The 54,499-nt window shown below is 72.3% G+C and carries 56 protein-coding genes and 1 pseudogene (2 of these 57 cut by a window edge); 28 read left to right on the top strand and 29 right to left on the bottom strand.

What is annotated here, in order from left to right; translation table 11 throughout:
- Window positions 1-975, top strand: partial view of a maltose alpha-D-glucosyltransferase gene (gene treS / locus ACVWW9_RS11595; RefSeq protein WP_456515635.1) — the 3' portion only. It extends 1,356 nt beyond the left edge of the window; 975 of the gene's 2,331 nt are visible here — the last part of the coding sequence; the start codon falls outside the window, past its left edge; the stop codon is at window positions 973-975.
- 20 nt (window positions 976-995) lie between these two features.
- A complete protein-coding gene (locus ACVWW9_RS11590; RefSeq protein WP_456515634.1) occupies window positions 996-1,697 on the top strand; it encodes an RraA family protein in 702 nt (233 codons plus the stop codon).
- Between the two features lie 14 nt (window positions 1,698-1,711).
- On the opposite strand, the gene ACVWW9_RS11585 is transcribed toward ACVWW9_RS11590, so the two are convergent.
- Both ACVWW9_RS11585 and ACVWW9_RS11580 read right to left on the bottom strand, forming a co-directional pair.
- Window positions 1,712-1,912 carry a hypothetical protein gene (locus ACVWW9_RS11585; RefSeq protein WP_354261017.1) on the bottom strand — a complete coding sequence of 67 codons (201 nt, stop codon included), beginning with the start codon at window positions 1,910-1,912 and terminating at the stop codon, window positions 1,712-1,714.
- A 70-nt stretch (window positions 1,913-1,982) separates the two neighbouring features.
- The gene (locus tag ACVWW9_RS11580; RefSeq protein WP_354261019.1) at window positions 1,983-2,258 is read right to left on the bottom strand and encodes a hypothetical protein; all 276 of its coding nucleotides are present in this window, start codon (window positions 2,256-2,258) and stop codon (window positions 1,983-1,985) included.
- 91 nt (window positions 2,259-2,349) lie between these two features.
- Here ACVWW9_RS11580 and ACVWW9_RS11575 point away from each other — a divergent pair, with 91 nt between their 5' ends.
- Window positions 2,350-3,765: a dihydrolipoyl dehydrogenase family protein gene (locus ACVWW9_RS11575; protein WP_456515633.1), complete on the top strand. Its 1,416-nt coding sequence runs from the start codon at window positions 2,350-2,352 to the stop codon at window positions 3,763-3,765.
- 3 nt (window positions 3,766-3,768) lie between these two features.
- On the opposite strand, the gene ACVWW9_RS11570 is transcribed toward ACVWW9_RS11575, so the two are convergent.
- Complete coding sequence (locus ACVWW9_RS11570) at window positions 3,769-4,752, bottom strand: aldo/keto reductase (protein WP_456515632.1); 984 nt, start codon at window positions 4,750-4,752, stop codon at window positions 3,769-3,771.
- 162 nt (window positions 4,753-4,914) lie between these two features.
- On the opposite strand from ACVWW9_RS11570, the gene ACVWW9_RS11565 reads away from it, so the two are divergent.
- The 5 genes from ACVWW9_RS11565 (at window position 4,915) to ACVWW9_RS11545 (ending at window position 8,311) form a co-directional block, all read left to right on the top strand.
- Window positions 4,915-5,361 carry a YciI family protein gene (locus ACVWW9_RS11565; protein ID WP_456515631.1) on the top strand — a complete coding sequence of 149 codons (447 nt, stop codon included), beginning with the start codon at window positions 4,915-4,917 and terminating at the stop codon, window positions 5,359-5,361.
- Window positions 5,362-5,367: 6 nt separating this feature from the next.
- Complete coding sequence (locus ACVWW9_RS11560) at window positions 5,368-6,639, top strand: RNA polymerase sigma factor (protein ID WP_456515630.1); 1,272 nt, start codon at window positions 5,368-5,370, stop codon at window positions 6,637-6,639.
- Window positions 6,636-7,481, top strand: a complete 846-nt coding sequence (locus ACVWW9_RS11555) for an alpha/beta fold hydrolase (protein ID WP_456515629.1) — start codon at window positions 6,636-6,638, stop codon at window positions 7,479-7,481. Before ACVWW9_RS11560 ends, ACVWW9_RS11555 begins: the two co-directional genes overlap by 4 nt.
- A gap of 227 nt (window positions 7,482-7,708) precedes the next feature.
- Entirely contained in the window at window positions 7,709-7,951 is a 243-nt protein-coding gene (locus ACVWW9_RS11550) for a hypothetical protein (protein WP_354261031.1), read from the top strand.
- Window positions 7,952-8,080: 129 nt separating this feature from the next.
- On the top strand, window positions 8,081-8,311 hold the full coding sequence (locus ACVWW9_RS11545; RefSeq protein WP_354261033.1) for a hypothetical protein: 231 nt from the start codon (window positions 8,081-8,083) through the stop codon (window positions 8,309-8,311).
- Window positions 8,312-8,315: 4 nt separating this feature from the next.
- Here ACVWW9_RS11545 and ACVWW9_RS11540 read toward each other — a convergent pair whose 3' ends face one another.
- A complete protein-coding gene (locus ACVWW9_RS11540) occupies window positions 8,316-8,486 on the bottom strand; it encodes a three-helix bundle dimerization domain-containing protein (RefSeq protein WP_354261035.1) in 171 nt (56 codons plus the stop codon).
- 108 nt (window positions 8,487-8,594) lie between these two features.
- Here ACVWW9_RS11540 and ACVWW9_RS11535 point away from each other — a divergent pair, with 108 nt between their 5' ends.
- Complete coding sequence (locus ACVWW9_RS11535; RefSeq protein ID WP_354261037.1) at window positions 8,595-8,780, top strand: hypothetical protein; 186 nt, start codon at window positions 8,595-8,597, stop codon at window positions 8,778-8,780.
- On the opposite strand, the gene ACVWW9_RS11530 is transcribed toward ACVWW9_RS11535, so the two are convergent.
- From ACVWW9_RS11530 to ACVWW9_RS11500, 7 genes are all read right to left on the bottom strand, one after another.
- Complete coding sequence (locus tag ACVWW9_RS11530) at window positions 8,773-10,077, bottom strand: D-alanyl-D-alanine carboxypeptidase family protein (protein WP_456515628.1); 1,305 nt, start codon at window positions 10,075-10,077, stop codon at window positions 8,773-8,775. The two genes, ACVWW9_RS11535 and ACVWW9_RS11530, sit on opposite strands and share 8 nt — an antisense overlap.
- A gap of 103 nt (window positions 10,078-10,180) precedes the next feature.
- A complete protein-coding gene (locus ACVWW9_RS11525; RefSeq protein WP_456515627.1) occupies window positions 10,181-11,197 on the bottom strand; it encodes a LacI family DNA-binding transcriptional regulator in 1,017 nt (338 codons plus the stop codon).
- Between the two features lies 1 nt (window position 11,198).
- Complete coding sequence (locus ACVWW9_RS11520) at window positions 11,199-12,704, bottom strand: sugar ABC transporter ATP-binding protein (RefSeq protein WP_456515626.1); 1,506 nt, start codon at window positions 12,702-12,704, stop codon at window positions 11,199-11,201.
- Between the two features lie 82 nt (window positions 12,705-12,786).
- Window positions 12,787-13,806: an ABC transporter permease subunit gene (locus tag ACVWW9_RS11515; RefSeq protein WP_456515625.1), complete on the bottom strand. Its 1,020-nt coding sequence runs from the start codon at window positions 13,804-13,806 to the stop codon at window positions 12,787-12,789.
- Window positions 13,803-14,843 (bottom strand): ABC transporter permease, encoded by a 1,041-nt coding sequence (locus tag ACVWW9_RS11510; RefSeq protein ID WP_456515624.1) that lies wholly within the window; start codon window positions 14,841-14,843, stop codon window positions 13,803-13,805. The genes ACVWW9_RS11515 and ACVWW9_RS11510 overlap by 4 nt, the downstream gene beginning before the upstream one ends.
- Window positions 14,840-16,375: a sugar ABC transporter ATP-binding protein gene (locus ACVWW9_RS11505; RefSeq protein ID WP_456515623.1), complete on the bottom strand. Its 1,536-nt coding sequence runs from the start codon at window positions 16,373-16,375 to the stop codon at window positions 14,840-14,842. The genes ACVWW9_RS11510 and ACVWW9_RS11505 overlap by 4 nt, the downstream gene beginning before the upstream one ends.
- An 87-nt stretch (window positions 16,376-16,462) precedes the next feature.
- Window positions 16,463-17,452, bottom strand: coding sequence for an ABC transporter substrate-binding protein (locus tag ACVWW9_RS11500; RefSeq protein ID WP_456515622.1), 990 nt, complete (start codon window positions 17,450-17,452; stop codon window positions 16,463-16,465).
- Window positions 17,453-17,693: 241 nt separating this feature from the next.
- On the opposite strand from ACVWW9_RS11500, the gene ACVWW9_RS11495 reads away from it, so the two are divergent.
- The gene (locus tag ACVWW9_RS11495; protein ID WP_456515621.1) at window positions 17,694-18,677 is read left to right on the top strand and encodes an aldose 1-epimerase family protein; all 984 of its coding nucleotides are present in this window, start codon (window positions 17,694-17,696) and stop codon (window positions 18,675-18,677) included.
- Between the two features lie 50 nt (window positions 18,678-18,727).
- Window positions 18,728-20,332 carry an FGGY-family carbohydrate kinase gene (locus tag ACVWW9_RS11490; protein ID WP_456515620.1) on the top strand — a complete coding sequence of 535 codons (1,605 nt, stop codon included), beginning with the start codon at window positions 18,728-18,730 and terminating at the stop codon, window positions 20,330-20,332.
- 25 nt (window positions 20,333-20,357) lie between these two features.
- Here the strand turns inward: ACVWW9_RS11490 and ACVWW9_RS11485 are convergent, their stop codons facing one another.
- Both ACVWW9_RS11485 and ACVWW9_RS11480 read right to left on the bottom strand, forming a co-directional pair.
- A complete protein-coding gene (locus ACVWW9_RS11485; protein ID WP_456515619.1) occupies window positions 20,358-21,770 on the bottom strand; it encodes a dihydrolipoyl dehydrogenase family protein in 1,413 nt (470 codons plus the stop codon).
- A gap of 17 nt (window positions 21,771-21,787) precedes the next feature.
- Window positions 21,788-22,042, bottom strand: coding sequence for a DUF1272 domain-containing protein (locus tag ACVWW9_RS11480; protein WP_456515618.1), 255 nt, complete (start codon window positions 22,040-22,042; stop codon window positions 21,788-21,790).
- 105 nt (window positions 22,043-22,147) lie between these two features.
- Here ACVWW9_RS11480 and ACVWW9_RS11475 point away from each other — a divergent pair, with 105 nt between their 5' ends.
- The gene (locus ACVWW9_RS11475; protein ID WP_456515617.1) at window positions 22,148-22,501 is read left to right on the top strand and encodes a hypothetical protein; all 354 of its coding nucleotides are present in this window, start codon (window positions 22,148-22,150) and stop codon (window positions 22,499-22,501) included.
- A gap of 32 nt (window positions 22,502-22,533) precedes the next feature.
- On the opposite strand, the gene ACVWW9_RS11470 is transcribed toward ACVWW9_RS11475, so the two are convergent.
- Window positions 22,534-23,553, bottom strand: a complete 1,020-nt coding sequence (locus ACVWW9_RS11470; RefSeq protein WP_456515616.1) for an aldo/keto reductase — start codon at window positions 23,551-23,553, stop codon at window positions 22,534-22,536.
- A gap of 136 nt (window positions 23,554-23,689) precedes the next feature.
- Between ACVWW9_RS11470 and ACVWW9_RS11465 the strand changes: the two genes are divergently transcribed.
- Together ACVWW9_RS11465 and ACVWW9_RS11460 are read left to right on the top strand one after the other, a co-directional pair.
- Window positions 23,690-24,580: a dihydrodipicolinate synthase family protein gene (locus ACVWW9_RS11465; RefSeq protein ID WP_456515615.1), complete on the top strand. Its 891-nt coding sequence runs from the start codon at window positions 23,690-23,692 to the stop codon at window positions 24,578-24,580.
- Between the two features lie 96 nt (window positions 24,581-24,676).
- Window positions 24,677-24,853 carry a hypothetical protein gene (locus tag ACVWW9_RS11460; RefSeq protein WP_456515614.1) on the top strand — a complete coding sequence of 59 codons (177 nt, stop codon included), beginning with the start codon at window positions 24,677-24,679 and terminating at the stop codon, window positions 24,851-24,853.
- 17 nt (window positions 24,854-24,870) lie between these two features.
- Here ACVWW9_RS11460 and ACVWW9_RS11455 read toward each other — a convergent pair whose 3' ends face one another.
- Window positions 24,871-25,332, bottom strand: a complete 462-nt coding sequence (locus ACVWW9_RS11455) for a MarR family winged helix-turn-helix transcriptional regulator (protein ID WP_354261070.1) — start codon at window positions 25,330-25,332, stop codon at window positions 24,871-24,873.
- A gap of 81 nt (window positions 25,333-25,413) precedes the next feature.
- Here ACVWW9_RS11455 and ACVWW9_RS11450 point away from each other — a divergent pair, with 81 nt between their 5' ends.
- The 5 genes from ACVWW9_RS11450 to ACVWW9_RS11430 all read left to right on the top strand — a co-directional run bounded on the left by ACVWW9_RS11450 (window position 25,414) and on the right by ACVWW9_RS11430 (window position 29,164).
- Complete coding sequence (locus tag ACVWW9_RS11450; RefSeq protein ID WP_456515613.1) at window positions 25,414-26,154, top strand: NYN domain-containing protein; 741 nt, start codon at window positions 25,414-25,416, stop codon at window positions 26,152-26,154.
- 8 nt (window positions 26,155-26,162) lie between these two features.
- On the top strand, window positions 26,163-26,588 hold the full coding sequence (locus tag ACVWW9_RS11445; protein WP_456515612.1) for a hypothetical protein: 426 nt from the start codon (window positions 26,163-26,165) through the stop codon (window positions 26,586-26,588).
- Between the two features lie 47 nt (window positions 26,589-26,635).
- Window positions 26,636-27,277 (top strand): HAD family hydrolase, encoded by a 642-nt coding sequence (locus ACVWW9_RS11440; protein ID WP_456515611.1) that lies wholly within the window; start codon window positions 26,636-26,638, stop codon window positions 27,275-27,277.
- A gap of 80 nt (window positions 27,278-27,357) precedes the next feature.
- Window positions 27,358-28,179, top strand: coding sequence for a polyphosphate kinase 2 (ppk2, locus tag ACVWW9_RS11435; protein ID WP_456515610.1), 822 nt, complete (start codon window positions 27,358-27,360; stop codon window positions 28,177-28,179).
- 106 nt (window positions 28,180-28,285) lie between these two features.
- Window positions 28,286-29,164 carry a helix-turn-helix transcriptional regulator gene (locus ACVWW9_RS11430; RefSeq protein WP_354261080.1) on the top strand — a complete coding sequence of 293 codons (879 nt, stop codon included), beginning with the start codon at window positions 28,286-28,288 and terminating at the stop codon, window positions 29,162-29,164.
- Window positions 29,165-29,385: 221 nt separating this feature from the next.
- Here ACVWW9_RS11430 and ACVWW9_RS11425 read toward each other — a convergent pair whose 3' ends face one another.
- From ACVWW9_RS11425 to ACVWW9_RS11410, 4 genes are all read right to left on the bottom strand, one after another.
- On the bottom strand, window positions 29,386-31,872 hold the full coding sequence (locus ACVWW9_RS11425; RefSeq protein ID WP_456515609.1) for a family 78 glycoside hydrolase catalytic domain: 2,487 nt from the start codon (window positions 31,870-31,872) through the stop codon (window positions 29,386-29,388).
- A gap of 214 nt (window positions 31,873-32,086) precedes the next feature.
- Complete coding sequence (locus tag ACVWW9_RS11420) at window positions 32,087-33,094, bottom strand: SDR family NAD(P)-dependent oxidoreductase (RefSeq protein ID WP_456515608.1); 1,008 nt, start codon at window positions 33,092-33,094, stop codon at window positions 32,087-32,089.
- On the bottom strand, window positions 33,091-34,434 hold the full coding sequence (locus ACVWW9_RS11415) for an MFS transporter (RefSeq protein ID WP_456515607.1): 1,344 nt from the start codon (window positions 34,432-34,434) through the stop codon (window positions 33,091-33,093). Before ACVWW9_RS11415 ends, ACVWW9_RS11420 begins: the two co-directional genes overlap by 4 nt.
- Before the next feature lie 42 nt (window positions 34,435-34,476).
- Complete coding sequence (locus tag ACVWW9_RS11410; protein ID WP_456515606.1) at window positions 34,477-37,017, bottom strand: glycoside hydrolase family 2 TIM barrel-domain containing protein; 2,541 nt, start codon at window positions 37,015-37,017, stop codon at window positions 34,477-34,479.
- A gap of 112 nt (window positions 37,018-37,129) precedes the next feature.
- Between ACVWW9_RS11410 and ACVWW9_RS11405 the strand changes: the two are divergent.
- Window positions 37,130-37,222 (top strand): annotated as a pseudogene (locus ACVWW9_RS11405) (helix-turn-helix domain-containing protein); the annotation flags it as partial.
- Between the two features lie 249 nt (window positions 37,223-37,471).
- The gene (locus ACVWW9_RS11400; RefSeq protein ID WP_456516027.1) at window positions 37,472-38,095 is read left to right on the top strand and encodes a substrate-binding domain-containing protein; all 624 of its coding nucleotides are present in this window, start codon (window positions 37,472-37,474) and stop codon (window positions 38,093-38,095) included.
- 271 nt (window positions 38,096-38,366) lie between these two features.
- Here the strand turns inward: ACVWW9_RS11400 and ACVWW9_RS11395 are convergent, their stop codons facing one another.
- Both ACVWW9_RS11395 and ACVWW9_RS11390 read right to left on the bottom strand, forming a co-directional pair.
- Entirely contained in the window at window positions 38,367-39,563 is a 1,197-nt protein-coding gene (locus ACVWW9_RS11395; protein WP_456515605.1) for an MFS transporter, read from the bottom strand.
- A gap of 13 nt (window positions 39,564-39,576) precedes the next feature.
- The gene (locus ACVWW9_RS11390) at window positions 39,577-39,924 is read right to left on the bottom strand and encodes an ArsR/SmtB family transcription factor (RefSeq protein WP_456515604.1); all 348 of its coding nucleotides are present in this window, start codon (window positions 39,922-39,924) and stop codon (window positions 39,577-39,579) included.
- A gap of 85 nt (window positions 39,925-40,009) precedes the next feature.
- On the opposite strand from ACVWW9_RS11390, the gene ACVWW9_RS11385 reads away from it, so the two are divergent.
- The 4 genes from ACVWW9_RS11385 (at window position 40,010) to ACVWW9_RS11370 (ending at window position 43,518) form a co-directional block, all read left to right on the top strand.
- On the top strand, window positions 40,010-41,296 hold the full coding sequence (locus ACVWW9_RS11385) for an NAD(P)-binding domain-containing protein (protein WP_456515603.1): 1,287 nt from the start codon (window positions 40,010-40,012) through the stop codon (window positions 41,294-41,296).
- Window positions 41,297-41,375: 79 nt separating this feature from the next.
- Window positions 41,376-42,371 carry a metalloregulator ArsR/SmtB family transcription factor gene (locus ACVWW9_RS11380; RefSeq protein WP_456516026.1) on the top strand — a complete coding sequence of 332 codons (996 nt, stop codon included), beginning with the start codon at window positions 41,376-41,378 and terminating at the stop codon, window positions 42,369-42,371.
- Window positions 42,372-42,439: 68 nt separating this feature from the next.
- Window positions 42,440-42,850: an arsenate reductase ArsC gene (locus ACVWW9_RS11375; protein ID WP_456515602.1), complete on the top strand. Its 411-nt coding sequence runs from the start codon at window positions 42,440-42,442 to the stop codon at window positions 42,848-42,850.
- Window positions 42,851-42,852: 2 nt separating this feature from the next.
- Window positions 42,853-43,518: an arsenate reductase/protein-tyrosine-phosphatase family protein gene (locus ACVWW9_RS11370; protein ID WP_456515601.1), complete on the top strand. Its 666-nt coding sequence runs from the start codon at window positions 42,853-42,855 to the stop codon at window positions 43,516-43,518.
- 6 nt (window positions 43,519-43,524) lie between these two features.
- Here the strand turns inward: ACVWW9_RS11370 and ACVWW9_RS11365 are convergent, their stop codons facing one another.
- Entirely contained in the window at window positions 43,525-43,908 is a 384-nt protein-coding gene (locus tag ACVWW9_RS11365) for a hypothetical protein (RefSeq protein WP_456515600.1), read from the bottom strand.
- Window positions 43,909-44,288: 380 nt separating this feature from the next.
- Here ACVWW9_RS11365 and ACVWW9_RS11360 point away from each other — a divergent pair, with 380 nt between their 5' ends.
- Window positions 44,289-45,920: a ribonuclease J gene (locus ACVWW9_RS11360; RefSeq protein WP_456515599.1), complete on the top strand. Its 1,632-nt coding sequence runs from the start codon at window positions 44,289-44,291 to the stop codon at window positions 45,918-45,920.
- Window positions 45,921-45,961: 41 nt separating this feature from the next.
- On the opposite strand, the gene ACVWW9_RS11355 is transcribed toward ACVWW9_RS11360, so the two are convergent.
- A complete protein-coding gene (locus ACVWW9_RS11355; protein ID WP_456515598.1) occupies window positions 45,962-46,555 on the bottom strand; it encodes a GNAT family N-acetyltransferase in 594 nt (197 codons plus the stop codon).
- Between the two features lie 143 nt (window positions 46,556-46,698).
- Here ACVWW9_RS11355 and ACVWW9_RS11350 point away from each other — a divergent pair, with 143 nt between their 5' ends.
- Complete coding sequence (locus ACVWW9_RS11350) at window positions 46,699-47,796, top strand: DNA alkylation repair protein (RefSeq protein WP_456516025.1); 1,098 nt, start codon at window positions 46,699-46,701, stop codon at window positions 47,794-47,796.
- A 61-nt stretch (window positions 47,797-47,857) separates the two neighbouring features.
- Here ACVWW9_RS11350 and ACVWW9_RS11345 read toward each other — a convergent pair whose 3' ends face one another.
- Window positions 47,858-48,757, bottom strand: a complete 900-nt coding sequence (locus ACVWW9_RS11345; protein WP_456516024.1) for a LysR family transcriptional regulator — start codon at window positions 48,755-48,757, stop codon at window positions 47,858-47,860.
- Between the two features lie 77 nt (window positions 48,758-48,834).
- Between ACVWW9_RS11345 and ACVWW9_RS11340 the strand changes: the two genes are divergently transcribed.
- Window positions 48,835-50,160, top strand: a complete 1,326-nt coding sequence (locus tag ACVWW9_RS11340; protein ID WP_456515597.1) for an ArgE/DapE family deacylase — start codon at window positions 48,835-48,837, stop codon at window positions 50,158-50,160.
- A gap of 49 nt (window positions 50,161-50,209) precedes the next feature.
- Here ACVWW9_RS11340 and ACVWW9_RS11335 read toward each other — a convergent pair whose 3' ends face one another.
- The 5 genes from ACVWW9_RS11335 to ACVWW9_RS11315 form a co-directional block, all read right to left on the bottom strand.
- A complete protein-coding gene (locus ACVWW9_RS11335) occupies window positions 50,210-50,647 on the bottom strand; it encodes a hypothetical protein (protein ID WP_456515596.1) in 438 nt (145 codons plus the stop codon).
- A gap of 169 nt (window positions 50,648-50,816) precedes the next feature.
- The gene (locus ACVWW9_RS11330) at window positions 50,817-51,557 is read right to left on the bottom strand and encodes an SDR family NAD(P)-dependent oxidoreductase (RefSeq protein WP_456515595.1); all 741 of its coding nucleotides are present in this window, start codon (window positions 51,555-51,557) and stop codon (window positions 50,817-50,819) included.
- Between the two features lie 4 nt (window positions 51,558-51,561).
- On the bottom strand, window positions 51,562-52,899 hold the full coding sequence (gene hisD, locus ACVWW9_RS11325) for a histidinol dehydrogenase (protein WP_456515594.1): 1,338 nt from the start codon (window positions 52,897-52,899) through the stop codon (window positions 51,562-51,564).
- A 38-nt stretch (window positions 52,900-52,937) separates the two neighbouring features.
- Complete coding sequence (locus ACVWW9_RS11320) at window positions 52,938-54,299, bottom strand: MFS transporter (RefSeq protein WP_456515593.1); 1,362 nt, start codon at window positions 54,297-54,299, stop codon at window positions 52,938-52,940.
- 74 nt (window positions 54,300-54,373) lie between these two features.
- Window positions 54,374-54,499, bottom strand: partial view of a LacI family DNA-binding transcriptional regulator gene (locus tag ACVWW9_RS11315; RefSeq protein WP_456515592.1) — the 3' portion only. The gene runs 876 nt beyond the window's last position; 126 of the gene's 1,002 nt are visible here — the last part of the coding sequence; its start codon lies off the right edge, out of view; it ends in the stop codon at window positions 54,374-54,376.

Here is a 54,499-nt window from a genome sequence, read left to right as displayed (position 1 = left end):
GCGACCGGCCACACGGAGTTCCTGCGGCTGACGCTCATGACGTCGCTCGAGCTCGGCGTCGAGCCGGTCGGGCTCGTGCACGGGCTGCAGAACCACGACGAGCTCACCTACGAGCTCGTGCACTGGGCGACGCGCCACCGCGACGACACCTACGTCTTCCGGCACGAGGAGATCTCCGGCGGCTCGCTCGCCGAGCTCATCCGCGCAGAGCTCACCGAGGCGCTCACCGGCAGCGCCGACTACAACCGGGTGTTCACGCAGAACGGCATCGCCTGTACCACGGCGTCGCTCATCGCGGCGACGCAGGGGTTCGCGACGCTCGACGAGATCACCGACGACGCGATCCCGGCGATCCGCGACGCCCACCTGCTGCTCGCGAAGTACAACGCGTGGCAGCCGGGCGTCTTCGCGCTCTCCGGCTGGGACCTCACCGGCATGCTCACCGTGCCGGCCGACCAGGTGCAGGACCTCATCGCGACCGGCGACACCCGCTGGATCGAGCGCGGCGCCCACGACCTCATGGATGCGGCGCCCGACGCCGCGGGATCGGCGGCCGGGATGCCGCGCGGACGCGCGCTCTACGGCTCGCTGCCGTCGCAGATCGAGCAGCCGGACTCGTTCCTCAACGGCCTCGCCGACGTGCTCACGATCCGCCGCGAGGGCGGCATCGCGACCGCCACGCAGCTCGACGTGCCGCACGTCGCGCACCCGGCCATGCTCGTGCTCGTGCACCGGCTCGACGACGGCGACCACACCGACGAGGATGCGCGCATCCAGGTGACAGTGCTCAACTTCTCGGGCGAGGCGATCGAGGGCACCGTGCACTCGGAGGCCCTGCAGACGCAATGCGACGTCATCGACGCCGCGACCGGCGACAGCATCGGCCACGTCGACGACCTGCAGAGCTTCAGCGTGAGCCTGCCGCCCTACGGCGGGCTGTTCCTGACGCTCGAGCCGATCGCCGACGAGGGCTGACGCCCGAGGCTCGGAGCAGCGTGACCGCCGAGCTCCTCGCCGCGTTCGCAGCGCTGTCGACCCCGCACGTCGCCGACGCCTGCATGCGCCTCGGGCTGCCCGTGCGGTGCGCGCCGAGCGGCATGCGCGCCGTGCAGAGCGGCGTGCACGTCGTCGGGCGAGCGCTGCCGGCGCAGCACACGGGCAGCGTCGACGTGTTCCTCGAGGCGATGGAGCAAGCAGAGCCCGGCGACGTGCTCGTCGTCGACGACGGCGGCCGCACGGATCGGGCCTGCGTCGGCGACCTCGTCGCGCTCGAGGCGGTCGGCGCCGGGATTGCCGGGGTCGCCATCTGGGGCCTCCACCGCGACACCCCGGAGCTGCGCGAGATCGGCCTCCCGATCGTGAGCCTCGGCACGTCGCCGACCGGACCGGCGTCGGCCGAGCCGCAGCCCGTGGACGCGCTCGAGCGCGCACGCTGCGGCGAGCACGAGGCGACCCGCGACGACCTCGTGCTCATCGACGACGACGGCGTCATCCTCGTCGGCCTCGAGCACGCGGGCGCCGTGGCGGATGCCGCCGCGGCCATCCGCGACACCGAGCGCCGGCAGGCGGCCGCCATGGCGTCGGGCACGTCGCTGCGCGAGCAGCTGCGCTTCACGGCCTACCTCGCGGCGCGCAGCGAGCGCGGCATCGGCTTCCGCGAGCACCTGCGGGGCCTCGGCGGCGCGATCGAGGAGTGAGCGCCGCGGCGGGCTCAGTCCAGCCCCGCCGCCCACGCGAGCAGCACGAAGCAAGCCCCGGTCACGGCGACCGGGATCGCGACGACCGTCGCGACGCGAGCGATCGAGCTGCCGTCCGGCCGGTCGGGCGCGCGCAGCTCGAAGACGATGAAGCCGCCGACGACGAGGATGCCCGCCGCCCATGCCAGGCCGATGAGCAGCGAGGGATCGAGCACGAGTCCATCATCGCGGCCCGCGCGACCCGTGTCGAGGCTGGTCCGCGTGCCGGGCGCGGCCTGAGGCCGCTCAGGTGTGCGAGGCCGCGAACATGATCGCGACGACGCAGAGCACGAGCGTGCCCAGCACGACGCCGAGGATCGCGGGCGCGACGCGCCGGTCGCGACCCGCCTGGTGGCGGCGCACGCCGACGAGCCCCAGCACGATCGCGACCGCGCCGAGGGGGCCGGCGATGAGGTCGCTGACCACGGGCACGAGCGCGCAGACGAGCGCGACGACGCCGAGCACGAGCGCGTACTCACCCGCCCAGCCGCCGCCGCGATGACCCGGTGGCTCGTCGCGCATGGGTCGATTCTGACGCACGCGAGGCTCGGTCCGGCTGGACCCGCGACGCGCGCCGCTCGACGGACGTCGGACGTGCGCGAGAGGATGCAGCATGACCACCTCGGAGCACGGCTCGCACGACTACGACCTCATCGTCATCGGCGCGGGCGCCGTCGGGGAGAACGTGGCCGACTACGCCGCGCGGCGCGGGGCTCGGGTCGCGCTGGTGGAGTCCGAGCTCGTCGGCGGCGAGTGCTCGTACTGGGCCTGCATGCCGTCGAAGGCCCTGCTGCGCTCGGGTCACGCGCTCCGCGCCGCCCGCCGCGTCGCGGGCGCGCACGAGGCCGTCACCGGCGGGATCGACGCTCCCGCCGTCCTCGCGCGGCGCACGTCGTTCACGAGCGACTGGGATGACTCGGGGCAGGCCGACTGGGTCGCCTCCGCCGGGATCGACCTGATCCGAGGGCGAGCGCGCCTCGTCGGCCAGGGCCTCGTGCAGGTGGGCGACCGCACGTGCTCGGCGCGCGCGATCGCGCTCGCGACCGGCTCGGTGCCGACGATGCCCGACATCCCCGGCCTCGCGGATGCAGCCCCGTGGGGAACGCGCGAGGCGACCTCCGCCGATCAGATCCCCGACCGCCTCGTCGTCATCGGCGGCGGCGTGTCCGGCGTCGAGCTGGCCTTCGCGTTCTCGTCCTTGGGCGCTCGCGTCACGCTGCTCGCCCGCGGCGGCCTGCTCCGCCGCGAGGAGCCGTTCGTCGGCGACCTCGTCGCCGACGCCCTGGTCGAGGAGGGCGTGGACGTGCGCGATGGCGCCACCCCTACCCGCGTGGACCGAGGCGACGACGGGATCGTCACGATCGAGCTCGAGGACGGCGGCCGGCTCGAGGCCGAGGAGCTCCTCGTCGCGACCGGCCGTCGCCCGGCCCTCGACGACCTCGGACTGGACGACGTCGGTCTCGGCACCGACCTCGCCGTCGACGACACCATGCTCGTCGCCGGCACCGACTGGCTCTACCTGGTCGGCGACGCGAACGGACGAGCGCTGCTCACGCACCAGGGGAAGTACCAGGCGCGGGCGGCCGGTGAGGCCATCGCGGCGCGCCTCGACGGCTCCCCCGTCGCCGACGACCCCTGGGGGCAGCACGTCGCGACCGCCGACCACGGCGCGGTGCCGCGGGTGGTGTTCTCCGACCCCGAGGTGGCCGCCGTCGGGCTCACCGAGGCGCAGGCGCGCGAGGCCGGCATGGAGGTCCGGGCGGTCGAGCACGACCTCGGCCAGGTGGCGGGCGCGAGCCTCCAGGCCGACGGCTACACGGGCAGGGCGAAGCTCGTCGTCGACGAGCAGCGGCAGGTCGTCATCGGCGCGACGTTCGTGGGCCAGGACGTCGCCGAGCTGCTCCACGCCGCGACGATCGCCATCGTGGGCGAGGTGCCGATCGACCGGCTGTGGCATGCCGTGCCCGCGTACCCGACGATCAGCGAGGTGTGGCTGCGGCTCCTGGACGCGTACGGCCGACCCCGCTGAGCATCACCAGCGGCCGGCGACGTGCGGGGCGATGACCTCGTCGTAGACCTGCTGGACGCCCGCGAGCGCCTCTGCCGACAGCGGCGGCAGCTCCGCGGCGGCAGCGTTGCTCCGCGCCTGCTCGACGCTCCGCGCGCCGGGGATCGCCGTGCTGACCCCCGGCTGGTCGATGATCCAACGGAGCGCGAACTGCGCCATGGTCGCCTCCGCGGGCATGAGCGGCGCGAGCCTCCTGACCGCCTCGAGGCCCGTCTCGAACGGCACGCCCGAGAAGGTCTCGCCGATGTCGAACGCCTGCCCCTCCCGGTTGTAGGTGCGGTGGTCGTCCTCGGCGAAGGTCGTGCGCTCGTCGTACTTCCCCGACAGCAGGCCGCTCGCGAGCGGCACCCGCACGATGATGCCGACGTTCGCGTCGGCGGCAGCGGGCAGCACAGCCTCGAGCGGCGCGAGCCGCAGCATGTTGAGGATCAGCTGCACGGATGCGACGCCCGGCCGGGCGATCGCGGCGAGCGCCTCCGCGCGGGTCTCGACGCTCACGCCGTAGGCCGCGATGCGCTCCTCGGCGACGAGGGTGTCGAGCGCGTCGAACACCGCGTCCTGGCTGTAGACCGCGGTCGGCGGGCAGTGGAGCTGTACGAGGTCGAGGCGCTCGACGCCGAGGTTCTCGCGCGACCGGTCCACCCACGACCGGAGGTGCTCGAGGGTGTAGTGCTCGGGCAGCTGCTCCACCCGGCGCCCGGCCTTCGTCGCGACGACCACGTCGTGGTCGCCCAGCTCGCGCAGGAACGCGCCGATGATCCGCTCGCTCCGGCCATCGCCGTAGACGTCGGCCGTGTCGAAGAAGCGGACCCCGCTGTCGTGCGCCGCGCGCAGCACGGCGATGGCGTCCTGCTCGCTGACGTCGCCCCAGTCGGCGCCGAGCTGCCAGGTGCCGAGGCCGATCACCGAGACGCTGCGCCCCGTCCGTCCGAGCGTCCGCTGCTCCATCGCATCCCCATCCCGTCGAGTCCGTGTGGTCGGTCCCAGTATGGGCGCCGCGTGCTCCGGGATGGCTCCACGCGCGGATCCCGCGCGACCTGTCGATCGGCGGGCCGCTCGATCGTCATCCCCTCGACGGCCGCACCGGCCGCCACGACGAAGGGACCTCCCGTGACCACCACCACCACCACCACCTCGGCCTCTACGCTGTCGCGTGAGACCGGCTCGAGGAGGACCACCATGCGCTACACGCTGCTGCTGCACTACCCCGAGGCCACCGCGGAGACGCTCGGCGCCGAGGCGCTCGCCGAGGGCCAGCGCGCCTTCGCGAGCTACGCCGCGACGCTCCACGCAGCGGGCGTGCTCATCGCCGGCGAGGTGCTGCAGCCGTCGGTCGCGAGCACCACGGTGCGGATGCGCGACGGCGCCCTGCAGGTGCAGGACGGCCCGTTCGCCGACACCAAGGACCAGCTCGGCGGGACGATCGTGATCGACGTGCCCGACCTCGACGCCGCGATCGAGTGGGCACGCCAGGCACCGCCCGTGCACTGGGGCGCCGTCGAGATCCGCCCCGGCGCCGTCCACACGGTCGACGGCGCCTGGACCGCGAGCGACTGAGCCAGCATGAGCACCCAGGAGGCGCGGGCGGCTGCCGAGCACGCCGCCCGCACCTCCTACGGCCGGCTGATCGCGCTGCTCGCCGCCCCCACCGGCGACCTCGCGCTCGCCGAGGACGCGCTCGCCGCCGCGTTCGAGGAGGCGCTGCGCCGCTGGCCGGCAGCGGGCGTGCCGGCGAACCCCGACGGCTGGTTGCTCACCGTGGCGCGCAACCGGCAGCGGGATGCGTGGCGCTCGGCCGCCGCGCGCACCGCCGCACCGCTCGACGACGACAGCGCGGCCTGGGATCCGCTCGCGCGGCACGACCCGGACGCGATCGGCGACCGTCGGCTCGAGCTGCTGTTCGCGTGCGGGCACCCGGCGATCGACCCCGCGGCACGGGCGCCGCTCATGCTGCAGGCGGTGCTCGGCTTCGAGGCCGCCCAGATCGCGCGGGCGTTCGCGCTGCCGCCCGCGACCATGGCGCAGCGGCTCGTGCGGGCGAAGCGGCGGATCAAGGATGCCCGCATCCCGTTCGCGATCCCCGATCGGCGCGCGATGCCCGAGCGGCTGCCCGCCGTGCTGGAGGCGATCTACGGCTGCGCGGCGATCGCGTGGCGCGGCGACGCGGCGTCGCTCGCCGGCGAGGCCCGCTACCTGTCGGTCACGCTCGCGACGCTGCTCGAGCACGAGGCCGAGGCCTGGGGGCTCGCGGCGCTCACGACCTTCTCGCTCGCCCGCCGGCAGACCGGCGCGTTCGTCCCGCTCGAGGAGCAGGATCCTCGGGACTGGGATGCCGCCCTCCTCGAGGAGGCCGCGCGGCACCTCCACCGCGCGCGCCCCGACGGCCCACCGGGACGCTTCCAGCTCGAGGCGGCGATCGACGCCGTGCACTGCGACCGCCGGCGCACCGGCTCCACCGACTGGCGTGCGCTCGAGGTGCTGTACTCGGCGATGCTCGCGACCGCTCCGAGCCTCGGCGCGCGCGTCGCCGCCGCGGCCGTGACGGCGCGGCTGCACGGACCGGCCGCGGGGCTCGACGCGCTGCCGGACGACGCCGACGGCTTCCAGCCGTACTGGGCGACGCGGGCGCACCTCCTCGCGGCCGCGGGTCTCGACGCGACGGCGGCGTTCGAGCGGGCCGCGGTGCTCGCCGATGACGACGCCGTCGCCGACCACCTGCGCGAGCGCGGCCGCGCCGCTCGCGCCCTCCGCGACCATCCAAACCCGGCGTCCAGCCGCTCCGAACGCCCTGAGCCAGCACCCACCACGCAGCAGCGACGAGGAGGACATCCATGACCGACATCTCCGTGAACACCCGCATGCTGGGCCTGAAGGACGTGCGCGTGCACGTCGAGGACCACGGCACAGGACGACCCGTGGTGCTGATCCACGGCTGGCCGCTCTCGAGCGCCTCGTGGGCTCCGCAGCGCCAGGCGCTCGTCGACGCCGGCTACCGCGTCATCGCCTACGACCGCCGCGGCTTCGGCCACAGCGACAAGCCGAAGACGGGCTACGGCTACGACACCCTCGCCGACGACCTCGCCGGCCTGCTGGAGCAGCTCGACCTGCGCGACGTCACCGTCGTCGGCTTCTCGATGGGCGGCGGCGAGGTCGCGCGCTACATCGCGCGGCACGGGCAGGAGCGCCTGCGCAGCGTCGTCTTCGCCGCGGCGGTGCCGCCGCGCATGATGCAGACCCCGGACAACCCGGAGGGCCCCCTCACCGTCGCCAAGGCGACGGCGATGACGGCGCAGCTGACGGCCGACCGCGAGGCGTTCTTCGACGGGTTCACGAAGGACTTCTTCTCGGCGAACGCCGACGGCGAGGTGCTCGTGACCGAGGCGGAGCGCCAGCAGGCGATCGCGCTGTGCCTGCAGGCCGACAAGCTCGCGGCGCTCGAGGCGATGCAGTCGTTCGGCATCACCGACTTCCGCGACGACCTCGAGCGCGTGACCGTGCCGACGCTCGTGCTGCACGGCGACGCCGACGGCATCGTGCCCTTCGAGGGATCCGGCAAGCGCACCCACGAAGCGATCGCGGGCAGCGAGCTCGTGCTCGTGCCGGGTGCGCCGCACGGCCTGAACGCGAGCCACCCCGTCGAGTTCAACGCGGCGCTGCTCGCCTTCCTCGAGCGCTGACACCGGCTCCGCGGCCGCCTCGCCATCGCGGGGCGGCCGCTCCGTGTCGGGGCGACGCGCCGGGGACTGCCCCTCGCGCTTGTCCCCCAGGCGCGATAGCGTCGGAGCACTGGCCATCGACCTGATGGCAGCCAGCGCAAGCCTCATCCGCAGGTGCGTCCCATTCCCTCTCAGCGCACGTAGCGACTCCGCTGTCTGGCTTCCACAGAAGGGCCCCGGTGGCCGTCATGTTGGATCTGTCCCTGTTCTTCCCGCTCATCCTGGCCGCCGCGCTCTTCGTCCTGGTCGTCATCGGCATCGTGGTCGTGCTGCGCGTGAGCCTGGCGCGGAGCATCGCCCGCTCGCGCACCGTCGGCCCGGCCCCGATCTCTGCGCCGGCGCCGGACGACACCGCCGCGATGCGCGCGGACGACGCCACTGCGATCCGCCCCGGCGACACCGGTGCGATGCGCGCCGCCGAGTCGATCTGATCCGTCGGCCGGAGGCCGGCCCGCGTGGCCGGCGTGTTTCGGCTCGGTGAACGTCTGGTGCACGCCGTTGTGCACCGCACGCCCACCCCGTCATGCTGGTGGCATGAGCCCCAACGACGGAGCGCGAGCGTGACCATCCATCGCCCGAGCGCGACCGCGTCGCGCCACAGCTCGCGCGACGAGGCGGTCGATCGGCTCTACTGGATCCTCACCGAGCTGGACGCCGAGCGCACCGTGTCGTGGGCCGAGGTCGAGCGGCGCGCCGTCGCCTTCGAGCCCGCCGCGCGCGACGAGGCGTGGAGCGTCGCGGAGGGCTCGGCGCTCGAGGCCATCGTCCGGGCGTCGCGGCGCCGGGCGTGACCGGCTAGTCGCGCTTCGCGCCGCGCTTGAGGCGCTTCTTCGCCGCGCGCTCCGTGAGCACGAGCAGGAAGTCCTGCACCGGGCTGTGCTCGATCGCCGAGAGCTCCTCCTCGACGATCCGGTCGACCTCGTCGCGGTCGTACTCCGGATGCGTCGCGATGAGCTTGGCAGTCACCTGCGAAGCGATCTCGTCTCGGTCCACGATGCCTGCCACGACGCAAGAATTGCACAGGTTCTGCTTGCACGCCAAGCCGCCCGACGAGCCGTGGATACGCTCGGCGGGATGCAAGAGACGACCACTGCGCACGACCTCGCCCACGAGCTCGGCCACACCGACGCGGGCCGCGCGATCCGCGTCTTCCTGCGCAACCCGGACGACGGTCGTGGCCTGTTCGACGGGCATCGCATCTGGGCCCCCTGGCGGTTGACGCAGGAGCAGGCGGAGCGGGTGCGAGAGCGCTTCAGCTGAGCAATGCCTCGGTCCGCGGTCCCGCGCGATCCTCCTCGAACCGCCAGCCGAGCACCTCGCCGATGTGCTCGAGCCGCCACCCGAGGGTCGGCGGGCGCGGCGCACCGGCGGTGTCGAGCCACGCCAGCTCCTGCTCGACGCTGCTCGTCACCGTGAGCGCCACGCTCGCCTGCGCGCCCACGGCGAGCTCGTCCGGGATGTCGAGGTCCGCGGTCGCACCGTGCTCCCGCCACACGACGATGCGCAGCGCCGTCCGCGATCGCAGCTCGATGCGCTCGCCCCACGACGCGTCGTAGGTGGCGATCACGTCGCCGGCACCGACGACCTCGCGCTCGGCCAGGTTGCGCGCGACGCTCTCGACCAGCTGCACGATCGCCGCGTCGCGGTCGGCGGATCGGCCGATGCCGAGCAGCGCCGCGTGGATGCGGAAGGTCCGATCGCCGACCTCGACGGATGCGCCCACGACGACGGTCCGGCCCGACCGGTTGAGGCTCCCCGTCTTCCCGCTGTCGATCCCGGCGGCGCCGAGCGCTCCGTTCGTGCTCGCGACGGGGCCGAGCCCCGGCAGCCACGCCGCGCGCTGACCCGAGATGGCGCGGAGCGTCGGAGCGCCGTCCACGAGCGCCATCAGCCGCGCGACGTCGACCGCGCTCGCGGTGTTGTCGGCGCTGAGGCCCGTCGCGTCGACGATCCGGATGCCGTCCAGGTCATGCGTCTCGAGCCATCGCCGCGCCTCCCCGAGGTACTCGCGCGTGGTCCCGAACGCCCAGGTCGTGAGCGTCGTCGAGGCGTTCGCCGCGCTCCGGAGCATCGACGCGTCGAGCAGCTGGCGCTGGGTCAGCTGCTGCCCGACCGCCACCGGCAGCACGGATGCGCCCTCGCGCGTCACCGCGCGCAGGTCGTCGACGTCGCCCTGGGCGATCGTGATCGTGGGCCCCTGCTCGTCGGTGCCGAGCGGGTGCCGCTCGAGCACCACGAGCGCGGCGACGAGCTTCGCGATGCTGGCGATCGGCATCGGCCCCGCGGCGCCGAACGAGCCCTCGGCGCCGTCGACGCCCACCACCCGGAACGCGCCGGCGGCCGACGAGCCCGGCCAGTCGATCTCGGCGGGCGCGGCAGCCACGCCGAGGTCCGTGCCGACAGCCGCCCCGGCGAGCGGCGGCGCGGGCTGCAGCGCCGTCACGGCGAGCGCGGTGCCGCCGCCGACGAGGACCGCGATCGCGAGCAGCGCAGCGACCGCACGACGGAGCCAGCGTCTCCTCGCGCGCGCCCCCGCCGGGCTCATCGGCTCGCCCACGGCATGTGCATGCCTCCAGCATGCGCCACGGGCCCGCCCGTGGGGAGGCCCTAGCGAACCCTCCTCCCGCCCTGCGGTGACGCACGTGCCGCCGCGCACCCGTTCACGGTCGCGCGCGCGTCGATCCCCGGACGATCAGCCGCGTCGGCAGCGGCGCGTCCTGGCTCGCGCTGTCCGGCTCCTCGATCGCGATGAGCACCTTCTGCATCATCAGCTCGCCGAGCCGGTCGAAGTCCTGCCGCACGGTGGTGAGCGGCGGATCGAGGTAGGCCGCCTCGGGCACGTCGTCGAACCCGACCACGCTCACGTCGTCGGGCACGCGCAGCCCGCGCTCGCGGAGCGCCGCGAGCAGGCCGATGGCCATCTGATCGTTCGCGACGAAGACGCCGTCGCCCGGGCGCAGCTCGAGCGTCGACCCGATGCGGTAGCCGCTCTCGGCGCTCCAGTCGCCGGCGGCCGGGTCGCTCGCCACGAGGCCGTGCGCGGCGAGCTCGTCGCGCCAGCCGCGCACGCGCTCGACCGCGTCGGGCATGCTCGCCGGGCCCGCGATGTGCAGGATGCGCTCGTGCCCGAGCTCGGCGAGGTGCCGCACCGCGGATCTCGCGCCGCGGTACTGGTCGATCGAGATCGTCGTCGACGACGCGCGCGGCGTCGCGGCGACCGCGACGAGCGGCACGCCGAGCTCGATCGTGCGGATCGCCTCGAGCACGGCGACGTCGATGACGATGAGCACGATCGCGTCGACGCGCTGTCGCAGCAGCTCGTCGACGGCGGCGCGCACGTCCGTCACCTCGTGCGTGAGCGCGTGCACCGCGTGCACGCTGTAGCGCGCCTGCCGGGCCGCGAGGTTGAACCGCAGCGCGATCGACGTCGGGCCGTAGTCGGGCACGCCGGGCGTCACCAGGCCGATCGTGCGCGTCCGGCGCGTGACGAGTGCGCGAGCGGCCGGGGACGGGCTGTAGCGCAGCTGCGCGATGGCGTGCTCGACGCGCTGCCGCGTCGCGGGGCGCACGTTCGGGAGGTCGTTGAGCACGCGCGAGACCGTCTGGTGCGAGACGCCCGCGAGCCGCGCCACGTCGAAGATGTTCGCGGCCTTCGGCGCCGCCTCCTCGTTCGTCATCTCAGTCGTCGCCGCTCTCCGCCACCGCAGCGAGCAGCGACTCGACGGTGAGGCCGTCGGCGTCGAACGACCCGACCGCGAGCCCGTCGCGGAGCGCGACGACCCTGGTCGCGAGCCCGACGACCTCCTCCGGCTCGGCCGAGATGAACAGCACCGCGACCCCGTTGGCAGCGAGGTCCTCGACGAGGTGCTGCACCTCCGACTTCGCGCCCGCATCGATGCCGCGAGTCGGCTCGTCGAGGATGAGCACCCGCGGCGACAGGCACAGCAGGCGTGCGAGCAGCACCTTCTGCTGGTTGCCGCTCGAGAGCGTGCCCGCCGGCCGCGAGGGATCGGCAGGCTTGATCGCGAGCGCCTCGATCCAGCTCTCGGCGAGCTCGTCGCGCTGCGCTCGGGAGAGCGGCCGGAGCGTGCCGCGCTCCGCCTGCAGCGCGAGCACGATGTTGTCGGCGACGCTCATCCGGTCGACGATGCCCTCCGCTCGCCGGTCCTCGGATGCGTAGACGACCCCGAGGGCGATCGCGTCGCGCGGGTGCGCGAGGTCGCGGCGGACGCCCGCGATCTGGACGGTGCCCGACACCGGGCGCTCGACGCCGGAGATCCGGCGCGCGAGGGCGGTGCGTCCGGAGCCGACGGCACCGACCAGCCCGACGATCTCGCCCTCGGTGAGCTCGAGGTCGATCCCGGCCGCGCGCCCCCCGACGATGGCGCGCGCGACGACGTGCGGCATGCCGGCGCCCGGCTCGCCGGTGCCGACCGCGTCCGGTCGAGGCGCGGCCGGCGCGCTGCCCGTCATCTGCTCGAGCAGCTCGACGCGCAGCACCTCGCGGGTGCGATGCTCCCCCACCCAGCGACCCTCGCGCAGCACCGTCACCCGGTCGCAGACCTCGTAGACCTGGTCGAGGAAGTGCGAGACGAACAGGATGGCGACGCCCCGGTCGCGCAGCTCGAGCACGACGCGGAAGAGCTCGGCGATCGCGTCCTGCTCGAGCCGGGCCGTCGGCTCGTCGAGCACGAGCACGCGCGCATCGGCCGCGACCGCCCGGGCGATCGCGACGAGCTGCTGCGCCGACCGCGGGTGCGCGCCCAGCAGCGAGGCCGGATCGATCCGGATGCCCAGGTCGTCGAGCGCCGCGGCGGCGGATCGGCGTGCGCGGCGCCAGTCGATGCGGCCGCCGCGCCGCGGCTCGTGCCCGATGCTGAGGTTCTCGGCGACCGAGAGGTTGGGCAGCAGCTCGAGCTCCTGGTGGACGACGCTGATGCCCGCAGCCTGCCCGTCGCGCGGCGATCGGTGCCGCACCGGCACGCCGTCGAGCAGCATCGCGCCCGCCGTGAGCGGGATGGAGCCCGTGATCGCCTTGATGAGCGTGGACTTGCCCGCGCCGTTCTCGCCCAGCAGCGCGTGCACCTCGCCCGGCAGCAGCCGCAGGTCCACGTCGTCGAGCACGGTCTGCGCCCCGAAGCGCACCGTCGCGCCGCGCAGCTCGAGCACGGGGGCGGCGGTCATGGCTCCAGTATCGCGCCGCCCCGGTGGCGCGACGTGCGCCCTCGCGGCGGACACGTGCTCCGGCGCTCCCCGACCGGCGGCCTCAGCGCCGGTCGGCGCGAGCCACGATGAGCCGCTGCACGATGATGAACAGCAGCAGCAGCCCGCCGATGATGATGCGCGTCCACGACTGGTCCGCGCCGGTGAAGCTGATGACCGACTTGATGCCGCCGTAGACGAGCACGCCCACGAGCGAGCCGAGCACGTAGCCCTGACCGCCCGCGAGGAGCGTGCCGCCGATGACCACCGCGGCGATCGCGTCGAGCTCGGTGCCGACGCCGTTGAGCGGGTAGCCCGCGCCCGAGTATGCGGTGAGCATGAGCCCGGCGAGGCCGCCGCACACGCCGCTGATGAGGTAGACGATCACCTTCGTGCGACCGACCGCCAGGCCCATGAGCCGCGCCGACTGCTCGCTGCCGCCGATCGCGTAGACCGTGCGGCCGAAGCGCGTCCAGCGCAGCACCGCGGCCGCGATCGCCACGACGAGCAGCGCGATGATGCCGGTCGGCGTGAGGTACCAGTCACCGATCCGCAGCCGCGTCGACTGCAGCCACAGCACGACCGGATCCTCTACCCGGATCGACGACAGGCTCACCACGAAGGCGAAGCCGCGGGCGAGGAAGAGCCCGGCGAGCGACGCGATGAAGGGCTGCACGTCGAAGTACTGCACGAGCGCCCCGATGAGCGCGCCGATCGCGGCGCCGCCGAGGATCATCGCGGGCAGCACGACGAGCACCGGGACGCCGTCGGCGAGCATCTTCGCGCCGAGGATGCCCGTGAAGGCCATCACCGAACCCACCGACAGGTCGATGCCGCCGGTGAGGATCACGAAGGTCAGGCCCACCGCGAGCATGATGAGGTACGCGTTGTCGAGCAGCAGCGCCGACAGGTTGCGCGGCGTGATGAAGTTGCCGAAGGTCAGCTCGGCCCCCACGAACAGCACGACGAGGATCACGACGGCGGCGAGCGTCGGCGAGAGCGGCGTGAAGCGCCGGAGCCGGTCGCCGAGCGCCGGGCGCGCGGGCGGGGCGTCGGCGGCGGGCGGCGGTGCGATGGCGGTCATGCAGTCACCTCGGTGCGGTCGGGCGTGCGACGCGCTCGGAGGCGCGCGGCAGCTGCGGAGGTCCACCCGTGCACGCGAGGGGACTGGATGAGGACGACGATGATGACGGCCGCCGCCATGAAGACGGGGCTCACGGCCGGCGGCACGCCCAGGAACGTGATGGTCGACAGCAGCGTCTGGATGGTGAGCACGCCGATGACCGTGCCGGCGATGCTGAAGCGGCCGCCCATGAGCGACGTGCCGCCGAGCACGACGGCGAGGATCGCGTACAGCTCGATGTAGAGGCCGGCGGCGTTCGCGTCGGCGGCCATGATGTTCGAGCTGTAGAGGATGCCCGCGACGCCCGAGAGCACGCCGCTCGCGACGTAGGCGCCCCAGACGATGCCGCGCGAGCGCACGCCCGCGAGGCGGCTCGCGCTCGGGTTGATGCCGACCGCCTCGGTGAGCATGCCGAGCGCCGTGCGGCGCTCCAGCAGCACGATGACGGCGATCGCGACGAGCGACACGTAGAGCGCGAACGGCAGCCCCACGAGGTAGCCCTGCGCCATGAACCGGTAGGGCGCGCTCGTGACGGTCGTGATGAAGCCGTCGGTGATGAGCAGCGCGACGCCGCGTCCGGCGAGCATGAGCACGAGCGTCGCGATGATCGGCTGGATGCCGAGCACGGCGACGAGGAACCCGTTCCAGACGCCGAGCAGGAGCGCGAGGGCGACGCCCATCGCGATCGCGATCATGACGGTGCCGACGCCGTCGGGGTCGGACGACGAGTCGATGAAGGTGAGCGACACCGAGCCGGAGACGGCCATGATCGCCCCGACCGACAGGTCGATCCCTCGCGTGGCGATCACGATCGTCATGCCGAGCGCGACGAGCATGAGCGGCGCGGAGTTGCGCAGGATGTCGATGAGCGAGCCGTAGAGCTCGCCGTCGCGCACCGTGATGCCGAGGAACGACGGCCGGGCGACCGTGTTCACGACGACGAGCGCGACGAGCGCGAGGACGGGCCAGAGCAGCCGGCTGCGGAGGACGGCCCTCATGCTGCTGCCCTCACGCCCTCGTTGGCGATGTAGCCGATGAGTCCGTCGATGTCGACGTCCTTCGAGTCGAGCTCGCCGATCTTCCGGCGGTCGCGCATGACGACGACGCGCTGCGCGAGGCGCAGCACCTCCTCGAGCTCCGACGAGATGAAGATCACGGAGAGGCCCTCGGCCGACAGCTCGGCGACCTTGCGCTGGATGTCGGCCTTCGCGCCCACGTCGATGCCCCTCGTCGGCTCGTCGAGGATGAGCAGGTCGGGCTGGACCGCGAGCCAGCGCGCCAGCAGCACCTTCTGCTGGTTGCCGCCAGAGAGGTTGCGGATGGGCGTGTCGGGGTTCGCGGGCCGCACGCCGAGCGCCTCGATCGCCTCGCGGGCGATGCGGTCGCGCTCCTCCTTGCCGACCACCCGCATCCATCCCCTGCGGGCCTGGATGCCGAGCACGATGTTGTCGGCGACGCTGAGGTCGCCGATGATGCCCTCGCCGCGGCGGTCCTCGGACGAGAACGCGATGCGCTCCCCGATCGCGTGCCGCGGCGTGGGGATGCGCACCTCGCGGCCGTCGATCGCGATCGTGCCGACGTCGGCGCGGTCCGCGCCGCACAGCAGCCGCACGAGCTCGGTCCGGCCGGAGCCGAGCAGGCCGGCGAGGCCGACGACCTCGCCGCGGTGCACCTCGATGTCGCTCGGCTCGATCGAGCCGCGCCTGCCGACGCCGCTCGCGCGCAGCACCGGCGTCGCATCGCGGTCGATCGCGCGCTCGGCCGTCGTCGCGACCGCCTCCAGCTCCGCGACGGCGCGGCCGATCATCTGCGAGACGAGCTCGTCGCGCGGCAGGTCCCGAGCCAGGTGCTCGCCGATGAGGCGGCCGTTGCGGAGCACCGTGATGCGGTCGGAGATCTCGTAGACCTGGTCGAGGAAGTGGCTGACGAACAGGATCGCGACGCCGCGGTCGCGGAGGTCGCGCATCACGCCGAAGAGCTGCTCGACCTCGCTGCGGTCGAGGCTCGACGTCGGCTCATCGAGCACGAGCACCGACGCGCTCGTCACCATCGAGCGCGCGATGGCGACGAGCTGCTGCAGCGCGATCGAGTGGCTCGAGAGCGTCGAGCGGGTGTCGAGCGACAGGCCGAGGCTCGCGAGGTGCCGCGCCGCCTCTCGGTGGGTGGCGCGCCAGTCGATGCCCCACGCCCGGCGCACCTCGTTGCCGAGCATGACGTTCTCGCCGACGGAGAGGTTCGGGCAGAGGTTGACCTCCTGGAACACCGTCGAGATGCCGGCGGCCTGCGCGTCGGCGGTGCCGTGGAAGTCGCGGTCGGCGCCGTCGACGACGATCGAGCCGGCGTCGATCCGGTAGACGCCCGTGAGCGCCTTGATGAGCGTCGACTTGCCGGCGCCGTTCTCGCCCATGAGCGAGTGGACCTCGCCGGCGCGGAGCGTGAAGTCGACGCCGTCCAGGGCGAGCACGCCCGGGAAGGCGATGGTGATGTCGCGCATCCGGACGACGGCGTCCGTCGCGGTGGGCTGCAGCATGGTGTGCCTCTCGATGGAGGGGCCGTGCCCGGTCGAGGAGTCGACCGGGCACGACCATGGCGGACGGGTCCGCCGGTTCCGATGGGATCAGTACGGCCGGGTGTCGATGACCTCGGCGGCCTGCTCGCTCGTGAAGCTCTGGTCCTCCACGAAGTAGGCGGGCTCGACCTCCTCGCCGTCGAGCACCTGGCGCACGAGGTCGGCGACCTGCTCGCCGAGCATCGGGTTGCACTCGACGATGAAGTTGATCTTGCCGTCGACGAGCGCCTGCAGGCCGTCGCGCACCGCGTCGATCGAGACGATCTGGATGTCCTCGCCGGGCGTCAGGCCCGCGGCCTCGATCGCGTCGATCGCGCCGAGCGCCATGTCGTCGTTGTGCGCGTAGAGCAGGTCGATCTCACCGGCGTGCGCCTGCAGGAAGCCCTCCATCACGGTCTTGCCCTCCGCGCGCGTGAAGTTGCCGGTCTGCGAGGCGAGCGTCGTGATGCCCGAGCCCTCGATGGCCTCGAGGAAGCCCTCCGCGCGGTCGTTGGCCGGCGCCGACCCGGTCGTGCCCTCGAGCACGACCATGTTGGTCTCCTCGTCGCCGAACGTTTCGACCGCCCACTCGCCGGCCGTCTGGCCCTCCTTGCGGAAGTCGAGGCCGACCCAGGTCGCGTACAGGTCCTCGGAGGCGCTCACGGTGCGGTCCTCGAGGATGACCGGGATCTCCGCGTCGGCGGCCTCCTGCAGCACGTCGTCCCAGCCGTCCTCGACGATCGGCGCGATGACGATGGCGTCGACGCCCTGGTTGATGAAGCTGCGGACGGCGGCGATCTGCGCCGCCGGGTCGTTGTCGGCTGCGTTGAAGACCAGCTCGAAGCCGTTCTCCTCGGAGAACGCCGCGCGCATCGACTCGGTGTTGGCGCTGCGCCAGCCGCTCTCCGCACCCGTCTGCGCGAAGCCGACGGTGATGACGTCGCCGTCGGCGCCGTCGCTGCCCGCGGGTGCTCCCGCGTTGGAGCCGGCGCAGCCCGTCACCAGCAGCGCGACCGCGCCGAGCGCCAGTGCGCCCTTGATCGTGGATCTCTTGACCATGTTCGGACCTCCTCGTCCTGTGCCCGGCGTCGTTGCCGGATCGTGCGCTGGCCGGAGGCTCTCGCACTGCGGGAATGTTAACCCTCACATTTCGCGTTCGGGGGAGTTCCGGAGGTAACGGTTGGGTAACGATGATCCGACGGCATGGCGGCGCCACGGGCCGCGCCCTGGGGCTCCGCGCGGCTGACGTGAGCGATCACATGGAGTGGCGACATCCTCTGCGGGCACGCATACTGGTGCCATGGAGCGACGAGGCCCGACCGCAGCAGCAGCGCGCGAGCGCTCCCGCCCCCGATCCGGCGACCAGTACGAGCTGCGGCACGGCACGGCCTCCGCGATCATCGCGAGCGTCGGCGCGTCGCTCCGCGAGTACCGCGACGACGACCGCGATCTCGTGGTCCCCTACCCCGCCGACACCGTCCGGCCCGCCTACCGGGGCGCGACCCTCGTGCCGTGGCCGAACCGGGTCATCGGCGGCGAGTACACGTTCGGTGGTGTCGTCCGCCAGCTCGACCTCTCCGAGCCGGAGCGCGGGCACGCGCTGCACGGCCTCGGCGCCTGGCGCTCGTGGGAGCTCGTCGAGGCCGAGGCGGAGGCGGTCTCGCTGCGCCTGCTGCTCGAGCCGACGCTGGGCTACCCCTGGCGCCTCGAGATCACGACGACCTTCGCGCTCGGCGCGGACGGGCTGACGCAGCAGGTGCGCGCCGCCAACCTCGACGACGCGCCCGCCCCCTACGGCACCGCGCCGCACCCCTACCTGGTCGCAGGCCCCGGGCCGCTCGAGTCATGGTCGCTCGAGGTGCCCGCCGAGCGCGTGCAGCTCGTCGAGGCGGAGTCGCTGACCCCGGTCGGCATCGCCAGGCTCGACGAGGGCGACGGCGAGCTCGACTTCCGCACCGCCCGCAGCATCGGGTCGACGAGCATCGACCACGCGTTCACCGACCTCCGCCGCGACGAGCGGGGCATCGCGAGCGTCGTCGTCACCGACCCGCAGGCGGGCACCGGCGTGCGGATGTCGTGGGACGAGCAGTGTCCGTGGGTGCAGGTGCACACCGCCGACCTGCCGTCCGGCGACCGCGCGCTCGGCCACCGGATCGGCCTCGCGGTCGAGCCGATGACGTGCGCGCCCGGCGCGATGGACGAGCGGCGCGAGCACGTCGGCCCGATCACCGTGCTCGCCCCCGGCGACGACCACACCGCATCCTGGACCCTGGCGCCGGCGTGACCGACCGCGGCGCCCAGCACGACGACCCACCCCCGCCCTCGAGGAGCAGCATGCAGACCGAACCGACGACCGCGCTCGACGCGCTCCGCGACGGCACCACCAGCCTCGGGATCGAGCTCGGCTCGACCCGCATCAAGGCCGTGCTGGTCGACGACGTGGGGACGCCCATCGCATCCGGCAACGCCGCCTGGGAGAACGAGCTGCGCGACGGCTTCTGGACCTACAGCCTCGACGCGGTGCACGAGGGGCTCCAGCGCGCGTACGCCTCGCTCGCCGACGACTGCGAGCGCCAGTGGGGTGCACGCCCCGAGCGCATCGGCGCCATCGGTGTCTCGGGGATGATGCACGGCTACCTCGCCTTCGACGCCGACGGCGCGCTGCTCGTGCCCTTCCGCACGTGGCGCAACGCGACGACCGCGCGCGCGGCCGAGCTGCTCACCGCCGAGCTCGGCGTGCGGATGCCGCTGCGCTGGTCGGCGTCGCACCTGCTGCAGGCGGTGCTCGACGACGAGGAGCACGTCGGCCGGCTCGCCGCCATCACGACGCTCGCGGGCTACGTGCACCGGCTGCTCGGCGGCGCGCCCGTGCTCGGGCCGGACGACGCATCCGGCATGTTCCCGCTGGCGCCCTCCGGCACCGAGTACGACGCCGAGCTGCTCACCGCCTTCGACGCACTCGCGGCTCGCCACGGCGCGCAGGGCCTGCGCATCGCGGACCTGCTCCCCCAGGTCCGCACGGCAGGCGACGAGGCCGGCAGCCTCTCGGAGGCCGGTGCTCGGCTGCTCGACGCCACCGGCGCGCTGCAGGCGGGCGCCGCGCTCTGCCCGCCCGAGGGTGACGCGGGCACGGGCATGGTCGCCACCGGCGCGCTCGCCCCCGGCACCGGCAACGTGAGCGTCGGCACGAGCATCTTCGCGATGATCGTGCTCGACGCCGTGCCGACCGGCGAGCCGCTCGACGCCGACATCGTCGCGACGCCCGGCGGCAAGCCGAGCGCGATGGTGCACTGCGACAACGGCACGGCCGAGCTCGGCGCATGGGCGGGGCTCTTCGGGCAGTTCGCGGCAGCGGCCGGCGTGACGCTCGCGCCCGACGAGGTGTTCGCGGCGATGCTCGGCGGCAGCGCGGGCGGGAGCGTCGACGAGCTCGTCGCGTACGGCTTCATCTCGGGCGAGCACGCCATCCACCTGCCGCAGGGCAGGCCGCTCGTCGCGCGGCGGGCGGGCGCAGACCTGACGCTCGCCGGCTTCGCGAAGGCGCAGCTGCTCGGTGCGTTCGGCGCGCTGCGCCTCGGCATGCAGCAGCTGACCGACACCGGCGTGCGGCTCGACGAGCTCGTCGCCCACGGCGGCGTCTTCCGCACCCCGGGCGCCGCGCAGCCGCTGCTCGCTGCGACGCTCGACACGCCGGTCCGCGTGACGCCGAGCGCCGGCGAGGGCGGCGCGTGGGGCATGGCGCTCCTCGCCCGCTACCGGCTCGACCGCATCCGCGGCGACGAGCGCGCGCTCGAGGACTGGCTGCTCGATCGCGGCGGCATCGACCCGGGCACCGTCGAGCAGCCGGATGCCCGGCTCGTCGAGGAGTGCGCGGCGTACCACGAGCGATGGCAGGCGGCGCTGCCGCTCGCGCGGCTCGCGCCGGAGGTGCTCGCCTGAGCTCGCCCGCCGCGCGCGCCCGCCCCTAGTGCAGCTCGCTCCCCCGCGCCGGCTCGGCGAGCACGGCGCGGGCGGCGAGGCCGACGATCGCCGTGTACGTCGGGTAGGCGAAGCGCACGTTCGCGAGCGCCGCGACGTCGATGCCCGCCGCCATCGCCGTCGTCACCGACTGGATGACCTCCACCGCGTTCTCGCCGACCGCGTGCGCGCCCAGGATGAGCGACCGGCGCCGGTCCGCGATGAGCTTGAGGAAGCCGGTGCCGCGATCGTCGATCACCGCCCGGTCGAGCTGGTCGTACCGCACCGTCGCGACCACGCACTGCTCGTCGCGTGAGCGCGCCTGCTCCTCGGTGAGCCCGACGCCCGCGTAGTCCGGGTCGGTGAAGCCGCCCGCGGGCAGCAGCAGGTGCGACGTGCGCCGGTTCGCGCCGACGACCGCGTTCTCGGCCGCGGCCTCCCCCTCGAACTGGGCCGCCTGCACGAGCATGTCGCGACCGTTCGCGTCGCCCACCGCGTAGATGTGCGGCACGGCGCTCCGGAAGTACTCGTCGACCGGGATGGCCGAGCGCTCCGGCCGGATCCCCGCGCGCTCGAGCCCGAGGTCCTCGACGTCGGCGGGCCAGCCCGCGGCCATGACGACCGCGTCGAAGCGCTCGGCCTGCGGCTCGCCCGCGTCGGTCCAGCGCAGCTCGATCCGGTCGCCGTCCACCCGGCGCAGCTCGTCGATCGACGCGATGCCCGCGCGCACGGTCACCCCGACCCTGCGGAACGCGGCGCTCACCTCCTCGGCGATCGCGGCATCCGAGGGCATGAGGATGCGCGGCGCGATGTCGAGCAGGGTCACGTCTGCGCCGAACGCGTTCAGCACGGTCACGAGCTGCGCCCCCGTGTTGCCGCCGCCGATCACCGCGACCCGGGACGGCAGCGCCGCGAGGTGCAGCACCTCCTCGGGCATCGTCGCGAGCTCGGCGCCGGGGATGGGCAGCCGCCGCGAGTGCCCGCCGACGCAGACGAGGATCGATGCCGCGCGCACGCGCCGCCCGCTGTCGAGCACGAGCGTGTGCGCATCCTCGAAGCGCGCCCGTCCCTCCTCGATGAGGTCGACGCCGGCGTCGGCGAAGCGCTGCGCCTCGCGCTTCATCGCCCGCACCTCGTCGACGCGGCCGTGCACGCGCTCGACCAGGGTCGGCCAGTCGATGCCGACGCCCGACACGTCGACGCCGTGCTCGTGCGCCGTGCGGGCGTCGCGGATCAGCCGCGCCGCCTTGGCCAGCACGCGGGTCGGCACGCAGCCGCTGTTGACGCACGTGCCGCCGAGGTGCTTCGCCTCGAGCACCACCACCGTCGCGCCGAGCTCTCGCGCTCGGAGCGCGGCTGCGGTGCCGGCGGGTCCCGCGCCGATCACCGCGATGTCGTACTCGTCCGTCGCCTCGTCCACCGTGGCTCCCTCTCCCGTCATGCCGGCGACTCCGCCGCCTCGCGGCAGCTCGCCGACACGACCCTCGTCGTGCTCGCCGGATGCCGCAGCAGCGCAGCGGGCGGTCGCACCGGCCGCAGCTCGAGCGTGCCGCCGCAGTTGGGGCACGCGCGGCCCGGGAATGCCTCGACGCACGCCGGGCACCACGTGCACTCGAACGTGCAGATGTAGGCCACGTCGCTGGGCGCCAGATCCCGGTCGCAGCATTCGCAGTTCGGGCGCAGCTCGAGCATGGCCGCAAGCGTAGGCCACGCCATCGCGGCGCGCCCCGGACTACCGCCAGATGAACTGTGGCGCAGGCGCTTGCGCGCGGGCGCGCCTGCCTGCATGCTCGCACCATGAGCGCACTCTCTCCGGCCGCAGGCGGTCTCCGTGGCCGCGTCCGGGCCGGCACGCAGCACGACGCCTGGCCGCTCGCCATCATCTCGATCGTGGTCGCCGCCGCTGCCGCCGCCGTGCTGCAGCTCGCCGGGTGGGTCAACACCCTCGACGGCCCCGTCGAGCTGTTCTTCATCGTGGGGATGGTGCTGCTCGTGTGGGCGGCGATCGCCTGCCTCGCCACCGTCATCGTGCTGCTCCGCACGGCCCGAGGCGGCGGCGCGAGCGCCGTCGTGACGGCGGTCGCCGTCGCGATCGTCGCCATCACCGCGACGCTGCACCCGCTGCTCGGCTCCGGCGGCGCCACGGGCTGATGCCCCGGGCCGCTCCCTGAGCGGAGCCGCCGTCAGGCGCGACCGGCGTCAGCCCGCGCGAGCACCGCATCGATCTCGGCGAGCACGGCGTCGTCGAGCGGTGCCGCCTCGAGCGCGGCGACGTTCGACTCGAGCTGCGCGACGCTGCTGGCCCCCACGATCGCCGACGTCACGCGCTCGTCGCGCAGCACCCACTGCAGGGCGAGCTGCGCGAGCGTCTGGCCCCGCCGACGCGCGATCGCGTCGAGGTCGCGCGCGATCGCGACCTTCGCCTCCGTGATGTCGCCGGAGCGGAGGTAGCGGGAGTGCGTCGCGCGCGACCCGGAGGGCACCCCGTCGAGGTAGCGGTCGGTGAGCAGCCCCTGCGCGAGCGGCGAGAAGACGACCATCCCCATGCCGAGGCGGCCGACCACGTCGAGCAGGCCGTCCTCGACGCGCCGGTCGAGCATCGAGTACCGCGGCTGGTGCAGCAGCAGGCTGCTGCCGAGACCGGCGATCGTCGCGGCGGCGGCCTCCGTCTGCTCCGGCGAGTAGTTCGAGATCGCGGCGTAGCGGGCGCGACCGGAGCGCACGATGTCGGCGAGCGCGCCGATCGTCTCCTCGAGCGGCGTCTCCGGATCGGGCCGGTGGTGGTAGAACACGTCGACGTGGTCGAGCCCCATCCGCCGCAGGCTCTGGTCGAGGGATGCGAAGAGGTACTTGCGCGAGCCGCCGTCGCCGTAGGGCCCGGGCCACATGTCGTAGCCCGCCTTCGTCGAGATCACGAGCTCGTCGCGGTACGGCATGAGGTCGCGCTCCAGGTGCCGGCCGAAGCCGTCCTCCGCGGCGCCGTAGGGCGGACCGTAGTTGTTCGCGAGGTCGAAGTGGGTGATCCCGAGGTCGAGGGCCCGGGTGAGGATCGCCCGCTGCGTCTCGAAGGGCGTGGTCGCGCCGAAGTTCTGCCAGAGCCCGAGCGACAGCGCGGGCAGCCGGAGACCGCTCGAGCCGGCCTTGCGGTAGACGGCGCCGGCGGCTTCGTAGCGGTCGTCGGCGGCGGTGTAGCGATCGGTCATGGCGTCCTCCGATGGTTCGTCGCGGCGACCCGCACGATCCTGGACCGTAGCAGCGCTCCGCTGCGCGACGATGGACCGCGGGCTCGGCGTCGTGCACCCGGCTCGACCCGCAGCATCCCGACCGCAGAGGAGACCCGTGTTCACCGGACTGAGCGCCTTCCCCCTGACCCCGCTGCGCGACGACGCGGTCGACCACGACGCGCTCGCCGCGATCGTGCGCCGGCTCGTCGCCGCCGGGGTCGACAGCATCACCGTGCTCGGCTCGACCGGGTCCTACGCCTACCTCGACCGCGCGGAGCGCCAGGCGGCCATCGCGACCGCAGTCGAGCACGCGGGCGGCGTCCCGGTGTTCGCCGGGGTAGGTGCGCTCCGCACCAAGCACGTGCTCGAGCACGCGAGCGACGCGCAGGACGCCGGCGCGCGAGCCCTCCTCGTGGCACCGGTCAGCTATCAGCCCCTCACCGCGGCCGACGTCCTGGGGCTCTTCACCGACGTCGTCGAGCACGCCGACCTGCCGGTGATCGTCTACGACAACCCCGGCACGACGCGGTTCGCCTTCGACGACGCGCTCTACGCGCGGCTCGCCGATCTCCCCGGCATCGCGTCGATCAAGATCCCCGGCATCGCCGACGCGACGGCCGCGCAGGAACGGCTGCGCGAGCTCCGTGCGCTCCTGCCCGAGCGCATCACGATCGGGATCTCCGGTGACGCGCACGCCGCACGAGGGCTCGCGGCCGGCTGCGACGCCTGGTACTCGGTGATCGCCGGCACGATCGCGCCGCCCATGGTCGCGCTGACGCGGGCGGCGCTCGCGGGCGACCACGACGCTGCCGCAGCCGCATCCGCCCGGCTGCAGCCGCTGTGGGACCTGTTCGCCGAGCACGGCAGCCTGCGCGTCACCGCTGCGATCGCCGAGCACCTCGGCATGGCGACGCGCAGCTGCCTCCCCCGCCCCATCCTCGGCCTCGACGACGAGCAGCGCCGCCGCGTCCACGCGGTCGTCGCCGAGCTCGAGCTGGAGCCCTGAGCACCCCACCGCGAGCGGTAGGACTGGTACGATTAGTGCACGAAGGTTCGACGCCGGGAGCGGCTCGGGCCGCGCCTCGCACTGATGGAGCCAGCCATGGACGCGCAGCAGCAGCCCACCCCCGTCACGCTCGACGGTCAGCGCCGCCGCGACCCGCAGAGCTTTACGCGCGGCGACGTGCTGGCGATCAAGCTGGCGATCTCCGGCGGCATCGTGCTGTCACTCGCGGCGACCGCGGCCTTCGTCGCGGTGGTGGTGCTCCCCGGGCTCTGACGGCCGGAGCGCGTCGATCAGTCTCGAGGCGAGCGGTCGGCGGCGTCCATGAGCCGCCCCATCAGCGAGCGCAGCTGCTCCAGCTCGTCGAGCTCGAGCCCCAGGCGCTCCACCATCGTGCCAGGCACCGCCGACGCCTTCTCGCGCAGGCGACGGCCCTCCTCCGTCAGCGCGATGTCGAGCGTGCGCTCGTCGCCGGGCCGACGCGTGCGAGACACGAGCCCGGCCGCCTCGAGGCGCTTCACGAGCGGCGAGGCGGTGGCGGGCTCGAGCCGCAGCATCTCGCTCAGCGTCCGGAGCGAGAGCGGGGAGGAGCCCCACAGCGCGAGCATCACCAGGTACTGGGGATGCGAGAGGCCGAGCGGCTGCAGCACCGGCCGATACGCGTTGACGATGCTGCGCGACGCGGCCGCGAGGGCGAAGCAGATCTGACGCTCGAGCGCGAGCGGATCGTCTGCGATCTGCTGCTCCTGCTCCATGCCGCTCCCCCGCTCGATCGTTCGTCTTCTCAGCCTAAGCGCCCGCGCGGAGGCCGAGCGTGCCACTGCCATGCTGGACCCATGGCGAAGCCCCACGACCTCCTGGCCGTCCTCGTCGACGCCGACAATGTCTCGCCGACGAAGATCGGCGCGGTGCTCACCGAGATCGCGCGCTTCGGCACCGCCTCCGTGAAGCGCGTCTACGGTGACTGGACGCGGCCGGAGCTGAGCTCGTGGAAGCTCTCCGCCAGTGAGCACGTCATCCAGCCGATGCAGCAGTTCGCGAACACGACGGGCAAGAACGCGACGGACAGCGCGCTCATCATCGACGGAATGGACCTGCTGTACACGCGTCGCTTCCAGGGCTTCTGCATCGTGTCGTCCGACAGCGACTTCACCCGTCTCGCGTCTCGCATCCGCGAGGAGGGCGTCACGGTCTACGGCTTCGGCGAGCGGAAGACGCCCGAGGCCTTCCGCAACGCGTGCGACCAGTTCACGTACCTCGAGGTGCTCGATGCGCCTGCTGCCGAGAGCGCCGCCACCGCACCCGTGCCCACGCGCACGCCGACGGCCAAGCTGCGCGCGGACAGCAAGCTCGTCTCAGGGTTGCGCTCGAGTGCCACCGCCGCTTCCGGCGAGGACGGCTGGGCCCACCTCTCGACAGTGGGCCAGCTCATGCGCAAGCAGCACCCTGACTTCGACCCGCGCAACTGGGGCTACGCGAAGCTCTCGGACCTGGTTCGCGCGAGCGAGCTCTTCGTCGTCGAGGTGCTCCCGACCGGAGTCCTGCGGATGCAGGCACGCAAGCGCAACGGGGACTGAGGATCACGATGGCGAAGCAGCGTACGAAGCGACCGAAGCCGTCCGCGCCGCCGGAGGAGCTCACCGTCGTCGTCTGCCGCGGCGGCGACTGCGGGAGCCGGCGCAAGCATCCGGAGGTCGACCACGGCGCGCAGCTCACGGCCTTCCGCGATGGCACCGCGGGATCGGCGACGGTCATCCCGAGCAAGTGCCTCGACGCGTGCGAGCACTCGAACGTCGTGGTGGTGCTGCCGAGCGAAGCGGGCAGCGCGGCCGGTGCTACGCCCGTCTGGATCGGCGAGGTGAACGACACCGTGGTGACGAACGACATCGTCGAGTGGGTGAACGCCGGCGGCCCCGGCGTCGCGCCCGACCCGACGCTCGTGAGCATCCAGGAGTTCCGCCCGACGCGCCTCAGCCGCAGCGAGCTGCAGCCCGGCCACGCCCTGCCCTGACGCGGCGCGCCAGCCATCGGCAGGCTGGCACTGGCAGGCTGACGACCATGACCGACGCCGTGCTCGACCTCGACGGCGTGCTCTCGACGCGCGACACCTTCGCCACGCTGCTGGTCGAGGCGGCTCGCCGCTCCCCCGTCATGGGCGCCCGAAGCGCTCCCGCGCTCGCCCGCTGGCTGCGCGCCGGTCACGACGTGCCGCGGCACGCGGCCGCCTCGCGCGAGGTGGCGCGCAGCCTCCTGCGCGGCATGCCGGAGCCGATGTACGACGCGCTCGCGCGCGATGTCGGCGCTCGGCTCGGCAGGATCGCGAGCCGTCGCTCGATGCTCGAGGTGGCCGCTGGGCTGCGGCGCGAGGGTGCGCACATCGTCGTCGCCACCGGCTCCGAGCAGCGCCTGGCGTCGGCGTTCCTCGCCGCCGCCGGGGTCGAGCACGACCTGCTGCTGGCCTCCACGCTCCGCTGGACGCCGACCGGCCCGGTCTTCGAGCGCCACATCCGCGGCGCCAGCAAGCTGACGGCGATCCGCGAGGCCGGCATCCCGATCGAGCGGCGGCGCTTCTGGACCGACTCGTTCGACGACTACCCGACCGCGGAGGCGGCCGCATCCGTCGTGCTGGTCGCGCCGTCGCGACACTCCGCAGCGCGCTACCGCGCGAGCCCGGTGCCCTTCGAGCTGCTGCTGCGGTGACCTTCCGGGCGTGACTGCCATGATGACCGAGCGGCCGAACGCCAACCGGCGGATCCGCTCCCCGATCGAGAGCACACGCCATGGCGAGCAAGAAGCAGGGCAAGAAGCACAAGACCCGACGCGTCGACAAGCAGAAGTACGAGCAGGAGCTCAAGCGCCTGCAGGTCGAGCTCGTCAGCATGCAGCAGTGGGTCATCGCGGCCGACGCCCGCATCCTCGTCCTCTTCGAAGGCCGTGACGCCGCCGGCAAGGGCGGTGCGATCAAGCGGGTCATGCAGTACCTCAACCCGCGCCACGCCCGCGTGGTCGCGCTGCCGCAGCCCACCGAGCGCGAGAAGGGCCAGTGGTACTTCCAGCGGTACATCGAGCGGCTGCCCACCAAGGGCGAGATCGTGCTGATGGACCGCTCCTGGTACAACCGCGCCGGCGTCGAGCGCGTCATGGGCTACTGCACCGAGGAGGAGTACGACCGCTTCCTCGCGCAGGCCCCCGTCGTGGAGCAGATGCTCGTCGACGACGGGATCATCCTCGTGAAGTACTGGTACTCCGTCTCCGACACCGAGCAGGAGAAGCGATTCCGGTCTCGGCTCAACGACCCCATGCGGCGCTGGAAGCTCTCGGAGACCGACCTGCTGTCGATCACCAAGTGGGAGGACTACTCCCAGGCCAAGGACGCGATGTTCGACGTCACCGACCGGGCGCACGCGCCGTGGTGGTCGATCAACAGCGACGACAAGCGCGCCGCTCGGCTGAACACCATCAAGCACCTCCTCAGCCAGGTCCCGTACGACCGGCTCGACCCGGACGAGGTCGAGTTCCCCGAGCGTCCCGCGCCCGCCGGAACCGCCCGGCCGCCGATCGAGGAGCTCCGGTTCGTCCCGGACCACGCCGCGACGCTCTGATCGCAGAGCCAGGACGCTCTCCCGAGCCGAGACCTGCGGGCCGCCACCGGTGAGGGGTAGTGACCGTGCCTCCCGGCCTACCAGCGCCGCGCGTAGCGTGGTCGGCATGGGAGACGTCAGGAACGAGGTGCGCGAGTTCCTCAGCTCGCGCCGCGCACGCATCACGCCGCAGGAGGCTGGCCTGCCTGCCTACGGCGGCAACCGGCGCGTGCCGGGCCTGCGCCGCGAGGAGGTCGCGATGCTCGCAGGCGTCTCGGTCGACTACTACGTCCGCCTCGAGCGGGGCAACCTCGCGGGAGCGTCCGAGAGCGTCCTCGACGCGCTCGCCTCGACGCTCAAGCTCGACGACGCCGAGCGACAGCACCTGTTCGACCTCGCCCGCGCGAGCGGGCCGACGAGACCCCGTCGCGCCCGCGCGACCAGCGCCGTGCGCCCCGCCGTCCAGCAGGTGCTCGACGCGATCGACAGCCCGGCGTGGGTGCGCAACGGACGGCACGACATCCTGGCGACCAACCGGATGGGCCGGGCCCTGTACGCCCCCGTCTTCGACGACCCGCGACGACCCGTGAACACCACGCGCTTCGCCTACCTGAACCCCGCGGCGCGCGTCTTCTGGCGCGACTACGACCAGATCGCGAACGACGCCGCCGCGATGCTGCGCATGGAGGTCGGCAGCAACCCGCACGATCCGGAGCTCATCGCCCTGGTAGGCGAGCTGTCGACGCAGAGCGAGCTCTTCCGGCAGCGCTGGGCATCGCGCGACGTGATGTTCCATCGCAGCGGACGCAAGCGCCTCCACCACCCCGTCGTCGGCGACCTCGACCTCGACTACGAGTCGATGGAGCTCCCGAGCGAGCCCGGGCTGGTGCTCAATGTCTACACCGCGCCCGCCGGATCCCCGACCGCCGACGCGCTGCGGATGCTGGCCTCATGGGCGGCGACGCAGGAGGCGGCGCCCGCCGCCGAGGCGATCTCCGAGCGCTGAGGCGCGCTGCTGCGCGCGCTACGGGAACGGCTCGCCGACGCAGGCGCTCAACCGTCAGCCGGCGCGCGGGACGACGCTGCGCATCGACCCCCGCTAGCCGCTCGCCGTACCAATAGAAGACGCCGCTTTCGATGTACATCGATCCGCCGTGGGCCTGGATGCGTTCGCCCTTGATGTCCATCCGCACCTGGCCGGGGCGGAAGGCAGTCCGCGGGGTGATGTCAGGCCTGGGTGGCCTCTCGTGGGGTGATGGCGGCTTCCAGGTCCCGGGCGAGATCCGAGACGGCCGCGCCTGGCATCCGCTCCAGGACGGCGCTGAGCGGCATCGCCGCCATGTGCGCGCCCGCGGCATCGATCGGGACGCCGGGGAAGTAGGTCTTGAAGACCTCGACGACCGCCGCCCAGACGACGGGGTCGGTGGAGATCTCCTTGATGGGGGTGTCCATCGTGAACGCCGCCGTGACGCCGTAGCCCTCGGGCGCGGGGTAGCGCCACGAGTGGCGTCCGGCGCCGACGTCCGCCGTGGCGCCGTCGGGATGCAGCGGCAGCACGACGGAGGCATCTGTCCCTTCGGGCACGGTCACGTCGAGCACGACGTCACCGGCCTCGATCCGCCAGCTCACCTCGGCGAGCCCCGCAGGGGTCCGGTGGGCAGTGCGTGCGGACGTGAGTCCTCCGCCAGGCTGCGGCGCGATGACCACGCGCTCCCACCCCGCTGCGGCTCGCGTGAGCCCGCCGACGACGCGGTGCAGCCAGCTCGAGACCGCTCCGAGCGCGTAGTGGTTCAGAGACGTCATGCCGGTCGAGTTCAGCGTGCCATCCGGCAGCACGGAGTCCCACCGCTCCCAGATCGTCGTCGCACCCATCGTGACCGGGTACAGGAACGACGGGCACTGCTGCTCGAGGAGGAGCTTGTAGGCCTCGTCGATGTGCCCGGTGCTGCTCAGCGCATCGAGGACCAGCGGCGTGCCTGCGAATCCCGTCGAGATCGTGTAGCCGGCGGCCTCGACGATCTCGGCCAGCCGGTCCCCCGCCTTCTCCAGCTGATCGGCGCGGAGGATGTCGAACATGATGCTCAGCGCGTAGGCGGTCGCGGACTCGTTGACGACGCGCCCGGACTCCGTGACGAACTCGCGGCGGAACGCAACCAGGACCCGCTCGTGGAGCGCGAGGAAGTGCTCGGCGTCGGCGACGTTGCCGAGCAGCTCCGCTGTCCGGGCCATCTCTCGCGTGGTCTTGCAGAGGTACGCGTTCGCGACCAGGTATCGGTCCGTCTTGCCCCCGGCGGGGTTGCTGGCGGGGGCGTCCGGGTCGAGCCAGTCGCCGAACTGGAATCCCTCGCTCCAGAGGCCCTCGGCATCCAGCAGACCCTCCACCTCCCGGATGAACGCGGTCATCGACTCGTAGCTGTCGCGGAGGATGTCGAGGTCGCCGTGCTCCTGATACAGCTCCCAGGGCAGGCTCACCGCGACGTCGCTCCACACCGCGGTCGGCGAGGACGAGGTGGGCAGCACGTCCGGGACCACCCACGGGACGGTGCCGGCGGCGCGCTGCTCGGCTGCGAGGTCCTTGAGCCAGGACTGCAGGATCGCCCGAGTGTCGTAGAGGTAGGTGGCGGTGGGCGCGAAGGCGTTCAGGTCGCCGGTCCAGCCCAGCCGCTCATCGCGCTGCGGGCAGTCGGTGGGGACGCTGACGAAGTTGCCGCGCATCGCCCAGACGGTGTTCTCGTGCAGCTTGGTCACCAGCGGATCGGAGGTCTCGAACCACCCGGCGCGCTCCATGTCGGTGTGAACCACCACCGCGGTGAACGCGGCGGGGTCGACCTGAGCGGGCCATCCGTCGACCTCCACGTACCGGAAGCCGTGGAAGGTGAACTCCGGCTCCCATGTCTCGTCGCCCGAGCCGGCGAGCGTGTAGCGATCCGTGGCGGCCGCCTGTCGCAGCGTCTCGACCTCGAGCTCCCCCTCCGGTGTGAGGAGCTCGGCGTGACGGAGGGTGACCGTGCTCCCGGCGGGCCCGTTGACGGTGAATCGCACCCAGCCGGACAGGATCTGCCCGAAGTCCAGGATGGTGGCTCCGGAGGGGGACGTGGTGATCTCGACGGGCGCGAGCTGCTGCGTGCGGCGGATGGGTGGGGCGGCGTCGAGCTCGAGCACGGCAGGCGACCATTCGAAGATCGCCGCGGCAGGCCATGCAGAGCCGTCGAATCCCGGTGTGTCCCATCCCGTCTGCTCGAGTCGGGCGTCGTAGCTCTCGCCCTCGTAGATCCCGTTCTGACGGACGGCTCCCTCGCCGACCTGGAAGGTCTCGTCAGACCCGACCACCTCTTCGCGGTCGCCGTAGTGCAGGGTGAGCTCTGCCCACAGCGCCGGCCGCTCCGCGTAGTTGCTCCTGTTCAGCTCCCACGTGAGCGGGCCGACCGCCCACCCCTCACCGACGACCGCGCCGAGGACGTTCTCTCCCGCTGCGATGAGTTCGGTGACGTCATGCTCGCTGACGTGCAACCGGTGCGTGTACGACGTCCATCCCGGGGCGAGCACCTCGTCACCGATGCGTCGACCGTTCATGCGCGGCACCACGATGCCCAGAGCGGTGATCCTCAGCGTCGCCCGCTCCGGGGCCGTCGCGACCGAGAACTCCCGCCGGAAGTACACGGCCGGTCCGCCCGCGGTGTACTCGGGCGCGCTGATGAAGGAGGCAGTGGTCATCGGTTCGTTCGTCTCTCTCGTAGGACTTGGCACGGTCGTCAGGATGTGACGGTCACGCGGGCACGCGCGAGGTTCCAGCCGAAGCGGTCGTCGGCATCGTCGGGCTGCCAGACGATCGCTCTCAGCGGTGGGAGCGCAGCGGCGGCGGTCATCAGTGCGGGTCCTCTCGTGCGGTGCGGACGGACATGTCCGCACCGTTGGGTCGAGCCATGGATCAGAAGACGGACTCTCCGCCGTCGGCAGGGAGCACCGCGCCGTTGACGTTGATCGCGTCATGGCTGAGCAGATAGGTGATGGGCGCGGCGACCGCCTCGGGCACCGCGATCGGGAGGCTGGACGCATGGCTCTGCACCCGCGTCTGTCCGAACTCGTTCGCGCGGGTCGGCCGCATGCCGGTCAGCGTGCCTCCAGGCGCGACCGCGTTGACGCGGATCCCCGCCGGTTCGTACATGAACGCTGCGCTCCGGGTGACGCCGATGACCGCGTGCTTCGACGCGGTGTAGGCGGCACCCGCTGAGGATCCCCGCAGGGCAGCCTCGGATGCGACGTTCACGATCGAGCCACGACCAGCGGCCAGCATGAGCGGAAGGCACGCGCGGGACAGGCGCATGAGACCGAAGACGTTGACCTCGAAGACGCGCTGCATCACCGCGTCCTCCATCTCGTGCAGCGGGCTGAAGTCATCGAGCACGCCGGCGACATTGGCGAGCCCGTGCACCGCGCCATCTGCGGCGTCCACGATGCGCTGCACGTCGCGCTCGGTGGTGATGTCGGCGCGCACCGCCCGCACGTTCGGGAGCCCCTCCGCGAGCTCCAGCAGGCGATCTTCCGCGAGGTCGACCGCGACGACCGTCCCGCCCTCACGAGCGATGCGCGAGGCGACGGCTCGGCCGATGCCCGACGCTGCGCCCGTGACGACGACCATCTCACCGTCGAAGCGACTCACGGAGATCCGCTCGCTCCAGGCGGGGTCCGCAACCTCAGCCCCGGACGGTCCCCTCGCATCGCGCACCCGCGCGACGAGCTGGGCGACGATCTCCTGGGCGTCAGGGCGACCGCTCAGCTCGACGAGCCGTTGCAACGACACCCTGCGCAGCATCGCGAGCGCGCGCGCATCCATCCCCGAGCGAGTGGCGATCTCCTCGACCAGCGGCGCACCGGCCGGGTCCTGCAACCACGCGCCGAGCGTGCTCGCTCCAGACAGTGCGAAGTCACGCGTCATCGGACGGCCTTGACCTTCAGGATCACCAGGCCGCCAGCGACGGTGAACACCGCGGCGGCGGCGTAGATGATCGCGTAGCGGTCCTCGACGGTGAGCAGCGCCAGCGCCACCGCAGCGACGAGCGGCGCCACCGCCTGGGCGGAGATGTTGGCGAGCTGCGTCAGGTTGATGAAGCGGCCAGCCTCGGTATCGCGCTCCGGCAGCACGTCGAGGAACAGCGCCTGGTCGACCGCAGAGAAGACACCGATGCTGAGGTTGCACAGGAGGGAGCCGACGAGCAGCAGCTCGAAGCCCGGTGCGACGACCATGAGCAGGGCGCCCAGGCCGAAGGCGACACCCGCGCCGAGCACGAACGGCTTGCGGCGGCGGAGCTTGTCCGACAGGAAGCCACCCGCGAAGACGCCCACGATCGTGCCGATGATGCCGAGACCACCAACGGTCGCGATGGTCCCACCGATCTGGTCGACGGGGATGTCGAGGCGCTCGGAGAAGAAGAACGCGGTGTAGCTGGTGTTGAGGGTGAGGCCGAAGAAGAACAGGAACCGGCCGAGCCAGTTCCACGAGTAGTCGGGGTAGCGACGCGGGTTGAAGACGTACTTCGAGATCAGCAGGCGAGCGGTGAGCGGCTCATCGAAGGTGAGGCCCCGGCTGTCGGCGTCCTTGTAGTAGCCGATGAACACCAGCACGAAGAGCATCGCGACCGCCCCGGGGGCGAGGAACAGCAGGAACGGCTGATCCGCGACCATCCCACCGACGACGGAGCCGACGACGGGCGCCACCATCGTCGCGAAGCCGGTGATCGCTCCGACCTTGCCTCGCTGGTGCTCCGGGAGCTTGTCTGCCTGGACGGTCCCCAGGGTGTTGACCGCCTGGTTCAGCCCGACCTGCGCGATGATCCAGCCGATCGCGAGGCCGGAGACGGCGGGCGATACAGCCATGATGAGCAGCCCCACCAGGCCGACGAGCGTGCCGCCGAAGATCCAGGGGCGCCGTCGACCGAAGCGCGATCGGGTGCGGTCGCTCAGCTGGCCGCCGAGCGGGCTCAGCAGCAGGGCCGCGAGCGAGCCAAGGCCGAGCAGGAGGCCGAGGTACTCCGGGTTCTCGGGGGCGAGCGCGTTCACGCGGATCGCGAGCGAGATCGCGATGGGCGTCACGAAGGCGAGGTAGATGCCGAACACGCCGAGTGCGAGGAGCGTGATGAACGTCTTGGAGACGTTCGGACGGTCGGGCTCCGCAGTCGCGGCAGCCGCGAGCTGCTCGGTGTCCTCTGCGGGCGTCGCGCTGGGCAGGGGGAAGGCCCCTCCAGAGGGCACGGGCGGCCGCTGGTCATCGGTGATCATGGGTGACTCCTTTGTCGGGTGTAGCAGTCTGAGCGCGTTCGCTCAGGTCTCGGCGAGCACCGCTGGTGCGGTCTCGTGATCGGGGGCTCCGGTGTCCCGGGCGTCGGCGGTTCCGCCGGTCACGCTGAGCTCGAGCCGGACGGGCTCGCAGCCGCGCGCGCTGACCGTCACGCGGACGGGCCCGGGTGCCGTCGGGCGGATGATCGCGAGCGCCCGACCGTCGAACGTCCTGCAGCGCGCGTCGGTGAAGCGATCCTCGCTCTCCGGGTTGGCGCTCGCGAGGCCCTGGAGCACCGCGCTGCCGTCGACCTCGACGTGGACCGTCCGGTCCCATCCGCGGTGCTCGACGCCTCGGTCGTCGGTGATCGCGATGTCCACGAAGGCGAGGTCTTGCGTGTCGGCGCTCAGTCGCGAGCGATCGCTCGTCACCTGCAAGCGCGTGCTGGAGCCCGCGCTGCGCAGCGAGGTCCGCCCGATCTCGACGCCCTTGTCGAAGGCGACGGCGGTGAGCTCACCGGGCTCGTACTCCACCTCGAAGTCGGCGCGGAATGCGAGCTCGGCACCCACGGCCCTTCGAGCGATCGGGCGCCCATCGAGCTGCAGCTCGACCTGATCGGCACGGGCGTATACCTCGACGCGCAGCGGTTGCCCCTCGAATCCGTCCCAGGACCAGCTGTCGATCGCGTCGCTCCACGACCATGGCGTCGCGAGCAGTGCCTTCCCCCGGTGCTGGGGACGGTGGACGGCGATGAAAGGGTCCGACCGGAGTCCGAAGACGACCTCGCGGTAGAAGGAGATGGGGCGTCGACGCCCGGTGATGTCGATGTCACCCGTCCACGCCGTCAGCCAGGGATAGGGCTTCGCGGTCGTCGGTGTGGCGCCGTCGGTGCCGTCGGAATAGGCGACACCGCCGATGCCGGCTTCGCCGAGGTAGTCCCACCCTGTCCAGGTGAAGTCGCCGATCACGTGCGAGTGCTCGGAGACGAGCGCCCAGTTGTGGGCGATGTTCCCGGGGAAGGTCTCGGTACCCACCACGATGCGGTTCGGGAAGAGCTCGCGCTCGAGCGCGTATCGACCGTCGCCGTAGTTGAGCCCGGCGATGTCGAGCGCGGCGAAGGACTCCGCCGTGCGCTCGCTCACCATCGGTGACGCCGCGATCGCGTTCATCATCCCCCCGACTTCAGTCATCATCGCGTTGACGCCTCCTCCCGCGGCCGGCTGCCCGGCGTCGCCCGCTTGCGCGGCCGCGTCGCGGCGCTGGCGCATGCCCGCCACGACGGCGTCGAGCACGGAGACGAACCCATTGATGCCGTTGGTCACGAAGCGGGTCTCGTCGAGCGAGCGCACCTTCTCTGCGAGACGCCGGCTCCAGACGCCGCCGTCGGGCGATCCCGTCTCCGGGATCTCGTTGCCGATCGAGTACATGATCACGCTCGGGTGGTTGAACGCCCGCGCCACCATCGACTCGAGGTCGCGCTCCCACCACTGGGGGAAGTCGAAGGCGAAGTCGAAGTCGGACTTGCTGGAGGTCCAGACATCGAACGCTTCGTCCATCACCAGCATGCCGAGGCGGTCGCACGCCTCGAGCAGCGCTTCGCTCGCCGGGTTGTGCGAGCTGCGGATCGCGTTGAAGCCGGCCTGCTTGAGCAGCTGCACCCGGCGCTCCTCGGCGCGGGCGATGGCGGCTGCGCCAAGAGGGCCATTGTCGTGATGGATGCAGGCGCCGCGCAGCTTCACCTCGCGGCCGTTGATCCGCAGGCCCTTGCGCGGGTCGACCTGGATCGATCGGATGCCGAAGCGCACGAGCTCCATGTCGACCCGCTCACCCTCGAGCTCCAGTGCCACTTCGACCTCGTAGCGCTCGGGCTCCTCCACGCTCCACAGGCGCGGCGCGTCGACGTAGAGCCGGTGCCGCACGACGGTGGAGGTGCCCGGCAGAAGGGTCACGGGTGAGCGGTCGCCCGGGGAGCGCGCCCCGTCCACGTGGCCGAGCTCGCTCGTCATGCTGACGGTGGCGGTGGTGGCGCCGGTGTTCTCCACGGTCGCCGCGATCTCGACGACCGCGCGGTCGGCGTCGATGTCGGGCGTCGTCACGCGCACGCCATCGATGGCGAAGTGCACCGGCTTCTTGACGATCAGATGGACGTCCCGGTGGATGCCGGCGCCGCTGTACCAGCGGCTGTCCTCGTGCGAGCGGCACTCGACCCGCACGGAGTCCTGGCCGTCGAAGCGGAGGAACGGGTCGAGCCGTACGGCGAACCGCGAGTAGCCGAACGCGCGCTGACCGGCGAGGTTGCCGTTGACGAACACCGCCGCGTCCCGGTAGACGCCGTCGAACTGCAGCGCGACGAAGCTGCCGCGTGCATCCGGATCGAGCGCCAGACCGGTGCGGTACTCGAACGCCCCGCCGCGGAAGTAGCCGGTGGCGGCGCCGTTCGGCAGCTCAGGATCGCGCTGCGTGCCGATGAGGGCATCGTGCGGGATTGTCACGTCGGACCAGTCCCGCGTCGCACCGCCGAGCTCCGTGAAGGCGCTCACCTTCGGGCGGAATTCCCATCCGGTGTTCAGCAATGTGCTCGTCATCGAGGTGTCTCCAGCGCTGGTCGCGACGTCGGTATCGCGCGTTACCGATCGACTGTAGCGTCGGAGGTAACGCGCGTCAACCCTCACCGCTAGGCTGAGAGGAAGGAGGCCGATGATGGCGACGACGAGCGCGGATGTAGCGAGGCGCGCGGGTGTATCCCGTGGGGCCGTGAGCCAGATCCTGAACGGTCGGGGGGAGCGCTTCACGGAGGCCACGCGCGAGAAGGTGCATGAGGCGGCCCGCGCCCTGCAGTACCAGCCGTCGATCGCCGGACGTGCCCTCGCTCGTGGATCGAGCGACGTCGTCATCGCGCTCATTCCCAACACGACATTCGGCGGCAACCTGCAGGATGTCTTCGAAGCGCTCACCGACGAGCTCGCGAAGCGCGGTCTCACGCTGGTGCTCCGTCTCGCCACGCCTTCGATGGAGACCCTGGACCGCGTCGTGACCGGCATGCAGCCGCGAGCGGTGCTCTCGCTCACGCCCTTCTCGACGCAAGAACGCGAGCTGCTCGCGCATCGGGACATCATGGCCATCGATCCTTCGACCACGGCGCGATCCGACCTCAATCACGAGATCGGCGCGCTGCAGGCTCAGCATCTCGCCGAGCGCGGACACCGCCGGCTCGCGTACGCGCATCTGCGGGATGCCCGGCAGGACCCATTCGGGCGTGGCCGAGAGCAGGGTTTCCGAGAGGCGTGCGCCGCGCTCCCGGTGGAGCTCATCGGTGTGGTCGGCCTGGATGTGGACCCCGTCGCGGCGCGCGCTGCTCTGGAGGAGCTCGGGCAGCCCGGCATCGGCGTCGCCTGCTACAACGACGACGTCGCGACCGCGCTGCTCTACGCGGCCGCGGCCGCTGGCTGGCGCGTCCCTGAGGATCTCGCGGTGATCGGCATGGACCACACGCCGCTCTCGGCGGTCACCACTCCCCCGCTGACCACGATCGACTACGACACCGCAAGCTCCGCGCAGGCCGCCATCGACAGCATCCTCGTGCAGTTGGGCATCACGGAGCGCGACGCGACCGACGACGTGCCGGAGGTCGGCCTGCGGCTGATCGCCCGGGCTACCACGTAGCCGGGCCCGCTCTGCGACTGCGCGTCACGCCTCGGTCGTGCCGAGGCGTCAGGCACCGGAAGGGCCTCCTCGCGCCCGGGCCTCCACGACCGCGGCGCTCCAGGCGACGACGTGCAGGCTTCGCCGCATCCCGGGCGCGGCTGCGGCGGCGCTGCGTCATGGAGGCCCGGGCAGCTCAGCAGTGCAAGACGGGTTGCAGTGATCGAGGCGTGCAGCGCGCGTAGACGTCGACGACGAGCCCGTCATGGGCTTCGTGTGGCCGAAGGCTCCGTCACGTGAGGCGCGCCAGCGCGAGGCCGACGAGCGCGAGCGCCGCGGCGAGGAGCCCCATCATGGCGTAGGAGCCCGTCGCGACGGCGAGCACGGGGCCGAGCGCGGGCCCGATCGCGGTGACCGCGGTGATCGGTGCGGCGAACGCCCCGTTGATCGCCCCGTAGTCCCGGGTCCCCCACCGATCCGCGACCGCAGATCCCTGCACGAGCGTCTGCGCGCCGCGCACGGCGCCCGCCCCCACGCCGATCAGGATCAGCAGCCATGGCGGGCCGGGCACGAGGGCCAGCAGTGCCAGGGTGAGCGCGCTCGCCGCAGCCGTCAGGGCCAGCGGCACCCACGGCGACGCGGCGTGCGGCAGCGCGACGTACACGATCCGCCCGAGCACCTGGCCCGCGCCCAGCAGCCCGAGTCCCCACGCCGCGAGCTCGTAGGTCATGCCCCGCTCGGTGTAGAGCGGGATGATCGCGAGGGTCACGCTGTACAGCGACGCCGCGACGGCGATCATCGACAGCTCCAGCGCCCAGAACCGCCGCGTCCGCAGCACCGTCGAGACGGTGTGCCGCGGCTCATCGGTGAGGCTCGGAGGGCGTGGCGGCCAGACGCGCTCGAGGCTCCACCAGTGGAGCGGCGTGGTCGTCACGACGAGGACGGCAGCCAGCGCGAGCATGGTCGCGCGCCAGTCGAGCACGCCGAGCATGCCCGCGACCACGGGCGCGAAGACCGTCGACGCGAGGCCGCCCGCGAGCGTGACGACGGTCATCGCACGGCGTCGGTCGGCCGCGTGCCTGCGCGTGATGACGGTGAACGCCGCCTGGTACAGCACGGCCGACTGCCCCGATCCGACCACGATCCAGCCGAGCACGAACCAGGGCACGTCCTGGGCGGCGCTGACGATCACGAGGCCGAGCGCCCCGACGACGCTGCCACCGGTCATGATGAGCCGCGGGCTGCCGCGGTCGAGCCATCGTCCGACGAGCACCCCGGCGATCGCCGACGTGACGAGCCCTGCCGAGAAGGCCAGCATCACCGTGGTGAGGGCCCACCCCGTGTCGGTGGCGATGACCGGCGCGGCGACGATCAGGGCGTAGTAGAGGATGCCCCAGCTGATGACCTGACCACCGGAGAGCGCGGCGAGCCGCCAGCGGTCGGCGCGGACTGCGAGCGCGACACCGTCGGCCGGAGCGTCGGCGCTCAAGCAGCCGCTCCCGTCAGAAGGCGCGGAGCGCGGAGGCCGCGGCGTCGAGCGCCGGCCGGACCACGGAGTAGTACGCCCACTTGCCGCGCTGCTCGCGCTCGACCAGCCCGGCTTGCGCGAGGATCCGCATGTGGTGCGACACCGTGCCCTGCGAGAGCCCGACCGGATCCGTGAGGTCGCAGATGCACGCCTCGCCCTGCTCGCCCGCGGCGATGAGCGACAGCAGTCGGACGCGCGTGGGGTCGGCCATGGCCTTGAAGGTCCTCGCGATCCGCGCGGCCTCGTCGGCGGTCACGGCCGGCTCCGCGGGGGTGCAGCACGTCTCCGACGCGTCGGCGACGATCGTCGTGGTTGCGGTCATGGCGGCAGTCTGCCACATGCATTGACAAACGTCGATACGTTGTTGCACGATCGACGCATCGACATCCTTCGATACGAGGAGCACCATGTCCGACCTTCCTGTCATCGTCATCGGCGCCGGCCCGCAAGGCCTCGCCGCAGCGGCGCACCTGCTCGAGCGCGGCTTCGAGCCGGTCGTCGTCGAGCGAGGCGCGGCGGCGGGCGCTGCCGTCTCGGAGTGGGGCCACGTGCGGCTCTTCTCGGCATGGGACGAGCTCGTCGACCCGGCGAGCCGACGGCTGCTGCAGGCGGCGGGGCACGCCATCCCGGCGTCGGGCTACCCGAAGGGCGAGGCGTGGGTGCGCGAGTACCTGGGGCCGCTCGCAGACGTGCTCGGCGACCGCATCCGCTTCGGCCTCGAGGTGACCTCGGTCACGCGGCTGGGCCGCGACAAGGTCGTCGACGGCGGCCGCGACGAGCAGCCGTTCGCCGTGCGCGTCGTCGACCGCGAGGGTCGCGAGCAGCGCCTGCTCGCACAGGCGGTGCTCGACGCATCCGGCACCTGGAGCCAGCCTGGGCCGGCGGGCGCCGACGGCACCCCCGCGCTCGGCGAGCGGGCGGCCGCGGCGCACATCGAGTACCGCATCCCGGCCGACGTGAGCCTGCTGGCCGGCGCGCACGTCGCGGTCGTCGGCGCGGGCCACTCCGCGGTGCACGCGGTGCTGCGCCTCGCCGAGCTCGCGGAGCGCCACCCCGGCACCCGCGTCACGTGGCTCGTGCGGCGCCCCTCGGTCGAGGGCGCGCTCGGCGGCGGCGAGGCGGACGCCCTCCCCCAGCGCGCGTCGCTCGGCGTGCGCGCTCGCCGCGCGATCGAGCGCGGCTCGGTCGAGCTCGTGACGGGCTTCCGGGTGGATGCGATCCGTCCGGCCGGCGACGGCATCGTGCTGGTCGCCGAGGACGGCCGCGAGCTCGGACCGGTCGCTCGGCTGTACGCGCTCACCGGGTTCCGTCCCGACCTGTCGATCCTCTCGGAGGTGCGGCTCGCGACCGATCCCGCGCTCGACTCGGTCGCGGGCCTCGCCGCGGAGATCGACCCGAACATCCACTCCTGCGGCACGGTCGCGGCGACCGGCGCTGCCGAGCTCGCGCAGCCCGAGCTCGGACTGTACGTGATCGGGGCGAAGAGCTACGGCCGTGCGCCGACCTTCCTCGCGCTCACCGGCTATGAGCAGGTGCGCAGCGTCGTCGCCGAGCTCGCGGGCGACCACGAGGCGGCCGCGCGCAACGAGCTCGTGCTGCCCGAGACGGGGGTCTGCGGCGGCAGCGGTGACTTCGGCGGGAGCAGCTGCTGCGCCGCGCCGGTGCCCATCGAGCTGGAGCGCGCGACGGTGTGACCCAGATCGACATGCTCGTCGCCCGATCCCGCGCCCGCTTGCTAACTGCTTCGATGTCCGTCAATATAGAAGCGTGTCGATACAGGAGCGGGCGACCAGCACCACCGCGACGAGCGCACCGTGCTCGCCGACCGCGTCCCACGCCATCAGCGAGCAGGCCGCCTCGACCGTCGCCGCGGCGCTGAAGTCGCTCGCCGACCCGCTGCGGCTGCGCATGCTCTCGGCCATTGCCTCGGACCCTCGAGGCGAGTCCTGCGTGTGCGACCTCGCCGAGCTCGCCGACGTCTCGCAGCCCACGGTCTCCCATCACCTGAGGGTCCTCAAGGATGCGGGTGTGCTCGTCTCCGAGCGCCGAGGCACGTGGGTCTGGTACTCGATCGATGCCGCCGCCCGGCCCGCGATCACCACCCTGCTCGAGAGCTTCGCTCCGGCGGCGCTCACGCCCCCTCGCGATGCAGCACTGCACCTCGGGCTCGATGACGTCGACGAGGCACTCACGCATCTCGCGTCCTCGCTGATGGCGCGGTTCCCCGGGGTGAGCCCCGACGCGGTCACCGGCGTCGTGCGCGAGTCCTACGCCGGACTCGCGCGCACCGCGCGGATCACCGCGCACCTGGTGCCGCTGACGGAGCGCTTCGCCCGGCAGCGCCTCGCCGACCTGACACGCGATCGCGCCGCGGGGGCGCCGCAGGTGATGTTCGTCTGCGTGGCCAACGCGGGTCGCTCGCAGCTCGCCGCAGCGCTCGTCGAGCAGCTCTCGCAGGGACGCGTCGTGGCACGCTCCGCCGGCTCCTCCCCTGCCGCTGCGGTCCACCCGACCGTGCGCCCGCTGCTCGCGTCGATCGACGACGCCGCCGAGTCCGAGGCGTTCCCCAAGCCGCTCACCGACGATGCCGTCCGTGCCGCCGACGTCGTCGTGACCATGGGATGCGGCGACGTCTGCCCGATCATCCCGGGTGTCCGGTACGAGGACTGGGCGGTCGGCGACCCCGCGCTCGCATCGGCCGAGGGCGTCGCTGCGATCCGCGATGACATCGCGCAGCGCGTCGAGCGACTCGTTGCCGAGCTCGTCTGAGCAGCCAGTCACCCCCGCACCACTCCCGTCCATCCGCAGGCCACCTCCGACCCCGAGAGAGAGTCACCATGTCTGAGAACCCCACCGTCCTCTTCGTCTGCGTGCACAACGCGGGCCGCTCCCAGATGGCCGCCGGCTTCGCGACGGCGCTCTCGAACGGCGCGGTCGAGGTGCTGTCCGCCGGGAGCGCCCCGAAGGACCAGATCAACCCCATCGCCATCGAGGCGATGGCCGAGGTCGGCATCGACATCGCCGGCAACACCCCGAAGGTGCTGACGGTCGACGCGGTCCGCGAGTCCGACGCCGTCATCACCATGGGCTGCGGCGATGCCTGCCCGATCTTCCCCGGCAAGCGCTACGAGGACTGGGAGCTCGAGGACCCGGCCGGCAAGGACATCGAGACGGTCCGCCGCGTGCGCGACGACATCCGCGGTCGCGTCGAGCGCCTGCTCGCCGAGCTCGTGCCGAGCGCGGGCTGATCATGGATCAGCTCGACGTCGGCACGCGCCGCGGCCTCCCCGGGATCACCTACCCCGAGCGCTTCCTGCACGCGCTCACGGACGAGCTGAGCACCGACTTCCACGGCATCTTCGCGGCAGAGACGATCGAGCGCTACGTGCTCGAGTCCTACGCGGCACTCCTCCGCACCTCCGTCGTGAGGGCGCACCTCGTCACGCGCGTGACGCGCTTCGCGAAGGACCGGCTGCACGCCCTCGCCGAGGCGAAGGGCGCGATCCCGCAGGACCGGCCGAGCGTGCTGTTCGTGTGCGTGCAGAACGCCGGCCGCTCGCAGATGGCCGCCGCGATCGCGGCGGAGCGCTCGGGAGGTCGCCTGCTCGTGCGCTCAGCGGGGTCGATGCCTGCCGCCGCCCTCAACCCGGCCGTCGTCTCGTCGATGGCCGAGATCGGTCTCGACCTCACCGAGGAGTTCCCGAAGCCGCTGACCGACGACGTCGTGCGCGCCGCGGATGTCGTGGTGACGATGGGGTGCGGCGACGCATGCCCCATCTACCCCGGCAAGCACTACGAGGACTGGCAGCTCGACGATCCGGAGCACGCGAGCGCCGACGACGTGCGTCGCGTCCGGGACGAGATCAGCGCCCACGTCGACCGCATGCTGCTCCAGCTCGGCATCGCTGCCGCCTGAGACGGACTAGGCCGCGCGCACCCCGTCCCGCTCCGCCGACGTGCTGCTGACGACGAGCTCGGTGAGCGAGAAGCGCACCGCGACCTCCGCTGTGCCATGCACGTGCGGGTCGTCGGCGATGAAGCGGCCGCGCACCAGCTCACCATGGATGGCGTCGAGCCGCCGCAGCCGGGCGATGACGTAGAGCAGCTCGCGCTCGAGGACCGCCGACTTGTGCAGGAGCACCTCTCGCTCGACCCAGTTGCGCGCGTGCTGCAGGGCCTCCGCATGGGCGGCGCGGTGCCGCTCCAGGCTTCGCGCGGCCGCTCGGGCGTCGAGGCCGGCTTCGATGTCGCCGCGCAGCAGCTCGATGGGCAGGGTCCGGTTGTCGTTGAAGGTTCCGAGGCTCACCGAGAGTCTTCGGAGCCCTCGCATCGGCGGACGGGAATCGTGATCCTCGAACGCCTTCCGCCGCCGGCTCCTGGCTCGGGGGGCGGATGCGCTTACACTGATCGATGGAGACGGCAGCACAGGCTCACCCTGTTCAGCGCTTCGACCGTGGTCCACCGTGACCGCGAGCGGCTGCCCCCGAGCGCTCTGCACCACCCGGGCTGGCGATCCTCGCTCATCCAGCATCGCCCCGCCCGAAGCATCACGGGCCGTCAGAGCGCCGCGCTCCCCTCACGCACCACGAACTTCCAAGGAACGATCCCATGCGAAACGCCAGAACCGCCAAGCCCGCGCGACACCATCTCGAGCTCCCCGCTCCCGCATCCCTGAAGAAGGGGGCGATGCGGATCACGCCCCTGGGCGGGCTCGGCGAGATCGGCCGCAACATGACCGTCTTCGAGCACGAGGGCAAGCTGCTCATCGTCGACTGCGGCGTGCTCTTCCCCGAGGAGCACCAGCCGGGCATCGACGTGATCCTGCCCGACTTCGCAGCCATCCGGTCGCGGTTGGCCGATGTCGTCGGGATCGTGCTCACGCACGGCCACGAGGACCACATCGGCGGCGTGCCCTACCTGCTGCGCGAGCGCGCCGACATCCCCATCATCGCCTCGAAGCTGACGCTCGCCTTCATCACCGCGAAGCTCGAGGAGCACCGCATCAAGCCGCAGACGCGCCAGGTGCGGGAGGGCGATCGGATCGATGCGGGCCCGTTCGACCTCGAGTTCCTCGCGGTCAGCCACTCGATCCCCGACGGGCTCGCCGTCGCGATCCGCACGGCTGCCGGCCTCGTGCTGCACACCGGCGACTTCAAGATGGACCAGTTCCCCCTCGACGGGCGCACGACCGACCTGCCCGGATTCGCGCGGCTGGGCGACGAGGGCGTCGACCTGTTCCTCGTCGACTCGACGAACGCCGACGTGCCCGGCTTCATGATCCCCGAGGAGGACCTGGCTCCGGCGATCGACCAGGTGTTCCGCACCGCTCCCCGTCGCATCGTCGTCTCGAGCTTCGCCAGCCACGTGCACCGCATCCAGCAGATCCTCGACGCCGCGGAGCGCCATGGCCGCAAGGTCGGGTTCGTCGGCAGGTCGATGGTGCGCAACATGGGCATCGCCGCCGATCTCGGCTACCTCCGCATCCCGGACGGGCTCGTCGTCGAGATGAAGGCCCTCGAGAAGCTGCCCGCGACCGACATCGTGCTCATCTGCACGGGGTCGCAGGGCGAGCCGATGGCGGCGCTGTCGCGCATGGCCAACAAGGACCACGTCATCGACATCGGCGAGGGCGACACCGTCCTGCTCGCCAGCTCGCTCATCCCCGGCAACGAGAACGCGATCTACCGGATCATCAACGCGTTCACGCGGTGGGGCGCGAACGTCGTGCACAAGGGCAACGCGAAGGTGCACGTCTCCGGGCACGCCAGCGCCGGCGAGCTCGCGTACTGCTACAACATCCTCCGACCGACCGCGGTGCTGCCCGTGCACGGCGAGTGGCGACACCTCACGGCCAACGCCGCGATCGCGGTGCGGACCGGCATCGACGAGAAGCGGGTCTTCGTCGTCGAGGACGGCGTCTCGATCGACCTGGTCGCAGGCAGCGCCCGCATCAGCGGCCGCGTCGCCGCCGATCACATCCTCGTCGATGGCACCACGATGGGTGTCGCCACCGAGGCCGCCCTCACCGACCGGCGCGTGCTCGCCGAGGAGGGCACCATCACGGTGCTCGCCATCATGGAGCACGCCTCGGGCCGGCTGACGGAGCCGCTGGAGTTCTTCAGCCGCGGCTTCGTCGAGGAGGCCGGCTGGGAGAAGACGGCCGCGAAGACGATCGAGGATGCGCTGCGGAGCGCCGCCGAGTCGACGTCGCGCAACCGCGAGGACGTCGAGACGCTCATCACCCGCACGCTGGGGCGCTGGCTGTCGCGTCGGCACCGCCGCAACCCGGTGATCACGACCATCGTCGTCGAGGAGTGAGCGGCCGCCGCTGACGGGCGGCAGCAGCCCGCCCGCGCGCGTCAGCCGCCGGCGGGCGGCACCGTCTTCCGCATCACCGTCTTGCTCTTGCCGATGTGCCGCTCGAAGGCGAACCCTGCCTGCTCGAACATCGCCCGGGTGCCGTTGTGGAGGAACGACGACGACGTCCGCTTGCCGGCGACGAGCTCGTTGGGGAACGAGACGACCTCGCCCCCGCCCGCCTGCGCGATCAGCGCGAGCGCGCCATCCAGCGCCTCCCGAGCGACGCCGGAGCGTCGGTGGTCGCGGTCGACGAAGAAGCAGGTGATGCGCCACGGCGCCGGCCTCGTCTCCCCCGCGTCGTACTGCTTGCGGTGGTAGATGCCCGGCAGCTCGGTCGGGCTGCCGTACTGGCACCAGGCGATCGCGTCGTCGCCGTCGAAGACGAGGGCGGCGTGGGCGACGCCCTCCGCGACGAGCCGCTGCTTGAACGTCGGCCCGTCGTGCTCGCGCTTCACGGTTTGGTCGGTGTCGCCGTGGAAGTACGAGCAGAAGCACCCGCCCCAGACCCCGTTGTGCTTCTGCGCGAGCGCGAGCCATGCCGGATACGTCTCCGGCGTGAGCGGCTTGATCACGTGCGCCGTCGTCGTGGTCATGGCTTCCCGCCCGTCTGCCGCTCGACGCGGCGATGGCGACCACGGTACTCGGCGAACGGGTGTGCGGCACCTCGTCGGCACCCGTCGATACGCTCGGGATGCTCGGCGGTCATAGGGGCTGATCGGAGGTCGTCGTGGGCGTGATGGACGAGCTGATCGACGCACCCGTCGTCGAGCGACTCATCCGCGTGCTCGCCGAGCAGGGCGTGGAAGTCCGCGCCCTCGGCGACGCAGCCCGCGTCCTCGACGGCAAGAAGGTCCGGCAGCGGATCGACCTCGTGCGCGATGCCCTCCTGGCCGACCTCCCGATCGAGTACAGCGAGACATCCGCCGCGGTGCGCGCGGCGCTCGGCGACCCTGATCTCACCGGCTGGATGCTGTGGCCCGTCTCGGAGGCCGTCGTCGCTCGCGCGCTCGCGTCCGGTCTCGAGCGCGACTTCGACGACGGCATGGCCGTGCTCGCCTCGCTGACGACGAGGCTCACCGGGGAGTTCGCCATCCGGGCCATGCTGAACGCGCGGCTCGACCGGGCCCTCGACATCGCGGCGCAATGGACGAGCGACCCGGATGCGCACGTCCGGCGCCTCGCGAGCGAGGGCACCCGGCCGCACCTGCAGTGGGGCAAGGGCGTGCCCGCGCTGCTCCGGCAGCCGGGCATCACCAGGCCGATCCTCGACGCGCTCTACCGCGACGAGAGCGAGGACGTGCGCCGCTCCGTCGCGAACCACGTCAACGACCTCAGCCGAGACGACCCCGACCGCGCCGCCGAGATCGTCGCCGGCTGGCTCGACAGGCCCGATGCGAACACGCCCCGCGTCGCCAGGCACGCCCTCCGGACGCTCGTCAAGCAGGGCCATCCGCAGGCGCTCGCGCTGCTGGGGTTCACCGGGGCGCGCTTCGAGGTCGTCGGCCCGACCATCTCCTCGCGCGAGGTCCCGATGGGCGACGCGGTCCACTTCACTGCGGAGGTCACCAACGCGGGGCTCGAGACCGCGCGGACGGCGATCGACTTCGTGCTGCACTTCCGCAAGGCCAGCGGGGGGCTCGCACCGAAGGTCTTCAAGCTCACCTCGCGCACGGTCGCACCAGGCGAGACCGTGGCGATCGCGAAGTCCTACTCGTTCCGACCCCGGACGACACGCACGTTCCACCCCGGCGAGCACGCGCTCGAGCTGCAGGTCAACGGGAGCGCCTACGGGCGCGCGACGTTCCAGCTCCTCGCGCCGAAACCGACTCCCTGATCGCTGCGCGCAGGATCCGGCAGCACGATGGGCCGGCTGCGGCGCCAGCAGCGGCAGTCGGTCAGGCCGTCCGTGTCTCGAGCACATCCAAGAGGATGCGCTGCAGCTCACCGATCGCTCGGGGCGAAGCCGTCTTCGGACGCACGAAGAGCGTGCGACGTCGATCGAGATCCTGCGCGGCGGGGAGCGCCCGCACCGCGAACCGCGAGTCGACAGCGCTCGGCGCGATGATCGTGCACGCGAGTCCCTCGGCCACGAGACCGTGAATCATGTTGAGATCATCAGTGCGCATCAGCACCCGCGGCTCGAACCCGAGGGTGTGGCCGATGCGCCGCAGCACCCGGTCGGAGGTCTCGGACTCGTGCCTGCTGCAGATCCAGTCAGCCTGCGCCAGCTCGGCTATGTCGATCGCGTCGGCGTCGGCATGCGGACTGCCGACGGCCACGAGCACCCGGTAGCGCTCCTCGAGGAGCACCTGCAGTTCCAGGTCGGGCGAGGTGAAGGCGGGGTCGTCCGCCGAGTCGTAGATGAGTCCGGCGTGGATCTCCCCCGCCTCCAGCAGCTGCACCACCCCCGTGGGCTCCGCCTCGACGACCTCCACCTGCACGGGCATGCGGCTGCGGAGCTCGCGGATGGCTCGCGGCAGCAGCTGCGACCCGATCGACGCGAACGTGCCGACGCGGATCGTCGCGAGTCCCTGGTCGCGCTGCGTGGTCACGAGCCGCTCGGCCTGCTCGAGGCGCGCGAGGATCTGAACGGCCTCCTCGACGAGCACCCCGCCGAGCGGCGTGAGCCTCGCGCCGCGCCGGTCGCGCTCGACGAGTCGCACGCGGAAGTGCCGCTCGATCGATGCCAGGTGGTGCGCGATCGTCGGCACGCCGTAGCCCATCGCATCCGCGGCAGCGGTCAAGGAGCCGTGGTCGCGGATGGCGACGAGCACGCGGAGCTGCTGGGGCTGCATCACCTCATAGATCCTATGAGGCCGTCTACGACTTCGCGCTATTCCCTCACACGCGCGCACCCGCCTACGTTCGCCACGTGACGTCCTCGCACTCCCTCCTGACCGACTCCCCCGCCGTCGAGTCATCCGGTGACCTCTCCGCCGCGGAGGTACGCGTGCTGGACGCGATCGACGTCGATGCGCTCGTCGCCGACGTCGTCGACCTCATCCGTGTGCCCAGCGTGACCGGCACCGACGCGGAGTCCGACCTCCAGCACCACCAGGCGCGGCGGCTGGCGGCGCTTGGCTTCGACGTCGACACCTGGAAGCTCGCCCTCGACGAGCTGGCCGCGCATCCCGACTTCCCGGGTACCGAGGCGCCGCGCACCGAGGGCTACGGCGTCGTCGGCGTGCTGGGCGATGACGGCTTCGTGCCCGCGCTCGTGCTGCAGGGCCACGTGGATGTCGTGCCGACCGGTGACCTCGACCGGTGGCAGGACCGCGACCCCTTCAGCGGAGCCATCCGCGACGGTGCTGTGCACGGCCGCGGCGCCTGCGACATGAAGGCGGGCGTCGCGGCGAACATGGCGGTCGCACACGCTCTGGTGGCGTCCGGTGTGCGGCTCGAGCGGTCCTTCGCGCTGCATGCCGTCGTCGGCGAGGAGGACGGCGGCCTCGGCGCCTTCGCGACCATGCTGCGGGGCCACCGCGGCGAGGCGGCCGTCATCACGGAGCCGACGAGCACGAACCTCGTGGTCGGCAACGCTGGTGCGCTGACCTTCGAGCTGCGGATCGCCGGCCGCGCCGCGCACGGCAGCGCACGGCTGAGCGGCTACAGCGCCATCGACGCGTTCCTGCCCGTCCGCGCGGCGCTCGTCGAGCTCGAGCGCGCGCGGAACGCCCGCCGCGATCGGCTGTTCGACGGCAATCCGCTCCCCTATCCCATCTCGATCGGCACCGTGCGAGCCGGCGACTGGGCCAGCAGCGTGCCCGACCTGCTCGTCGCCGAGGGGCGTCTCGGCGTGCAGCTCGGCGAGCCGGTGGCAGCGGCCCGGGCGGCGCTCGAGCAGGCGATCGCCGACGCATGCCGGCTGAACCCGTGGCTGCGAGACCACCCCGTGCGCGTGTCGTGGCCCGGCGGACAGTTCGCGAGCGGGCAGCTCGACGCTGCGCACCCGCTCGTCGACGAGGTCATGGGCGCGATCCGCCGCACCGAGCACCGCGAGGCACGCCTCGCCGGCGCCCCCTACGGCAGCGACCTGCGCCTCTACGCCGGCATGGGCGGCATCCCCACGCTCCACTACGGGCCAGGCGACGTGCGCTACGCCCACGCGCCGCGGGAGCAGGTGCAGATCGACGACCTCATCGCGACCACCCGATCGCTGGCCGTGCTCGCCGCCCGTCGTTGTGGCGCGCACGTGTAGCTCGGCGTTCGGCTCAGCGCTGCTCGGGTGCAGCGCCCGCCGGTGATGATCAGGAGGCGGGCGTCTCCCCCGGCTCCGTCGCCGTGAACCAGGCGAGCCAGCCCTCGTCCGTCTCGTGCACCTCGTAGGGGCCGCACTGCAGCACCTCGTCGGGCAGCTCGCTTCCCTCCTCGAAGCCCCCGTAGCGTCCGTCGAACGGCAGCGAGGAGCGCTCGCCGACCGTGCATCCGCTCGGCTCGCTGCCGGTGAACGCGATGACCGCGTTCGTCTCGTCGATCGTCGCGGTGGTGCGGACGTTCGCAGCATCGCCGGGCAGCCACTCCGGCATGGGGACCCCGACCCAACCGCTAGCGGCATCCGCGCGGGTGTCGAAGGACTCGCTGTGCACGTGCTCGAACAGGTCGGTGATGCTCGTGCACCCGGTGAGGCCGGCGACGGCGAGGGTGGCGGCCGCGACAGCGGCGATGGAGGCATGGCGTCGTGTCATGCCCCCATCTCACCGCGCGGCGTCGATGCCTCGCGTCGGACGAGCGGTGGATCGACCGTCGTCCGAGGGGATGATCCGATCCTCGCGCTTCGACGCTCGGCCAAGTCGCACGCGGTCCATGGCCGTGCTCGGCCGAGACGTCAGTACCCGCGCTTCGCCTGCCAGGCCGCTACCGGATCGTGTAGCCGCCGTCGATCGCGAGCGTCTGCCCGGTGATGAGGCTCGCCGCGGAACTGAGCAGGAAGCCCACGGCGCCGACGATCTCCTCCGGTTCCCCGAAGCGGCCGAGCGGGATGCGGCCCAGCAGCTCCTTCGCCCAGTCCGGCCGCGCGAGGGTGGACGCCGTGAGCTCCGTGCGCACGAAGGTCGGTGCGACCGCGTTCACGCGGATCCGGTGGGGCGCCCACTCGAGCGCGAGCACCTTCGTGAGGTGGATGAGCGCAGCCTTGCTCGCCCCGTAGGCGGCACGCTCCTCGATGGCGACGATGCCCGCCTGCGAGGCGATGTTGACGATCGCGCCCTCATCGCCGCGCTCGATCCAGCCGCGCGCCAGCGCTTGCGAGAGCAGCAGCGGGCCGCGCACGTTCGTCGCGAGCACGAGGTCCCAGTCCTCGGCGCGCACGTCGACGGCCGCTGCAGGCACGTTGACGCCCGCGTTGTTCACGAGGCGCGTGATACCGGCCCCACGCGACTCGAGGCCGTCGACGGCCTCGACCACCGACTCCGGGTGACGCACGTCGAGCAGGATCGGCGCGGTGCCGTAGCGCTCGGCGATCGCGTCGGCGGTCGGCCGGTCGCGCGCCGTGCCGTGCACGGTCATGCCGGTCTCGGCCAGGTGATCGGCGATCGCCCGGCCGAGACCGCGCCCGGCGCCCGTGACGAGGGCGGCGGGCGCGGTCTCGAGCGTCATCGGCTCAGGCCTCGAAGCGGTGGTCGCTCCACGGCAGGTCGGCGCCCGCGTACTTCGCGGCGCGCACGTCGCCCGAGCGAGCGTGCCCCTCGAAGCGCTCGACGCGCGACGCACGGCCGCACAGCTCACCCAGCTGCGCGCTCGAGGCGCGGTCGGTGACCTCCTGGTAGGTGACGGTGCGGAGGTACTTCCCCACCCAGAGGCCGCCCGTGTAGCGGGCCGCGCCGCGCGTGGGCAGCACGTGGTTCGTGCCGATCACCTTGTCGCCGTAGGAGACGCACGTGCCCTCGCCGAGGAAGAGCGCGCCGTAGTGCTGCATCTTCTCCAGCGCCTCGCGCGGCTCCTGCGTGAGGATCTGCACGTGCTCGAAGGCGTACTCGTCGGCGAGCGCGTACGCGGCGTCGAGGTCGGCGACGACGTGGACGGCGCCCCAGTCGCGCCATGCGGGCTCCGCGAAGTCGCGGGTCGGCATGTCGGGAAGGATCGTGTCGATGTGCTCGATCACCTGCCGACCCAGGTCCTCGCTCGTCGTGATGAGCACGGCGGGCGAGTCGGGACCGTGCTCGGCCTGCGACAGCAGGTCGACGGCGACCACGAAGGGGTCGGCGTGCTCATCGGCGACGATGAGCACCTCGGTCGGGCCGGCGAAGAGGTCGATGCCGACCTCGCCGAACAGCTGGCGCTTCGCCTCGGCGACGAACGCGTTGCCGGGGCCCGCGAGCATGTGCACGGGCTCGATCGTCTCGGTGCCGACCGCGAGGGCCGCCACAGCCTGGATGCCGCCGAGCAGGTAGATCTCGTCGGCGCCCGCGAGGCGCATCGCGGCGATGGTCGCATCCGGCATCTCGCCCTTGATGAGCGGCGTGCACGCGGCGACGCGGGGCACGCCCGCGACCTTCGCCGTGACGATCGTCATGTGCGCCGAGGCGAGCAGCGGGTACTTGCCACCCGGGATGTAGGCGCCGGCAGCCTGGATCGGCACCTGCTTCTGGCCGAGCAGCACGCCGGGGAGCGTCTCGATCTCGAACTCGCCGAGCGACTCGAGCTGTCGCTCGGCCATGCGGCGCACCTGCGCCTGCACGAACTCGATGTCCTCGATCACCTGCGCCGGCACGCGGGCGACGATCTCGTCGAGCTCGGCCTCGGTGAGGCGGTACGTCTCTGCCGAGTGCTTGTCGAACTTCTCCGAGTACTCGCGCACGGCGGCGTCGCCGCGCTCGCGGATGTCGGCGATGACCGACTCGACGGTCGCGCGGACCTCGGCGGTGCCGAAGCGCTCGACGGAGTCGCGGCCGGGCACCTTGAGGTCGAGGCGGTCGGATGCGGTGATGACGTCGTTCATGCTGTCTCCTTCGTTCGTCAGGTGGGTTTCGGGCGCGTTCATCGGGCAGCGGCCGCGGGCGCCGGTGCAGGCGCCGTCGCGGTCTCGCCGATCTCGCGCAGCTCGAGGTGGCGGTTGTCGGGCACGAAGCGCACGGCGACCATCGCGATGGCGGTGCAGACGATCGCGTAGATCATCACGGGCCACAGCGAGCCGCCGCTCCACAGGACCATCGCACCGGCGAGCGCGGGCGTGAAGCTCGCGAGCAGGATCGAGGCCATCTGGTAGCCGACGGAGATGCCCGAGTAGCGCACGCGGGTCGGGAAGAGCTCGCAGTACATCGCGGGCTGAGGCGCGTAGACCATCGCATGGCCGAGGCCGAGGAACACCACGAAGCCGACGATGATCGCCCACAGCTGGCCTGTCTGCACGAGCAGCAGCACCGGGATGGTGGTGAGGATCATGATCGTGCCGCCGATGAGGAACACGCGGCGGCGGCCGATCCGGTCGGACAGCGCGCCGTACACGGGGATCATGGCGATGTTCACGGCGGCGCCGATCATCGATGCCGTCAGGCCCACCTCCGTCGGAAGGCCCAGCGTCGTGGCGAGGTAGCTGAGCACGAAGGTCGTGAACAGGTAGTAGTTGCCGGCTTCGGCGAAGCGGGCGAAGATCGCGATGAGCAGCGGCTTGCGGTGCTCGGCGAGGAGCACCTTCAGCGGCGCCTTCTGCTCCTCGGCCTCGGCCTCCATGCGGGCCTTCTCCTCGAGGAACGCGGGGCTCTCGGTGGCGCGGAGGCGGATGTAGAAGCCGACGGCCGCGAGGATGATGCTGAGCAGGAAGGGCACGCGCCAGCCCCACTCGGCGAACGCGTCGCCCGAGATGGCGACCGAGAACGAGAGCGCCGCGGTGCCGAGCAGCAGGCCCGCCGAGACACCGATCTGCGGCCACGAGCCGAAGAAGCCGCGACGACCCTTGGGCGCGTTCTCGACGGCGATGATCGCTGCGCCGCCCCACTCGCCGCCGACGGCGAAGCCCTGGGCGAGACGCAGCACGCAGAGCAGGATGGGCGCAGCAGTGCCGATCTGCGCATACGTCGGCAGGAGGCCGATCGCGGCGGTCGAGACGGTCATGACCGAGAAGGTCAGGATCAGCGTCGACTTGCGACCGATCCGGTCGCCGAGGTGGCCGGCGACGAAGGCGCCGAGCGGGCGCGCGAGGAAGCCGACGCCGAACGAGGCGAGCGCGACGATCTGCGCGACGGCCGGTTCGAGCTCGGTGAAGAAGATGCTGCCGAACACGAGAGCGGACGCCAGTCCGTAGATCGTGTACTCATACCATTCGACGATCGCGCCGATGGTGCCCGCCTGCAGCGAGCGGACCGCGCTCTTGCGGCGCGCGGTGGTGACTTCGTTGTCCATGCTGTCTCCTTCGACCAGTCGCGGAACAGCGTGCTGTGCATACGTATGAAACTCAAGCCGCGGGCTGAGATGTCCTACGCAGGCGGCGGTCCGTGGGTGCCGCGCAGCACCAGCTCGACCGGCACGCGCACCTGCGGACCCACTCGCAGGCCCCGGATCGCGCGGGTGATGAGGTCGACCGCCTCGGCTGCGAGCTCATC

The sequence above is a fragment of the Agrococcus sp. UYP33 genome, assembly GCF_054060915.1.
Note: the sequence above shows the minus strand (reverse complement) of the source record. Positions and strands in the feature narration are given on the sequence as shown.

What these genes read in the sequence shown, in the direction of transcription:
- ACVWW9_RS11495 (WP_456515621.1), top strand. Translation starts at nt 17,694, where the DNA reads ATGGAGCGACGAGGCCCGACCGCAGCAGCAGCGCGCGAGCGCTCCCGC.
- ACVWW9_RS11520 (WP_456515626.1), bottom strand. Translation starts at nt 12,704, where the DNA reads ATGACCGCCGCCCCCGTGCTCGAGCTGCGCGGCGCGACGGTGCGCTTC.
- ACVWW9_RS11515 (WP_456515625.1), bottom strand. Translation starts at nt 13,806, where the DNA reads ATGACCGCCATCGCACCGCCGCCCGCCGCCGACGCCCCGCCCGCGCGC.
- ACVWW9_RS11330 (WP_456515595.1), bottom strand. Translation starts at nt 51,557, where the DNA reads ATGACGCTCGAGACCGCGCCCGCCGCCCTCGTCACGGGCGCCGGGCGC.
- ACVWW9_RS11375 (WP_456515602.1), top strand. Translation starts at nt 42,440, where the DNA reads ATGTCTGAGAACCCCACCGTCCTCTTCGTCTGCGTGCACAACGCGGGC.
- ACVWW9_RS11445 (WP_456515612.1), top strand. Translation starts at nt 26,163, where the DNA reads ATGGCGAAGCAGCGTACGAAGCGACCGAAGCCGTCCGCGCCGCCGGAG.
- ACVWW9_RS11505 (WP_456515623.1), bottom strand. Translation starts at nt 16,375, where the DNA reads ATGCTGCAGCCCACCGCGACGGACGCCGTCGTCCGGATGCGCGACATC.
- ACVWW9_RS11510 (WP_456515624.1), bottom strand. Translation starts at nt 14,843, where the DNA reads ATGAGGGCCGTCCTCCGCAGCCGGCTGCTCTGGCCCGTCCTCGCGCTC.
- ACVWW9_RS11535 (WP_354261037.1), top strand. Translation starts at nt 8,595, where the DNA reads ATGCAAGAGACGACCACTGCGCACGACCTCGCCCACGAGCTCGGCCAC.
- ACVWW9_RS11480 (WP_456515618.1), bottom strand. Translation starts at nt 22,042, where the DNA reads ATGCTCGAGCTGCGCCCGAACTGCGAATGCTGCGACCGGGATCTGGCG.
- ACVWW9_RS11455 (WP_354261070.1), bottom strand. Translation starts at nt 25,332, where the DNA reads ATGGAGCAGGAGCAGCAGATCGCAGACGATCCGCTCGCGCTCGAGCGT.
- ACVWW9_RS11335 (WP_456515596.1), bottom strand. Translation starts at nt 50,647, where the DNA reads ATGACACGACGCCATGCCTCCATCGCCGCTGTCGCGGCCGCCACCCTC.
- ACVWW9_RS11500 (WP_456515622.1), bottom strand. Translation starts at nt 17,452, where the DNA reads ATGGTCAAGAGATCCACGATCAAGGGCGCACTGGCGCTCGGCGCGGTC.
- ACVWW9_RS11360 (WP_456515599.1), top strand. Translation starts at nt 44,289, where the DNA reads ATGCGGATCACGCCCCTGGGCGGGCTCGGCGAGATCGGCCGCAACATG.
- ACVWW9_RS11460 (WP_456515614.1), top strand. Translation starts at nt 24,677, where the DNA reads ATGGACGCGCAGCAGCAGCCCACCCCCGTCACGCTCGACGGTCAGCGC.
- ACVWW9_RS11320 (WP_456515593.1), bottom strand. Translation starts at nt 54,299, where the DNA reads ATGGACAACGAAGTCACCACCGCGCGCCGCAAGAGCGCGGTCCGCTCG.
- ACVWW9_RS11450 (WP_456515613.1), top strand. Translation starts at nt 25,414, where the DNA reads ATGGCGAAGCCCCACGACCTCCTGGCCGTCCTCGTCGACGCCGACAAT.
- ACVWW9_RS11425 (WP_456515609.1), bottom strand. Translation starts at nt 31,872, where the DNA reads ATGACCACTGCCTCCTTCATCAGCGCGCCCGAGTACACCGCGGGCGGA.
- ACVWW9_RS11390 (WP_456515604.1), bottom strand. Translation starts at nt 39,924, where the DNA reads ATGACCGCAACCACGACGATCGTCGCCGACGCGTCGGAGACGTGCTGC.
- ACVWW9_RS11355 (WP_456515598.1), bottom strand. Translation starts at nt 46,555, where the DNA reads ATGACCACGACGACGGCGCACGTGATCAAGCCGCTCACGCCGGAGACG.
- ACVWW9_RS11440 (WP_456515611.1), top strand. Translation starts at nt 26,636, where the DNA reads ATGACCGACGCCGTGCTCGACCTCGACGGCGTGCTCTCGACGCGCGAC.
- ACVWW9_RS11555 (WP_456515629.1), top strand. Translation starts at nt 6,636, where the DNA reads ATGACCGACATCTCCGTGAACACCCGCATGCTGGGCCTGAAGGACGTG.
- ACVWW9_RS11570 (WP_456515632.1), bottom strand. Translation starts at nt 4,752, where the DNA reads ATGGAGCAGCGGACGCTCGGACGGACGGGGCGCAGCGTCTCGGTGATC.
- ACVWW9_RS11415 (WP_456515607.1), bottom strand. Translation starts at nt 34,434, where the DNA reads ATGATCACCGATGACCAGCGGCCGCCCGTGCCCTCTGGAGGGGCCTTC.
- ACVWW9_RS11400 (WP_456516027.1), top strand. Translation starts at nt 37,472, where the DNA reads ATGCAGCCGCGAGCGGTGCTCTCGCTCACGCCCTTCTCGACGCAAGAA.
- ppk2 (WP_456515610.1), top strand. Translation starts at nt 27,358, where the DNA reads ATGGCGAGCAAGAAGCAGGGCAAGAAGCACAAGACCCGACGCGTCGAC.
- ACVWW9_RS11580 (WP_354261019.1), bottom strand. Translation starts at nt 2,258, where the DNA reads ATGCGCGACGAGCCACCGGGTCATCGCGGCGGCGGCTGGGCGGGTGAG.
- ACVWW9_RS11420 (WP_456515608.1), bottom strand. Translation starts at nt 33,094, where the DNA reads ATGACGCGTGACTTCGCACTGTCTGGAGCGAGCACGCTCGGCGCGTGG.
- ACVWW9_RS11560 (WP_456515630.1), top strand. Translation starts at nt 5,368, where the DNA reads ATGAGCACCCAGGAGGCGCGGGCGGCTGCCGAGCACGCCGCCCGCACC.
- ACVWW9_RS11470 (WP_456515616.1), bottom strand. Translation starts at nt 23,553, where the DNA reads ATGACCGATCGCTACACCGCCGCCGACGACCGCTACGAAGCCGCCGGC.
- ACVWW9_RS11345 (WP_456516024.1), bottom strand. Translation starts at nt 48,757, where the DNA reads ATGCAGCCCCAGCAGCTCCGCGTGCTCGTCGCCATCCGCGACCACGGC.
- ACVWW9_RS11525 (WP_456515627.1), bottom strand. Translation starts at nt 11,197, where the DNA reads ATGACGAACGAGGAGGCGGCGCCGAAGGCCGCGAACATCTTCGACGTG.
- ACVWW9_RS11475 (WP_456515617.1), top strand. Translation starts at nt 22,148, where the DNA reads ATGAGCGCACTCTCTCCGGCCGCAGGCGGTCTCCGTGGCCGCGTCCGG.
- ACVWW9_RS11385 (WP_456515603.1), top strand. Translation starts at nt 40,010, where the DNA reads ATGTCCGACCTTCCTGTCATCGTCATCGGCGCCGGCCCGCAAGGCCTC.
- hisD (WP_456515594.1), bottom strand. Translation starts at nt 52,899, where the DNA reads ATGAACGACGTCATCACCGCATCCGACCGCCTCGACCTCAAGGTGCCC.
- ACVWW9_RS11550 (WP_354261031.1), top strand. Translation starts at nt 7,709, where the DNA reads ATGTTGGATCTGTCCCTGTTCTTCCCGCTCATCCTGGCCGCCGCGCTC.
- ACVWW9_RS11430 (WP_354261080.1), top strand. Translation starts at nt 28,286, where the DNA reads ATGGGAGACGTCAGGAACGAGGTGCGCGAGTTCCTCAGCTCGCGCCGC.
- ACVWW9_RS11370 (WP_456515601.1), top strand. Translation starts at nt 42,853, where the DNA reads ATGGATCAGCTCGACGTCGGCACGCGCCGCGGCCTCCCCGGGATCACC.
- ACVWW9_RS11410 (WP_456515606.1), bottom strand. Translation starts at nt 37,017, where the DNA reads ATGACGAGCACATTGCTGAACACCGGATGGGAATTCCGCCCGAAGGTG.
- ACVWW9_RS11490 (WP_456515620.1), top strand. Translation starts at nt 18,728, where the DNA reads ATGCAGACCGAACCGACGACCGCGCTCGACGCGCTCCGCGACGGCACC.
- ACVWW9_RS11350 (WP_456516025.1), top strand. Translation starts at nt 46,699, where the DNA reads ATGGACGAGCTGATCGACGCACCCGTCGTCGAGCGACTCATCCGCGTG.
- ACVWW9_RS11575 (WP_456515633.1), top strand. Translation starts at nt 2,350, where the DNA reads ATGACCACCTCGGAGCACGGCTCGCACGACTACGACCTCATCGTCATC.